The following is a 55,058-nucleotide window of genomic DNA, read 5'->3' as shown; positions in this document are numbered from 1 at the left end:
GAATGGCTATGCGGCGCCGGCGCGCCGGGCGCCCGCTCCGAGGTCAACGTGACGATCGCCGCCGTGACGCCGGCAACCGCGCGAAGCGCATTCTCCGCCGCCTTGCGCATCGGCTCGGCTCTATCCGCCTGGGCGGGATCGACGACGATCGACAGATAGACCTTGCCGTCGCGATGGGTGAGCCCGCCGATCGCCCCCGATTGGGTCAGCGGCGTCCTGCCGTCCGGCCCATGAACCGCGCCAAGCGCCTGCGTGATCGCGTTCTCGTCGAGCAAAATAGGTCTCCGTGGATTGACGTCTTCTCGCGATCCGGCTCGCAAGCGTTTCCGTCATGGCCGGGCTTGTCCCGGCCATCCGCGCCCGGCCAACTGCGCGAACCTCGAAGGTTTCGCGCAACGGCGCCGCGTGGATGGCCGGGACAAGCCCGGCCATGACGGTCGGAGCCTCTATCGAGGCTTTGGATCGCTCGGCATTTGATATAGGCCTCTTGCCGGGGCGTTTGAAGGACAATCACGCGCCTTGTCCAATGGTGGTGAAGATATGCCCGATGCAACCGGCGCCGATGCGACGCCGCGCCGCAACCCCAGCGAACTGGCGCTCGACGCCATTCGCCCGCTCGCCAACCTGCCGGTCTTCTTCAAGCTGACGGGGCGGCGGGTCGTGGTCGCCGGCGGGTCGGAGGCGGCGGCGTGGAAGGCCGAATTGCTCGCCGCCAGCGGAGCGGATGTCGCGGTATATGCGCCTTCGCCTGCGCCGAAGATGCTGGAGACGGCGGGGCGTCATCCGCAGATCGCCATTTTTCTGCGGGCCTGGGCCGCCGAAGATCTCGCCGGCGCGGCGCTGGCCGTCGCCGACGCCGCCAATGCGGCGGAGGCCGAAGCTTTCGCCCAGGCGGCGCGTCAGGCCAAAACGCCGGTCAATGTGATCGACCAGCCGGAGTTTTGCGATTTTTCGTTCGGCGCCATCGTCAACCGCTCGCCCCTTGTCATCGGCATTTCGACCGATGGCGCGGCGCCGGTGTTCGGCCAGGCTTTGCGGGCGCGGATCGAAGCGTTGATCCCGGCGAATTTTTCCGCCTGGGCGCGGGCGGCCAAGGAATGGCGGCCGCAATTTTCGGAATTGGGCGCGGCGTTCCGGCAAAGGCGCAATTTCTGGGAGCGGTTCGCGACGCTCGCCCTCGCCAGCGGCGGCCGCAAGCCTGCCTCCCATGATCTTGACGGCCTTCTGGCCGCCGCAGCCGCGGAAAAGGGCGCAGCGACCCTCGGTCAAGTGGTTCTCGTCGGCGGTGGGCCGGGCGACGCCGAATTGCTGACGCTGAAGGCGGTGCGCGCGTTGCAATCGGCCGATGTCATCCTGTTCGATGATCTGATCTCGCCCGCCGTGCTCGAACTGGCGCGCCGGGAAGCGCAGCGCATCAATGTCGGCAAGCGCGGGCACGGGCCGTCGGTCGGCCAGGCCGATATTTCCGCCTTGCTGGTGTCGCTGGGCCTTGCCGGCAAGAAGGTCGTGCGCCTCAAGGGCGGCGATCCCGCTGTATTCGGGCGCACCAACGAGGAAATCGCCGCCGCGCGCGCCGCCGGCATCGAATGCACGATTGTTCCTGGCGTCACCGCCGCGCTCGCCGCCGCCGCCTCGCTCGGAATCTCGCTGAGCGAGCGCGACCGGGCGCGCCGCATCCAGTTCATCACCGCGCATGCGGCGGACGGCTCGTTGCCGGTGCGGCTCGATTGGCCGGCGCTCGTCGATCCCGGCGCGACGACGGCGGTCTATATGGGGGTCAAGACCTTGCCGGCTTTGGCGCGGCGCCTGCTTGACGAAGGGCTCGACCCGCTGACGCCCGCCGTGATGATCGAAAATGCGAGCCTGCCCGAAGAGCGCCGTTTCGTCGCGACGCTCGCCGACATGCCGGCGCTGATCGCGGCGGCCGCGCCGACCGGGCCATGCATGCTGCTCTATGGGCAAACGCTGGACCGCGCGAACAACGCCGAGGGGAGCGCCGCGCCGTGAAAATCTTCTGCTTCGGCCTTGGCTATTCCGCGCTGCATTTTCTCTCCGCCCAGGAGAGCGTCCAGGCGAGCGGCACGGTGCGCGATTCGGATAAAGCGGAAGCGCTGAGGCGCGATGGCGTTGACGCCTTGGTTTTCGACGGCCAGCGCGCCGAAGCGGCGATTGCGCCGCGTCTGGCCGAGGCGGAGGCTTTGCTCGTCTCGATCGCGCCGGGCGCTGCCGATCCAGTGCTGGCGCGCTTCGCCAGCGCGATCGGCGCGATGCGGCGTCTGCGCGCGATCGTCTATCTCTCGACCATCGGCGTCTATGGCGACCATAATGGAGCCTGGGTTGACGAGACGAGCCCGACCTCGCCCCGTTCCGAACGAGGCCGCGCCCGGCTTGGCGCCGAACAGCAATGGCGCGCGCTGGGGGATTCGATGGACGTCCCCGTCCATATCCTGCGTCTGGCCGGCATTTACGGGCCCGAGCGCAACCTGCTGACGAAATTGCGCGCAGGGCAAGCGCGGCGCATCGTCAAGCCCGGCCAGACCTTCAACCGCACCCATGTCGAGGACATCGCGCAGGCGATCGGGCTGACGCTCGCCGCAGGAGGGCAGGGCGGATTGTGGAACGTCGCCGACGAGGAGCCGGCGCCGCCGCAGGACGTCATCGCTTTCGCCGCCGCGCTTCTGGGGATGGAGCCGCCGCCCGAAGAGCCGTTCGATACGGCGGACATGACGCCGATGGCGCGCAGCTTCTACGCCGACAACAAACGCGTCTCGATCGCCAAACTGAAAAGCGAATTGGGCTTCGCGCCGAAATACCCGACCTATCGCGAGGGCCTGCGGGCGCTGGCGGCGGCCGGAGAAGGTGGGCGCTAGAGCAAGACGAGAATTGATTGAATCGAACGGCTATCGGCGACAGTTTCGTTATTGAGCCATTGTTCGCATGGAGGCATTTTTTTCACCTCAGAAGGTTGGTCAAGTGTCGCCTTTCAGGCGACCGCCGGAGGCGGCGCGCCTTGGCGCGCACTTGACGAACCTTCTGAGGTGACACACGCTCCGCCATGCGAAACGATGGATCATCCTCGACCGTTTCGATCTAAGATCATGCGGCGTCCTCCGATTTGGGTTATCCTCCGGCTATGCGGCGGATGCTTTTCATCGTGATGGCGCAGGCGCTCCTGGCCGCGACCTCGGTCGAGGCGCAAACCGTTCCCGCCAACACATTGCCCGATCTGTGGCGCGAGCTCGGCGCATGCGTCAGAGCGCCAGGCGGCCATGCGGGTTCCGAACTGACGATCGTCTTTTCTCTCAGGCGCGATGGCTCTCTGCTCGGAACGCCGAGAATAACCCATTCCCATCTGATCGGCGGCGCGGACGCGCAAAAAGCCTTTGTGGCGGGCGCTATCGGCGCTTTGGCCAAATGCCTGCCGGTGAAGATCACCGATGAGCTTGGCGGCGCGATCGCCGGGCGGTTGCTCGCTATCCGGATTGCCGGTCGGCGAGGAGAGAGGGACGCCTAGACCGCCGCGTCCGATTCGAGCATTCTCCGCCGGGCGCCAAACTGAAGCCTCAGCGCCGCGGAGACGATCGTTATGCGCCGATATATCGCTCTTGTTCAGGTGAGCCCGGACCGCGGCCTCTCGGCGCAATTGCCCGACTTTCCTGGGCTGTTCTCAGCCGCGAGGAGCTTCGACAAACTCCGCCATGCGCTGGGCGACCATCTCGCCTCCGCCATTGAGGAGATGGAGCGGGCCGGCCAGGCCTTGCCCGAGCCGTCATCCTTCGAAAAACTGATGGCCGATCCCGGCAATGCGGATCGCGCGGCGCTGCTTGTCTCAGCCCAGCGCGCAAAGCAGAACGTCGCGGGCGAAGTCCGTCCGGCTGAACCGCTTCACGCCCAGTCGAATGATGAATGGCCGGAGGCGGAGGCATGATCGCGCGCCTCTCGACAGGCCTTCGGCGCGCCGGCCGATGAGCGGATCGTCGTCGATCGCGGTTGACTTTCTCGAAGCCGGAGCCGGTCCGCTCGTCATGCTTTTGCATTCGAGCGTGTCGGGCGCGCGCCAATGGCGCCATCTGATGGACGATCTGAAAGCCGACCATCATGTCCGCGCGGTGAACCTGTTTGGCTACGGCAAGACTCCGCCCTGGCCGAATGAGACGCGGCAATCCCTCGACGATCAGGCGCGTCTCGCAGAAGCCGCATTGCCAGCGAATGCGGACAATATCTGCCTCGTCGGCCATTCCTTCGGCGGGTCGGTCGCGATGAAACTGGCCGCGCGGCTGGCTGGCCGGGTCGCCAAGCTCGTGCTCCTGGAGGCCAATCCGTTTTATCTCCTCAGGCAAGCGGGCCAAGCGGACGCCTTCGCCGAGGCGATGGACTTGCGCGATTGCATCAAGAAATTCGGAGCGCTTGGCGAATGGTCGGTCGCGGCCGAGCAATTCGCCGATTATTGGGGCGGCGCTGGCTCATGGCGCAATATGCCGCCCGAACGGCGCAGCGCCTTCGCCGACGCGCTCAAGCCAAATTATTTCGAATGGGACGCCGTGATGGACGAAGTTACGCCGTTGGCGCAATGGGCGCGCCTGCTGCCGCGCGCCACGCTCGTCGTCAGCGATCCCAATACGGTGACGCCCATCCGCGAAATCACGGCCTTGCTGCGTCAGAATTGCCCGATGTGGACCTATCGGGAGATCGCCGAAGGCGGCCATATGGCGCCGCTCACCCGGCCCGATATCGTCAACCCGCTGGTGCGATCGTTTCTACGATCGCCGCTTGGCGCCGACTAAGCCTCATTGATCAAGACGCGCGCGGCGTCAGATCTGCTCGACGCCCTGCACTTCGGGCAGGAAATGTTTGAACAGGTTCTCGATGCCGTGTTTCAGCGTGGCGGTCGAGGACGGGCAGCCCGAGCAGGCCCCCTTCATCGCGAGATAGACGATGCCGTCGCGAAAACCCTTGAAAGTGATGTCGCCGCCGTCGCCCGCCACTGCGGGGCGGACGCGCGTTTCGATCAATTCCTTGATCGTCTCGACAATTTCGGAATCGCCGGCCGCGAAGAACTCGCCCGAATCTGCCGTGGGCGCCGCCTCGCCCTCGATCAGCGGCGCGCCCGACAGATAGAATTCGGTGACGACGCCCAGAATGGCCGGACGCAAATGCTGCCATTCGCCGGTATTCTTGGTGACCGAGATGAAATCGGGCGCGAAAAACACGCCGCTGACCCCCGGCAATTGCATCAGCGCCTTGGCGAGCGGCGAATGCTCGGCCTCGCCCAGATCGCGCGCCTCGAAAGTGCCCTCGTCCATCACCGGACGGCCGGGAAGAAACTTGAGCGTGGCGGGGTTCGGCGTCACTTCGGTTTGAATGAACAAGGGCCAGCTCCGTGGCGGAAAGCCTCACATCACCTCTAACTATGGGCCAGGGCGCCCATTTGCAAGCTTGCGCCAGGGGCGAGCGCCGCCATTCGGCGCGTTTTGGCGCGCCGTCATCTTATTTTGTCGCGCGGCGCGGCGGAAAACCGGTTTCCTCTTTGCCCGACTTCCCTTTAGGTTGTCTCGGGATGGCAAGCCGGGGATGACGGAGGCGATGAGATTGGCTGAGGCGACTTATGGCGCGACCAACAGCGTGCTTCAGGCCGGGGCGACCCGATGACGGGCGACAATCGCGTTCAGTCCGGCGGCCGCATCGACCGCGCCAAGCCGATCGGCTTCACCTTCGACGGCAAGAAATTCACCGGTTTCGCCGGCGACACGCTGGCTTCCGCCTTGCTCGCCAATGGCGTCCATCTGATGGGGCGGTCGTTCAAATATCACCGGCCGCGCGGGCTTCTCACCATGGGCTCGGAAGAGCCCAACGCGCTGGTTGGCGTCGGATCGCAGGAGAGCCGCTTCACGCCCAATCTGCGCGCCACGCAGGTCGAGCTCTATGAAGGGCTCACGGCGGTCAGCCAGAACAATTGGCCTTCGCTGAGCCTCGATTTCCAGGCGGTCAATGGCCTGTTCTCGTCGTTCATTCCCGCCGGCTTTTATTACAAGACCTTCATGCATCCGAAGGGCGCCTGGGAAAGCCTCTATGAGCCGCTGATCCGCCGCGCCGCCGGTCTGGGGCGTGCGCCGAAAGCGCGCGACGCCGACCATTACGCCAATCTCTACGCCCATTGCGACGTCGCGATCGTCGGCGCGGGCCCCGCGGGTCTGGCCGCCGCCCTTGCCGCCGCGCGCGGCGGCGCCCGGGTGATGCTGTTCGACGAGCAGGCTGAACTTGGCGGATCCTTGCTCGCCGAAAGCGCCGCCCGCATCGACGGCAAGCCCGCCGCCGATTGGCTTGCGGCGACGCTCGCCGAACTTGCGGCGGCGCCCCATGTCACGCTGCTGCCGCGCACGCAGATCTTCGGTTATTACGCGCAGAATTTCCTCGCCGGCCTGGAGCGCGTCAGCGATCATCTCGCGTCGCCCGATCCAAAACTGCCGCGCGAACGGCTTTGGCGTGTACGCGCCAAGCGCGTGGTGCTGGCGGCCGGCGCGCATGAGCGCCCGCTCGTCTTTCCTGACAATGACAGGCCGGGCATCATGCTGGCCGATGCGGCGCGCGGGTTCCTTGCGCGCTACGGCGTCACGCCGGGCGCGCGCGCGGTCATCGCGACCGCGCATGATTCGGCCTATCGCGCGGCGCTGGAGCTGGCGCAAGCGGGCGTCGCCATCGCTCTCATCGCCGACCTGCGCCCCAACGCGGAAGGCGAATGGCCGGAGGCCGCGCGCAAAGCTGGTCTGCGCGTCGAGACAGGCGCGGCGATCGTCGGGACGCGCGGGCATTTACGCGTTTCGCACGCCCTGGTCGCCAAACGCTGGGCGGATGGGTCGGCGGGGCGCGGCGAAGCGATCGCCTGCGACCTCATCGCAATGAGCGGCGGCTGGACGCCGAGCGTCCATTTATTCTCGCAATCGCGCGGCAAGCTCGCCTTCGACGAGACGCTGCAAGCCTTCGTTCCCGATGTTTCCGCTCAGGCCGAGCGTTCGGCCGGCGCCTGCCGGGGCGCCTTCGCGCTGTCCGAGGCGCTCGCCGACGGCGCGGCCGCCGGGGCCGCGGCAGTCAGCGCTGCCGCGCCGGCGCCCGTCAGCGTCGAAGGCGCGCCTGCTGCGCATGGCGGCTTCCTCGGGCTTTCGCCCCCGCATGGCGATCCACAGAAGTCGAAGGCCTTCGTCGATTTCCAGAACGACGTCACCGCGCGCGATGTGACGCTGGCGACGCGCGAGGGCATGCGTTCGATCGAACATATCAAGCGCTATACGACGACCGGCATGGCGACCGATCAGGGCAAGACGTCGAATATGAACGCGCTCGCCATTGCTTCGCAGGCGCTCGGCAAGACCATCCCGCAGGTCGGACTGACGACGTTTCGCCTGCCTTATACGCCGGTGACTTTCGCCTCGATCGCCGGCATGTCGCGTCGCGAACTCTTCGATCCCGTGCGGCAGACGCCGCTGCATGCCTGGGCCGCGGAAAATGGCGCGACTTTCGAGGAAGCGGGCCTGTGGAAGCGCGCCTCCTATTTCAAACGGCCCGGCGAGGATGTGAAGGCCGCGGTCGCGCGCGAGTGCCTCGGCACCCGCGAGCGCGCCGGCATGATGGACGCCTCGACGCTCGGCAAGATCGAGGTCGTCGGCCCGGACGCCGCCGAATTCCTCAACCGGCTTTACATCAATGCGTTCGCCAAGCTCGGCGTCGGGCGTTGCCGCTATGGATTGATGCTGAACGAGGCGGGCTATGTGATGGACGACGGCGTCATCGCGCGCCTCGCGCAAGATCGCTTTCACGTCACTACGACCAGCGTCGGCGCCGCCCACGTGATCACACTGATGGAGGATTTCGCTCAGACGGAATGGCCGGATCTGAAAGTCTGGTTCACCTCGACCACAGAACAATGGGCGACGATCGCCATCAATGGGCCGCGCGCGCGCCAGATGCTGGAGCCTTTGGTCGAGGGCATCGACATATCCGCCGCCGCAATGCCGCATTTGAGCATGCGCGAGGGCCATATTTGCGGCGTTCCAACGCGCCTGGCGCGCGTCAGTTTCACCGGCGAACTTGGCTTCGAGGTCAATGTGCCCGCCGATTATGGACGCGCGATCTGGGAGGCGATCTGGGCCGAAGGGCGCAAAGTCGATTGCGTTGTTTATGGCCTCGATGTGCTGCTGATCCTGCGCGCCGAGAAAGGCTTCATCGTCGTCGGCCAGGAGACCGACGGCACTGTGACGCCCGACGATCTCGGACTCGGCAAGATGATCGCGCAAAGCAAACCCGACTTTGTCGGCAAGCGTTCGCTCGCCATGCCCGACCTCGCGCGCGAAGGACGCAAGCAATTGGTCGGCCTGCTTCCCGACGATTCCCAGTTCAAGCTCGACGAAGGCGCGCAGGTCGTCGACGCAATCGCTCCGGCGATCGGCACATCGGCGCTCGGCCATGTCACCTCCTCCTATTTCAGCCCGACGCTGGGGCGCACTTTCGCAATGGCGTTGGTCGCCGGAGGCCGTAGCCGGATCGGCGGGACGGCTTACGTCACGACGATGCAGGGAACGGCGCTGGTGCGCATCGTCGAGCCGATTTTCTACGATAAGGAAGGCAAGCGCCTCGATGCCTGAAGCTGTTCGCCGATCCATCCTCGATGGCCTCGCCATGCCGCGCAATAGCGCGGCGATGGTCGCCCCCTGTCCGCCGGCGACGCGCTTCATCTTGCGCGGCGGGCGCGAAGTCGCCGCAAGCGTTGGCCCGGCCTTCGGCGCGGCGCCGCCCTTGGAGCCGCTGCGCAGCCAGACCGTGGGCGCACGGTCGGCGCTTTGGATGGGCCCGGACGAATGGCTGCTGATCGCCGAGGATTCAGAGCTCGCGCTTGGCGCGGCTCTGGAGGCGGCGTTGGCGTCGGTTCCTCACGGTCTTATCGATGTCTCGCATCGCCAGGGCGCGTTGGAGGTCAGCGGGCCGGGCGCGGCGCGCCTCCTCAACGCGGGCGTGATGCTTGATCTCGATATATCAGCCTTTCCAGTCGGCATGGTCGCGCGCACCTTGCTGACCAAGGCGGAGATCGTGTTGTGGCGCCGTGCGCCTGATCTTTTCCGCGTCGAATTTTCGCGCTCGTTCGGCCCCTATGTCGTGGCCATCCTCGCGCAAGCGGCCAGCGATCAGGATTTGTGCTGAGGGTGGGCGACTCCTCCCGTCATGGCCGGACTTGTTCCGGCCATCCACGCGGCGCCACTGCGGCAAGCCTCTGATGTTATTCTCTGCGTCACGGCGTGGATGGCCGGAACAAGTCCGGCCATGACGGGCTAAGCGCCGGCCCCATGTTCAGCCGATCCAGGAGCCGACGATGATCAGCGTCTTCGAATTGTTCAAGATCGGCATCGGCCCCTCATCCTCCCATACCGTCGGGCCGATGAAAGCGGCGTCGGCTTTCGCTGAGGGCCTCGCCGAGCGCGGCGCGATCGCGCGCGTCGCCTCGGTAACGGTCACGCTCTATGGCTCGCTCGCCTTCACCGGCAAAGGCCATGCGGTCGACAAGGCGGTGATCCTCGGCCTGTCGGGCGAAGCGCCCGCCACGATCGACCCCGACAATGTCGAGGCGATCGTGGCGCGCGTGAAAACGCAAAAGACATTGGCGCTCGCCGGCGCCAGGGAGATCGCTTTCGATCCGGAAGCCGACATTGTTTTCGATTTTGTCAGCCTCCCCAAGCGCCATCCCAACACCCTGCGCTTTTGCGCCAGGGATGCGCGGGGCGATGTCCTGCTCGACGAAGCCTGGTGCTCGGTCGGCGGCGGCTTCATCATTCGCGAGGACGAGGCGGAGCCGACGGGCGAGGGCGCCGTCGTCTGGCCCTATCCGTTCCGCTCCTCTGTCGACCTTCTGGCGCGCGGGCGCGAGGGCGGCCTGTCGATCGCCCATCTGATGCGCACCAATGAGGCGGCTTTGCGCCCGCCGGCCGAAGTCGCCGCGCATATCGATCTCGTCATTGCGACCATGCTCGCCTGCGTCGATCGCGGCCTGTCGGTAGACGGGCAATTGCCCGGCGGGCTCAAGGTCAAGCGCCGCGCCAAGGCGATCTACGACCGCCTGCGCGCCAATGCGACACAGAACGCGCGCGCCGCCCATGAGATCATGGATTTTGTCAGCGTCTATGCGATGGCGGTCAATGAAGAAAACGCCGCCGGCGGCCGCGTCGTGACGGCGCCCACCAATGGCGCGGCTGGGGTGATCCCTTCCGTGCTGCGCTATTACCGCGACCATTGCCTGGAGGCGACGCGCGAGGGCATGAACGTCTTCATTCTTACCGCCACGGCGATCGGCGCTCTGTTCAAGATGAACGCTTCGATTTCCGGCGCGGAAGTCGGCTGCCAGGGCGAAGTCGGCGTCGCCTGTTCGATGGCCGCCGCCGGCCTTTGCGCGGCGTTGGGCGGGACCAACGAACAGATCGAAAACGCCGCCGAGATCGGCATGGAGCATCACCTGGGCATGACCTGCGATCCTGTCGGCGGCCTCGTCCAGATCCCTTGCATCGAGCGCAACGCTTTTGGCGCGGTCAAGGCGATCACCGCCGCCTCGCTCGCCTTGCATGGCGACGGCAGCCATAAAGTCTCACTCGACCAGGTGATCGCCACGATGCGCCAGACTGGGGCCGACATGCAGTCGAAATATAAGGAGACGTCGCTCGGCGGGCTCGCGGTGAATTTCATAGAATGCTGAGGCGGACTGTTGTTGGCGGCGACGGCCGTCCCGATGTTGCGGGCGATGGAGAAAAGCGGGTGCGATATGGCGGACGATCTGATTGAGCGCAAAACGATTTCGGAAATCGAAGCCGAACATACAACGCTTCCCGAAGATCTTTACGAATCCGATCGCGTCGGCATCCGTGGTCAAGAGCTTGTGAAGCCTTTCGGCTTTCAGAACGCCAAATGGGAAGCGCTCAAGGCGCTGATGCAGCCGGGAGACGAATTGTGGACGTTCTCCAGTTCGGCCGGGTCTTGGCGCGCTCTGGCCGGGCGCGCGGGAATAGCGCTCGTCCGCGAGGGCCAAGTCATCAAGACGCTGGTGACGATAATGAATTGAACGGCCGCCTCGCTTTCCCTCGATAAGGACTGTCTGGCGGTGGCTCAATGCACCCCTCAAAGAAAGCGCGCGAGCGCGCCGGCGGGGCTTCTGCAACAGCATCCGTTGATTTGGACTATTGGACAGTCTAATATTACCTTCGCTGAGGCCATCATGGCCGGCGGAGGAGATGAAGTGCGCATATCCGTCACTGAGGCCAAGGGGCAATTGACGGACCTGGTGCGTCGCGCCGAGGCAGGCGACGAGGTCGTGCTGACCCGGCATGGCCAGCCGGCGGCGCGGCTGGTCGCTGTCAAGGCTGCGATGGATAGGAAATCCCGTCGGGCGCTGCTCGAAGCGGCGCGACGTTCCGGCAGCGCCAAGGCGAAGGCTGGGCCAGGCGCTGCACGAAGTCAGGATTTCCTGTACGGCGACGACGGACTGCCCGGGTGATCGCCGTCGATACATCGGCGCTCATGGCGATCGTCCTCGACGAACCGGAAGCCGAGGCTTGCATCGCCGCGCTTGAAGCCGAGGACCAAATCCTGATTTCCGCCGGCACGATGGCCGAGGCCTTGATCGTGTCAGCGCGTCGGGGCGTCGGGACGGAAATGGCCAGCGTCATCGATGGGCTCGGCTTCGAGGTCGTAAGCGTCACCTCAGCGGCGGCGCGCCGTGTCGCCGAAGCTTATGGACGATGGGGTAAAGGCGTGAACCCGGCCGCCCTCAACTTCGGCGATTGCTTTGCTTATGAGGCGGCGAAGGAACATGCTTGTCGCCTGCTTTACGTCGGCGATGATTTTTCCAGAACCGATATCGCGAGTGTTCTCTGAAGACCCCTCACGCCGCATCCTTAATCGGTATCCAAATCTCGACGCCGCCAAGGCCCGTGCGCGGATCGAAGGTTTCGAGGTGGCGCTCGATGCTAGGGCCGTCGGCGACGGCGCGATTGTTATCCGGCAGCCATCGATTCCAGATCGCCGCATAGGTCGCGCCGATCTTCGCGACATGGTCGCGATGATGGAACAAAGCATAGGTCTGCGCAGGAATGCGCAATTGTTTCAGGCCGCGCGGCGCGGACGAGAATCTGGCGACTTCCACCGCGCAGAAATATTCGAAATTCCCGTCTTCATCCATATTCGCGCTGACGCCGATCGGGATCGGATTCGCCTTGTCCGGAATCTCGCCATAGAGCGCCATGAATTTCTGCCATTGGCCGGGAATGTCTTTCGGGTCCGAGAAGGCATGGCGTTCCGCCAATCCGACGACAAGCATCGGCTTGCCCGCCACGATCCGAGGCGCTTCCAATTCGGCGCGGCCGTCGTCCGGGATTTTCATCGCTTCAATCATAGCCAGATCCTCCGTTTTGGCCTTGCGCCGAACCATTTCGGGCGTGCAGCCGAATTGCGCGCGGAAGGCGCGCGTAAAGGCCTCGTGCGAGCCGTAGCCGGCGTCGAGCGCGAGATGGAGAATGTCAGGGGCGCCCATCGCCAGGGCCTGCGCGGCGGCCGTCAGGCGCCGCGCGCGCACATATTGCATCACCGAAACGCCGGCGCTTTCGCCAAACGCATGGGCGAGGTGATAGCTTGACACGCCGCAAGACCTGGCGATCTCGCCGAGCGTGAGGTCGCGGTCGAGATGGCGTTCGATCATCCGGAGCGCCTTGCCCGTCAGCGTCACCGCGCGCCTCCTATTGTTTCGAATTGTAGCGAAACTCTATCAGAAGGAATCGGGGGCGCTTGATCGCGATTGCGGGGCGCCGAGGTGGACCGAAGCGGCGCGATGAGGCAAATTCGCGCTCCCGTGAATGCGCGGGCTGTCGAATCGTCGCTCGCATAGGCGACTCCAAAAGAAAAGGCGACGCGCGATGCGTGTGTGGATCAAGGACCCAATCGCGATTCTCGCCGAAGGCGCGGAGCGCGGAATCGTTGTCGAGGGGACGCGCATCGTCGAGCTGGTCGCGCGCGGCGCGACGCCGGCTGCGCCTGTCGGCACGACCTTCAACGCTTCGCGCCATGTCGTGCTGCCGGGCCTCGTCAATACGCATCATCATTTCTATCAGACGCTGACGCGCGCGCATCCGGACGCGATCAACCGGGATTTATTTCCCTGGCTTGTCGCGCTCTATCCGATCTGGGCGCGTCTGAAGCCCGCGCACCTGCGCGCCGCCGTGCGGCTCGCCTTGACCGAGCTTCTGCTCTCAGGCTGCACGACGGCCGCCGATCATCATTATCTCTTCCCGGCCGGGCTGGAGAACGCGGTCGATATCGAAGTCGAGGAGGCGCGCAAACTGGGCCTGCGCATGACGGTGACGCGCGGCTCGATGAACCTGTCGAAAAAAGACGGCGGCCTGCCGCCCGACGAAGTCGTGCAAGATGAAGATACGATTTTACGCGACAGCGAACGCGTGCTGAACTTGTTCCATGATCCGAGGCCCGGCGCCGATATCCGCATCGCGCTCGCGCCGTGCTCGCCTTTCTCGGTGACCAAACGGTTGATGATGGATACGGCGCGGCTTGCCGAGCAGCATGATTGCCAGCTCCATACGCATCTGTGCGAAAGCAAGGACGAGGAGCGTTTCTGCCTCGATGTGTATGGCATACGGCCGGTCGATCTCCTGGAGGAGACCGGCTGGATGAGCCCCCGCACTTGGTTGGCCCATGGCATTCATTTCAGCGCCGAAGAGGTCGGGCGCCTGGGCCGCGCGGGCGTCGGCGTCTGCCATTGCGCGGCGTCCAATATGGTGCTCGCCTCGGGCATCTGCCCGACCAAGGATCTCGACGCCGCCGGCGCGCCGGTGGGCATCGGCGTCGACGGCTCAGCCTCGAATGATTCCTCGAATATCATGGAGGCGGTCCGCCACGCGCTGATGATCGGGCGGCTGCGCTATGGCGCTTCGGCGGTCACCCATCTCGATGTCTTGCGCTGGGCCACCGAGGGTTCGGCGCGCTGTCTCGGGCGCGACGACATCGGCCGCATCGCCGTCGGGCTGGAGGCGGATCTCGCGATGTTCACGCTCGATGAGCCGCGCTTCAGCGGCGCCCATGACCCGCTCGCCGCGCTGGTTCTGTGCGGCGCCCACCGCGCCGACCGCGTGATGATCGCGGGCCAATGGCGCGTCATCGCCGGCGCGCCGGTTGGCGTCGACGTGGCGGCCGTCGTGGCGGAGCACAAGGAAGCGGCGCGCGCCTTCGCCTGAGGCGTCGCGCCATGACAAATCACCCCAGCAGCAGCTCGATATCCCCAGCCATATCCGCCGGCTTCTCGGTTGGCGCAAAGCGCTTGACCACATTCCCCGTTTTGTCGACCAGGAACTTCGTAAAATTCCATTTGATCGCCTGCGTGCCGAGCAGGCCCTTGGCCTCGCTTTTGAGCACCTGGTAGAGCGGATGCGTCTCGTCGCCGTTGACCTTGGTCTTGGCGAAAAGAGGGAAAGTCACGTCATATTCGAGGTTGCAGAAATTCTTGATTGCGGCCTCATCGCCCGGCTCCTGATGGCCGAATTGGTCGCAGGGAAAGCCGAGCACTACCAGGCCACGCTCTCGATACCGCCGATAGAGCGCCTCGAGCCCTTCATATTGCGGCGTGAAGCCGCATTGGCTGGCGACATTGACGACAAGCATCACTTTGCCGGCGAACGCGCCGACCTTTTCCGCCTCTCCGTCGATGGTCTGCAGATCGATGTCGTAGATGGGGTTCATGGAAGATAGGCTCCGGGGTGGCGTCGATTGTCTCAGTTGCACTCAGGACGCAGGGGCGTCCTCAACCCATGGATTGAACACGGGGGCCCGCGCCCGCATATGGTCGGCCGTATCGCGGCTCACAATCGTCAGGCCGTGGACCAGTCCGGTCGCCGCGATGATGAGGTCGGGCTGCGAGAATGTGTGGCGCGCCTTGCGCCCGTCCTCGACCAGCAGGCGCCATTTGAACATGACGTCTTCGCTCACCGGCAAGACGCGGTCCTCGAACATCGGCCGGACGCGATGCGTCAGCCAATCCGCCAATTCGGCGCGGCGCGCGGGATCGGCGACGCGTTCGATGCCGAAGCGTATCTCGGCCAAAGTCACCGAACTGACAAACAGAAGATCGAGCTTCTGCGCCGCGACAAACGCCACGACCCTGGGCTCAGGCCTCGCCCTGCGCAGTTCCGACAGGATATTGGTGTCGAGCAGCCAGCCGGTCACAAATTGATGTCTCGGACAGACATTTTTCCGCGCGCAGGCTCAATCTCGATATCGCGATGGGGCGACGCCTGCATAGCTTTGACCAGTTCGCCGCCGCTTCGTTCGCCGCGCAGACGGCGGAACTCCTCGGCGGAGAGGACGACGACTTCGTCGCGTCCATGCACCGTCACATATTGGGGGCCATCGCTATGGACGAGGCGTACAAGCTCGCTGAAGCGCGCTTTCGCATCCTGCAAGGCCCAATGGGCCTTCGGGACGTCGGCTGATTTCCTGCGAGAGCCCGTCGGCTTGGTCATGAAGTTCCCCAATACTAGTCATTCTGACTAGAATAATGCGCGCCGCTGCTTTTTGCAATCGCCAATTGCCCGGCGCCGTGGAATCGCAAGTCGCACAACTATCCCGGCGCAAGGCGCCGCCTCGATTGTTTGACTTGACCGTCGCATCGCCCAATGATGATCGCGGCGAGGCGGCCCATGCAAAGCGCTTCCCGCCGTCTCGGGGAAACGCGGTCATGCTGCTCAATTTCTTCAAACACGGCAGCAACGCCTTACTGGCTCTGGGTATCTTGGCGATCCCGCTCTGGGCTTTGTTGGGCGGCCCGCATCTGTCGCCCCTATGGATCGTCGTCGGCGCGCTGCTGTTTTATCTCAGCGAGTATTCCTGGCACCGTTTCGCCTTTCATGCGCCGCCTGCGCCGTGGGGCTGGATGCGGCGCCTGCAGCATCGTCTGCATTACGATCATCATGCCGAACCGAACCGGCTCGATCTGCTGTTCCTGCCGTTCTGGTTTCTTGGCCCCAACCTCGTCATCACCGCCGCGCTGGTTTACGCGATCCTGGGCGTCGCAGCCGTCGCGCCGGTCATGCTTGGCGTGATGCTGGCGATCTTCCATTACGAATGGGTGCACTACGTCGCCCACATCCCGTACCAGCCGCGCACCCGCTTTGGCCGCTGGATGAAGCAATATCATCTGCGCCATCATTTCATCAGCGAGAAGCTATGGTTCGGCGTCAGCAATCCCTCGCTCGACCTGGTTTATCGGACCTGGCGCGAGCCCAAGGGCGTCGAGAAAAGCGCGACGGTGCGCAAGCTTTATTCCTAACCGTCATTGCGAGCGGAGCGAAGCAACCCAGGTGTCGTGACCGTTGCTCGCGAGCGTCGCAACGTTACGTGGTGCTATTCATGGCTCGCGAAGCAAACAATGCGGCCAAATCCGTTGACGTCACGACCTCTGGATTGCTTCGCTCCGCTCGCAATGACGATTGAGCGATTCCCTCACTCCAGCCCGACCGCCAGACTCTCCTCCAGCATCATCCGCGCCCTGGCGCGCAGCTTCTCGGTCTCGCTCTTGAGTTGACCGCAGGCCGCCAGAATATCGCGCCCGCGCGGCGTGCGCACCGGGCTGGCGTAGCCGGCGTTGAAGACGATGTCGGAGAAGCGCTCGATCGTCTCCCAGTCCGAACATTCATAGACCGTGCCCGGCCAGGGATTGAACGGGATGAGATTGATCTTGGCCGGCAGGCCTTTGAGCAGGCGCACCAGCGCGCGCGCCTCGGCGGGCGTGTCATTCACGCCTTTCAGCATCACGTATTCGAAGGTGATGCGCCGCGCGTTCGAGGCGCCGGGATAGGCGCGGCAGGCCGCGAGCAAATCGTGGATCGGATATTTCTTGTTGAGCGGCACCAAAGTGTCGCGCAGATCGTCATTCGTCGCATGCAATGAAATGGCGAGCATCGTGCCGCATTCCCGGCCCAAAGCCTCAAGCTGCGGAACCACGCCGGAGGTCGAGACCGTGATGCGGCGCTTGGACAGCGAAAGCCCCTCGCCATCGGTCAGGACGCCGATCGCGTCGCGCACGCAATCGAAATTATAGAGCGGCTCGCCCATCCCCATGAACACGACATTGGACACCGCCCGCACGCCCTCGCCGGACGGCACGATGCCGTCGGTCGGCGCGACGCCGCCCGGGAAATCGCCGAGGCGATCGCGCGCCACCATCACCTGCGCGACGATCTCGGCCGTCGTCAGATTGCGCACGAGTTTTTGCGTGCCGGTGTGGCAGAAAGTGCAGTTCAGCGTGCAGCCGACTTGCGAGGAGACGCAAAGCGTGCCGCGATCGGCCTCCGGGATATAGACGCATTCGATCTCCGCGCCTTTGTCGAACGGCCCGGTCGGCTTCATCTTGATGAGCCATTTGCGCGTGCCGTCGCTGGAGACCTGCTCGGCGGCGATCGCCGGGCGCTCCAGCGTGAAACGCTCCGCCAGCAGAATGCGCATCGGCTTGGCGACATTGAGCATGTCGTTGAAATCGCGAACGCCGCGGAAATAAATCCAGTGCCAAAGCTGCGCGGCGCGCATCTTCACCTCGCGCGCGGGCAGGCCGAGCGTGCGCAAAGCGTCGCCAAGCTCCGTGCGCGTTGCGCCAGCGAGAGAGGGCTTGATCGGGGCCAGCGCAGAGGGCGCGGCGAGAGGCAGGGCGGCGTTCATGGCGCGTTCTAGCACGAGGAGTGCGGCGGGAAAAAGGGTGTCAATATCGCTCTTGCCGGCGGTCCGCGTCGCCTCGCGCTCTCCATTTCGTGAACGCCTCGCCGCCGGCCGATCGTTAGTTCCGCCTTAATCTCCCTCCAGCCTTGAAACTCTGGCGTTTCGCCAGCGTTGCAACCTCAGCGGTTTGCCCGCGCCGCCGGCGCGAGCGGCGCAAAACCCTGGAGCGCGATCGCATGCTCTCTCTTTCCATCAATGGCCAGGCTCATGAGCTCGATATCGAGCCGGAGACGCCGGTGCTTTGGGTGCTTCGCGATGAGATCGGCCTGACCGGCACGAAATTTGGTTGCGGCATCGCCCAATGCGGCGCCTGCACGATCCATGTCGATGGCGTCGCGACGCGCTCCTGCCAGTTTTCCGCCGGCGACGCGGTCGGCAAGAGGATCCTCACGATCGAAGGCCTCGGCGCTGCGCATTTGCACGCCGTGCAGACGGCCTGGATCGAGAACGACGTGCCGCAATGCGGCTATTGCCAGTCCGGCCAGATCATGGCCGCGGCGAGCCTGCTGGCGCAAAATCCATCGCCGTCGGACGCCGATATCGACGCCGAGATCACCAATATCTGCCGCTGTGGAACCTATCCGCGCATCCGCGCTGCGATCCATCGCGCCGCCGCGCTGGCCAAGCTTTAGAGGGCGCCGCCATGAACGCCATTGTCTCGCGCCGTTCGTTCATCGCCGCCAGCCTCTCGGCCGCCGGCGGCCTTGTCGTGATGGTCGCCATCCCGCGCTTCGCCTCGGCGGTACCGCTCGGCCCCGAACCCTGGGGGCCCGAAGAACTCACGACCGCGAACGAGGTCAACGCCTTTGTTGTTGTCGAGCCCGACGGGACGATCCTGCTGCGGATCGCCAAATCGGAGATGGGCCAGGGGGTCATGACTTCGCTGGCGATGATTGTTGCGGAAGAACTTGAATGCGATTTTGCGAAGGTCAAAGTCGAATATGCTTCCGCCACCCGCAATTTTATGGATGGCGGCGTCTACGGAGACATGCAGACGGGCGGCTCCTCTTCGGTGCGCCGCTCGCGCGTGTCTCTGCAACAGGCCGGCGCTTCGGCGCGGGCGCGGCTCATCAGCGCCGCCGCGACGCGCTGGGGCGTCGCGCCCATTGCCTGCGTCGCGCGCGGCGGGAGCGTCTTTCATGAGGCGTCAGGCCGCTCAGCGGTCTATGGGCAGCTTGTCGGCGACGCGGCCAATGTCTCCTTGCGCGAGGAGCCGGCGATCAAGACGCCCGAGCAGTTCAGGCTGATCGGTCAGCGCCAGGCGCGGCTCGACACGCCGGTCAAAGTCACCGGCGCCGCCAAATTCGGCATCGATACGCGCCTGCCCGGCATGGTCTATGCCGCCGTCGCCAATTGCCCGGTGTTCGGCGGCAAGGCGAAGAGCTACGACGAGGCGGCGATCAAGAACAAGCGCGGCTTCATCGCCGTCGTGCCCGTTGAAAATGGGGTCGCGGTCGTCGCCGATCGGTTCTGGCGCGCCAAGGAAATGGTCGCCGCTTTGCCGATCGTCTGGGACGAAGGCGCAGCCGCCGCGACCGACAGCGAAAAGTTTCGCGCCGACTATCGCGCCGCGCTCGACGGCCCTTTGACCAACGCCGCCAAACGCGGCGACGCGAAGAGCGCGCTCGCCGCTTCGCCCAAAATCGTCGAGGCGCTGTACGAAGTCCCCCATCTCGCCCATGCGCCGATGGAGCCGCTGAATGCGACGGTTCATTGGCGTCCCGACCGGATCGACGCCTGGATCGGCACGCAATCGGCGGACGCCGCTTTGAAACTGGCGGCGGAAGTCGGCGGCGTCGATCCGCGCAATGTATTCATTCACAATTGCTATCTTGGCGGCGGTTTCGGCCGGCGCGCGGTCAATGACGAATTGCGCCAGGCGGTCCAGGTCTCAAAGGCGATCGCCAAACCGGTCAAGCTGGTGTGGACGCGCGAACAGGACATCCAGCATGACCGTTATCGCCCGCAGGCCGCCCTGCGGCTGAAGGCCGGCCTCGGCGCCGACGGCATGCCGACGGCTTTCGATTTTCGCACGGCGGTCGGCTCGATCACGCGCTCGCTAGGCTGGGGCGCGGCGAGCAGCGGCGTCGAGCCGAGCGCGGTGGAGGGCCTGTCCAATGTTCCCTATCTCGCCAGCGCGCTGAATGTCGATTGCCTGCTCAAGAACACGCATGTGCCTGTGATGTTCTGGCGCTCGGTCGGCTCGTCGCAGAACGCCTTTGCGGTCGAGAGTTTTATCGACGAACTCGCCCATGCCGCCGGCAAGGACCCGCTCGACTATCGCCGCGCTTTGCTCGCCGGCAAGCCGGATTTTCTCGCCGTGCTCGACAAGCTCGCCGACAAGGGCGAATGGGGCAAGGCGCTCCCGGTGGGCTCCGCACGCGGGCTCGCCATCCATGAGAGCTTTGGCACGATCGTCGGCGAGATCGCTGAGGTCGCGGTGAGCAAGAGCGGCGAAGTGAGGGTCGAGCGCGTCGTCGCCTGCGTCGATTGCGGCCATGTCGTTAATCCGCTCAATGTCGAGATGCAGATCGAGAGCGCCGTGCTCTACGGCCTGACTGCGGCCCTGTTTGGCGAGATCACGATCAAGAAGGGCGCGGTCGAGCAAGGCAATTTCGACGATTATCAGATCGCCCGCATGGCCGACGCGCCGACCATCGAAACGCATTTCGCGCTGTCGGGCGGCGGCAAATGGGGCGGCATTGGCGAGCCCGGCACGCCGCCGATCGCCCCCGCCATCGCCAATGCGATTTTCACGATCACTGGCAAACGCATCCGGTCGCTGCCCCTGAAGAACGCGGCGCTCGGGGCGTAGACGCGGCGTGGAGGACCCCCTTCTCCCGAGAATCGGGAGAAGGTGGCCGGCGGAGCCGGCCGGATGAGGGCCTCACGGCGTGAAGGCCCTTTTTCTGCGGCGCCCAGCTTCGAACCCCTCATCCGACCTCGCTTCGCGAGGCCACCTTCTCCCGATTCTCGGGAGAAGGACCACGGCCGCTTTCTTTTCGCCCGCGCCCCTGCTAGCAGCCGCGTCCATGACTGACGCATCGCTCGCCTCTCCACAAACCTCGCCCGCCGCCACCCTCATCGGTTGCCTCGCGATCCTGCTTTGGTCGGCGCTTGCCCTGCTGACAGCCGCGTCGGGCGAGGCGCCGCCGTTTGAACTGGCGGCGCTGACTTTCGCGATCGGCGGCGGCTTTGGCCTCGTCTATGCCGCCGCGCGCGGACGCCTCGGCGCCTTCCTCCAGCCCTGGCCCGTTTGGCTGGTCGGCATCGGCGGGCTGTTTGGCTATCACGCGCTTTACTTTGCGGCGTTGCGCCGCGCGCCGCCGGCCGAGGCGAGCCTGATCGCCTATCTCTGGCCGCTGCTGATCGTCCTGTTCTCGGCGCTGCTGCCGGGCGAGCGCTTGAGCCTGCGCCATATCCTGGGCGCCGTGCTCGGATTGGCCGGCGCCGCCGTTCTGTTTGCAGGCAAGGCGGGCGGAGGATTGTTCGTCAACGCCGGCGGCGCGACGCTGGCTGGCTATGGCCTGGCGCTTTGCTGCGCTTTCGTCTGGTCCGCCTATTCGCTGCTGTCGCGCCGCCTCAAGGCGGCGCCGACCGAGGCGGTCGCGGGCTTTTGCCTCGCGACGGCGGCGCTCGCCGCTCTGTGTCATTTCGCCTTCGAGACGACGATTATTCCCGCCAATGCGGGCCAGTGGCTGGCGATCGTCGGGCTCGGGCTGGGGCCGGTCGGCCTCGCCTTTTATGTCTGGGATTACGGCGTCAAGAACGGCGACATCCGCCTGCTCGGCGTTGCGGCCTATGCGGCGCCGGTGCTGTCGACGCTGATCCTGGTCGCCGCAGGCTTTGCGCCGGCGACGCCTTCGCTGGCGCTGGCCTGCGCGCTGATCGTCGCCGGAGCGGCGATCGCCTCATTCAAGCCGAAGGCGGCCCAATAAAAAGGCCGGCGCGAGGCCGGCCTTGATGGATGAGACCTTGAGCGAAAGCCCTCAGGCTTCGACGGCGGTCTTGGGCTTGAGAACCTGGCGGCCGCGATACATGCCGCTTTTCAGGTCGATATGATGGGGACGGCGCAATTCGCCCGAATCCTTGTCTTCGACATAGGTCGGGGCTTTCAGCGCATCGGCCGAGCGGCGCATATTGCGGCGCGAGGGCGAGGTTTTACGTTTCGGAACGGCCATAATGCTCTCCAAAGGGGGACCGGGGAGGCAAGCCCGCCACCGGGAAGCGCGCCTCCTACAACAAAACATCGGATAAGGCCAGCCCTTTCGCCGCCGCAAATCCCGCTCAAATCCCCATTTGTCGGCTGGCGAGCTCCTTCATGATCTCCTCGGTTCCTGCGCCGATCGCATTGACCTTCACTTCGCGATAGATGCGCTCGACCTTGGCGCCGCGCAAAAAGCCGGCGCCGCCGAATATCTGCACGCCCTCCGATGCGCAAAAGGCCATGGTCTGCGTCGCCTGGTTCTTGAGCATGCAGATTTCGGCGACTGGATTTTCGCCCTGCTCGACGCGCCAGGTGAGCAGTTCGAGCATGGCCTGCGTCGCCGCGACGCGCTGCGCCATATCGACCAGTTTATGCCGGATGACCTGATGATGCGACAGCGGCTTGCCGAAGGTCACGCGCTGTTTGGAATAGGCGATCGCCTCATCCAGGCAGACGCGCGAGAAAGCGTTGCAGAACGCCGAGCCGTTCAGGCGCTCATCGTTGAAATTGAGCATGATCGTCTTGAAGCCGCTGCTTTCTTCGCCGATGAGGTTGGCGGCGGGCACGCGGCAGTTGTCGAAATAGAGGGTCGCGGTGTCGGACGCCCACCAGCCCATTTTGGCGAGCGGCGTGCGCTGCAGGCCGGGCGTATTCCCCTCGATCAGCAGCAGGCTGATGCCGCCGGCGCCGGTTCCCCCCGTGCGCGCTGCGACGGTGAGGAAATCGGCGCGCATGCCCGAGGTGATGAAAGTCTTGGAGCCGTTGACGATATAATGATCGCCCTCGCGCCGGGCTGTCGTGCGCAAATTGGCGACATCCGAGCCGCCGCTCGGCTCGGTGATGGCGAGCGCGGCGATCTTTTGGCCCGACAGGATTTGCGGCAGCACGCGCGCCTTCATTTCCGGCGAGCCGCGCCGCAGAATGGGCGGCGCCGCGATGGCATGGCTGAACAGACCGGCGCAAACGCCTCCCGAGCCGGCGCGCGCGAGTTCTTGCATCGCAAGGATCGTCATGAAGCGATCGCCTTCGGACCCGCCATATTCCGAGGGATAGCCAAGGCCGAGATAACCGATCTCGCCGGCCTTCAAATAAAGATCGCGCGGAAATTCTCCGGCCTCGTCCCATTGCGTCGCATAGGGCTCGATCTCGCGGGCGACGAAGCGGCGGATGGAATGACGGAACGCCTCGTGCTCGGGGCCATAAAACGGGCTGCGTGGCGCCGTTTCGGCGTCGGCCTGTTCCTTCATCGCTGACCTCCTTCGCCGGCCTCCAGGGCATCCCGCAAACGGCGTTCGAGCGCCGGCTTGTCCTTCAGCGCGCATTCGAACACGACGAGCGTGCGCCAGCCGAGCGCCGCCAGTGCTTTGAGATGGGTCGCGTCGCGCGCGCGATTTCTGGCGATCTTGGCGCTCCAATAGGCGGCGTTGTCTTTTGGCGCACGGGCGCCGCGCTTGCAATCATGGCCGTGCCAGAAGCAGCCATGCATGAAAATGGCGAGGCGGCGCGGGCCATAGACGATATCGGGCTTGCCCGGCAGATCGGCTCGATGCAGCCGATAGCCCGGCTTTATGCTGCGCAGCATTGTGCGCAGCATAAGCTCGGGCGCCGTGTCGCGCGACTTGACGGCGCGCATGATCGCGGAGCGCTCCGCAGTGGGTTTGCCCGCGGCCCTCATGCGGGCGGGCCGCGCGTCGGTTCCCTTTTGGCTTCGCTTCGCGCCCTAGTTAGCGGAAGAAGCAAGTCGCTCAAGAAACGCCCGAACGGTGCCGCGACTCCGTCGCCGATGAGGATGGTTTCGAAAACCTTAGCCCGCAGCGCGGGCTCATAAACGTCAGATGTCATAAACAAGAGCGCCACTCAGGATTGTAACGTTATCAGGCTCACCTCCGAGTAGTTCCACGCTTTAGTCGTCGCCGCTATCGCCTTCTACCTCCCTGGCAAGGCCAAGTAGCTCTCGGTGGTACTTCTGGAGCCGTTGAAAGTGTGCTTGGATAGCGACCGCGATTTCCTTGGAGTTCTTCACTGCCAGAAAGTGGCCCACGATCTGGCGATAGTGCTCAGCTTGGCGTGGGAGGCGTAGCGCCGGGTCTTTCTTTTCCTTAATTTCAGCGTTCGCCATCACTTGAATTTTCTGAGTCGGCTCCGGTACTCTTGTCCTCCGTGGCGGTAGCTTCGGCACTTTGCCATTCATAAGAGCAGACCGAGCGTGGAACTCATGAAAAAGCGCGTCCTCGACGGCGCCTATATCCGCCCTGTTTCCGACAGGGTAAGCCCAGACCCAGGCGATCTCCCACACGTCGACTTGCCGGTTCGCGATGATGTCGCTCCTAGCTGATGTGAGATGTCGATTTACTCGGGCGCGGATACCATCGACAGACTGCCCGACATAGATAGGCACCTGATCGAGATCGCAAAGAACATAACAGCCGATTTCGTTTGTGAGCGTACGAACTGCCTTGCTTCGGAAGGCTAGGTCTATCGCCATTCCCTACTCCGCCGCGATTAATTCTTCTGCTCGATTTGTCGCCAACATCGGTTCTAGAACGCGCTCCGCGAGGTGCCGCACCACGGGCACGCAAACCCCGTCGCCACACACATGATAAGCTTCGTTGTAACGTGCAGGAAGCAAGTAGTCGTCATTCAACCCCATAAGCCGCGCTGCTTCGCGAGATGATAAGAGTCGCGAACGTATCGTCTTGCCTTCGACCACGAGAATGGTTTGGCGAGAAGAGCCGCCTGCTGGCGTGCGCAGGCATCCGGAGATATCGTCGAAGCGGACTTCCGCGCGCTGGCGCTTGATGCCTTTTTCATCGGGACGTGTGCGTCTGTAGATTGCGCCCACTATACGGCGCCCGGATTTTCTGGCGTTCGCAACCTTATCGCGGTTCAATGGCGACATCAGCCCGAGCAGGTACTTAGTTTCGGCGGCATTATGCCATTTCACGCTTGTCGGATTCTCTTCAATAAGGTCCGCGAAGACCATATTTCGGACGGCGGGCATCGGGACGTTCCACCAAACCCATTTTCTCTTCGCTTCGTCGGTCATTGCGGCATGCGCTCCGAGGAGCGACGCCGGATGCCAGCTCCGCTGCGGACCCTCGGTTGTGAGCCCTTCCGGGATCGTCTCACCCTTGCGGATAGCGATGAAGAATACGCGCGGGCGCGACTGCGGGACGAAATGAGCCGCGTTGATCACCACAGCTCCGAAACGGTAATCCGATCCCGAAAGGGCCGAAGCGATTGCGGCAAAGTCCTTGCCGCCGTGGGAGGTCAAGCAACCGTAGACATTCTCAAGAACGATGGCGCGTGGGGCGCGGCCGTCTTGAACGAGGCCACGCATCAGCTTCCAGAACGGCCAAAACGTTCCGGACCGCGTCTTGGCGTCGTCGCGCTCGCGACCGAGGCCTCGATAGTCGCCAGCGAGCGAAAGATCTTGGCAGGGAAATGACGCCCATGAAAGGTCGACGGTCTTGGCTGGCAGGTCGGCTAGCGTAAGCTTGGCGACATCGCCGTGCTTAATGTCCCCGCAACCCCAATTGGCCTCGTAGGTCGATACTTTCATCTCGTCGAAGTCGTTGGCGAACAGGCAGCGCCATGAAACACCGAGCCCGGCGCGCGCCATACCGCCGCCAGCAAAAAATTCGCAAAATGTAAATTGGGCCATGTCGACGACCGTCTCCCGATCCGAGACTAGAGTGAGCGGCTAACTTTCGAAACTGCCCTTCTCCGAGTTCGTAGGATTGGTGTGACTCTTCTGTGGATGGCGTACGACGGCAACAAACAGTCGATCGGCAAATCGACTCAGTGAGCGCCGAACAGGTTCACTCTTCGTTCTTTACAGGCGGTAAATTGGATAAGCAATCGTCTTCGCCGATATTCCATTCGAGTTGCACCGATGCGCGAGTTGAATGGTTCGCTCGGCGCGCCATGCCGCCGCCGCAGAAGAATTCGTAGAAACCTAGCTTGTCCATCGCGCGCGATTCGCCTCCTGGCGCGAGCGTAAATCATTTTGCGTCCGACAGCGCGCGCCAGCCGGCATCTTGACGCCGGCCCCTCCTTTCCTGTGAATGGCGCCATGAGCGCGATATCCTTTCCCTTTCCCATCTTCGTCTGCGATACCGGCGGCACCAATGTGCGCTTCGCCCTGAAGAGCGCGCCCGATTCGCCTCCGGGCGAGGCGGTCCATTTGAAGACTCACGAATATCCAGGGCTTGGCGAAGCGATCGAGGCGGCGGCGGCCAAGCTCGGCGCCCGGCCGCGTTCGGTCATCGCCTGCGGGGCCGGGCCGGTCGATGGGCGCACGCTCAAGCTCACCAACGCGCCATGGCTGATGGACGGGCCGAAGGTCGCCAAGGCGGTCGGCCTCGACCAGGGGCTGCTGCTCAATGATTTCGAGGCGCAGGCTTTGTCGCTGCCGACCATTCCCGATCAATGGGCGCGGCTGATCGGGCCGGCGCGCTTTTCTCCCGGCAGCGGTCCACAGGTCATTCTGGGGCCCGGCACTGGCCTTGGCGTCGGCGCCCTTGTCGAAGCGGCGGGGCGCCATACGCCGCTGGCTTCTGAGGCCTGCCATACTGATTTCGGGCCAATCGACGACGAGGAGGCGGCGATCTGGCCGCATCTGGAGCGCGTGTATGGCCGCGTCACCACCGAAAGCGTGATGGCCGGTCCCGGGCTCGTGCGGCTGCATGCGGCGCGGCTGGCGTCTCTGTGCAAGCCGGCCGAAGGGCTGGATGGGGCGGCGATCGTCGATCGCGCGCATCAGAATCGCGCGGGCGACGAGGCGGCGACGGTCGCTCTCTACTGGCGGCTCATCGCCCGGTTTGCCGGCGACATGGGCGTGACCTTCGTCGCGACGGGCGGCGTCACGCTGTCCGGCGGCGTGTTGCCGCGCATTCTCGATCTTCTCGACGAGAAGGCGTTTCGCGCCGCCTTCGAGGCCAAGGCCCCGGTCGACGCGATGGCGCGCCGCATTCCGACGCGGCTGGTGACCCATGCCGACGCTGTGCTGGTCGGCATGGCCGCCATCGCCGCCAAGCCGGAGCTTTATGCGATCGATTATTCCGGCCGGTGCTGGAAGTAAGATCGTCGGATCAGGCTCTACGCCGCCGCGAAGATCATCCGGTGGCCCTTGGCCGTGTCCATATACTCGCGCACGCGCCGAATCCGGCCGTCCTCCAGTTCAAGGACAAAGCAATAATCGTTGTCGTAAGGCGCGCCGTTCGACAATGTCGCCTGCAAACGCTGCTCGACCACGACGACATTGCCGTCGCCGTAAAAGCCCGCGAAATCGACCTTGACGTCGCGACTGAACAATTTGCCAAAATCGACTGCGATGAAGTGAACGATCTTCGCCTTGCCCATCATGTGATGGGTTGCATTGAGCGCGATCGCCGTCGCGTTCCCTGGCGGGGCGAACCATTGGGCGTCTTCGGTGAACATGGCTGCGATCTCAGCGGGATCGCGGCTGGCGAACGCCTTCCATGTCGCCATCACCGCGCGTTTGTTGTCTTCGGCGTTCATCATGCGGTCTCCTGTTGAACCGACTGCAAAACCGGCGCGGCGCCGCTCTCGTGCGCCAGCAGCCAGCGTTTGCGGTGGATGCCGCCGCCAAAGCCGGTCAGTGACGCGTCGGCGCCAATCACCCGGTGACAGGGAACGAAGATCGCGATCGGATTGGCGCCATTGGCGAGGCCGACGGCGCGCATCGCCTTGGGCCGGTCAAGCCGCGCCGCCAGAGCGCCATAGCTGAGGGTGGCTCCCGCCGGGATCTGCCGCAGCGCGGCCCAGACCGCGCTCTGGAATTCCGTTCCGTTTGTTGCGACCGGCGTCTGGGCGACGGCGCCCCAATCGCCCTCGAAATAGGCGTCGAGCGCGCGTCTGGCCGTCGAGACGTTTTGCGCCTTATCGAGCGCGATCGCGTTCTCGCCATAGCGGCGCCGGAACAACCGCCACATCCGATCTTCGTGATCCTCCCAGTCCACGGCGCGCAGGCGATGCTGGTCATCGGTGACGATCAGCATGACGCCGGTCGGCGTGCTCGCGCGTTCGAGATGGAAGGTTTGGACAGACATGGCGATCTCCGGCAAACGACGCCGTGACCATCGCCCGGGCGGCTGTCGGCGTCTGGCGGTTTTCGGACACCGTCATCCCGCCACGTCGCGGAAATGACCATGTCCGAAAACCGCTAGACGGGGGCGGCCTTTCACAACATATCTAACGCATGGATCTCGATCACGACGCCTGCTACCGCGCGATCAGCCAGCGCGACGCCCGTTTCGACGGGCGCTTGTTCATCGGCGTGAAGACGACGGGCATTTACTGTCGGCCCGTCTGCCCGGCGCGCACGCCGCGCGCGCAGAATGTGAACTTCTATCCCACCGCGGCGGCGGCGCAGGAGGCCGGGTTCCGCCCGTGCCTGCGGTGCCGGCCGGAGACGGCGCCGGATCTTGGCGCCTGGCGAGGAACATCCAATACCGTGTCCCGCGCTCTCGCCCTGATTGAACTGGGGGCGCTGGATGCGGCGGATGTCGATGCCTTGGCCAATCGGCTCGGGGTCGGGGAGCGGCAGTTGCGCCGCCTGTTCCGCCAGCATCTCGGCGCTTCGCCCGTCGCCGTCGCGCAGACCCGCCGCGTTCTCCTGGCCAAACAATTGATCCACGAAACACGTCTGCCGATGACTGAAGTCGCTTTTGCTTCGGGCTTTGGCAGCGTCCGCAGGTTCAATGAGACTTTCCAGACGTTGTTCAGCCGGCCGCCAGGCGCCTTGCGGCGCGCGAACCAGCCGGAGATTTCGGCGGGAGCGCGGGGCGACGTCAGCCTGTTGCTGCGCTATCAGCCGCCCTATGATTGGCCGGCCATGCTGGACTTTCTGCGGCTGCGCGCCATTCCGGGCGTCGAAACCGTCGCCGACGACAGCTATTCGCGAACCATCGAACTCGACGGCGTGCAAGGGAGCGTCTCGGTGAGGCCCGGCGAGGGCCATGCGCTGCGCGCGACGATCCGCTTTCCCAAATTGTCGGCGCTGCCGGCGATCATCGCCCGGCTGCGGCGCGTGTTCGATCTGGCCGCCGACCCTGTCGCCATCGGCGCTCATCTTGTGCAAGATCCGGCGCTGGCGCCTTTGGTCGCAGCGCGGCCGGGGCTGCGCGCGCCGGGCGCGTGGGACGGGTTCGAACTCGCCGTGCGCGTGGTTCTGGAGCAGCGGAACACGATTCTCGCGGCGACCCCTCTCGCGGGGCGGCTCGCCGCCGCGCATGGCGAACCTCTGGCGGCGCCGGATCGCACGCTCACGACGCTGTTCCCGCGGCCGGACGTCCTGGCGGCCGCGGATTTGGCGGTCCTCGATATTTCCAAAGACGCGGCGGCGACGATCGCCGCCATCGCCGCCGCCATTGCGGCCGATCCCCATCTGTTTGGCGCGCATCGCGGGTTGGACGAGACCGCGCAGCGGCTGCGGTCCGTCCGCGGCATGGATGAATCCACGGCGCAATATATTGCCGCGCGTCTGCTGCGCGAGCCCGACGCGTTTTCCGCAGCCGAGGTCAGTCTTGCGCCTGCGCTGATCGATGCCGAAGGTCGACGGCCGCTTGCTGGCGAACTCCTCGCGCGCGCCGAACTCTGGCGCCCATGGCGGGCCTATGCGGCGCAACATCTCTCGACCACGGCTTGATCCGGCCGAGGCGATTCCGAGCTTCTATCTTGTTCCTACGTTCGTTCGCCGCTCAAGTCTTGGGAGCGGCGCCGCATTCGTCAGGCCGGTTTGGCCTCCGCCTCGGCCGCCACCGCTTGCGGCAGCCGCGCTTCGAGACGGCGAATGACCTGGATCAGTTCGGAGACTTCGGTTTCGCGCAGGAGATCGAGCTTTTGATGCAGCAGCTCGATTTCGAGTTCGGCCTTGGCGTTGATGCCGTAGTCGGTCTGGGCGGCGGCGCGATCGATCGCCGCCTGGCGGTTCTGGCTCATCATGATGAAAGGCGCGGCATAGGCCGCTTGAAACGACAGTGCGAGATTGAGCAGGATGAAGGGATAGGGATCCCATTGCTCGACATAAGCGGTGACGTTGAGGACGATCCAGACCATCAGAATCGCGGTCTGGATGATGATGAACGGCCACGACCCCATCGTCGCCGCCACTTTATCGGCAACCTTGTCGCCCATCGAGAACTCGGGGGTGACCTTGTCGGTCTTGCTGCGGCGGGCAGAGCGCAACTGGGCGAGGAGCTTGATCTCCTGTTCGTGCAGGCGGTGCGTGATGTCGGCGATGGCGTTCATTTTAATGTCCCCGAGTCGTTTGGCCTCTATTGCGTCTATCTGTGCGACAGATTCATGAACGCGGATTGACGCGGCGTCGATTTGTTTTGTCAAGCATTGGGGGCGCTACGCCACCGTCTTCGCCGCCGCGCGTCCCGCCGTCCGGCCGGAGAACAGGCAGCCGCCCAGGAACGTCCCTTCCAGCGAGCGGTAGCCGTGCATGCCGCCGCCGCCAAAGCCGGCGGCTTCCCCGACAGCATAGAGGCCGGGGATGATCGCGCCTCCCGCGCCGAAAACGCGCGCGTCAAGATCGGTCTCCAGGCCGCCGAGCGTCTTGCGGGTCAGGATGTTGAGGCGCACCGCGATCAGCGGCCCATGAGCGGGATCGAGAATGGCGTGCGGCGGCGCGGTGCGGATCAGTTTGTCGCCGAGAAACCTCCGCGCATTATGAATGCCCATGATCTGGGCGTCCTTGGTGAAGGGATTGGCGATTTCCCGGTCGCGCGCGTCGACCGCGCGCTGGATGTCCTCCAGCTTGAGAAGATCGCCTCCCTCGAGCGCATTCATTGCAGCGACGAGATCGGGCAGATTGTCCTTCACGAGAAAATCGACGCCATGGCTCTTGAAGGCCTCGACCGGCGCCGTCGCCTTCTTGCCGATGGCGCGCCGCGCGACGAGGCGCCAATCGCGGCCTGTGATATCGGGGTTCTGCTCGGAGCCCGACAGCGAGAATTCCTTGCGCACGATGGTCTGGTTGGTGACGAACCACGAATAGTCGTAGCCGGTGCGCATGATGTGTTCGAGGGTGGCGAGCGTGTCGTAGCCGGGGAAGAGGGGCGGGGGCAGGCGCTCGCCTTTGGCGTCGAACCAGAGCGACGAAGGGCCGGGCAGGATGCGAATGCCATGCGCGGGCCAGATCGGCGCCCAATTGTGGACGCCCTCGACATAATGCCACATACGGTCGCGGTTGATGAGCCGGGCACCCGAATCTTGCACGATCCCGATCATGCGCCCGTCGACATGGGCGGGCACGCCGCAGACCATGCGTTGCGGCGCGGCGCCCAGCCGCGTTGGCCAGTTGGCGCGCACCAGATCGCGATTGCCGCCAATGCCGCCCGACGCGACGATCACCGCTTGCGCTTTCAGCGAGAAGTGGCCGACGACGTTGCGTGAACTACTCTCGCCGCGCGCGATGTCGCTCGCCTCCAGAATGGCGCCGCTCGCGCCGTCGACAGCGCCGTTGGTCGCATCGAGCGCATCGACGCGATGCCGGAAGCGGAACTCCAGGCGCCCGGCCTGCTCGGCTTCGCGCGCGCGCCGCACAAAAGGTTCGATGACGCCCGGCCCGGTGCCCCAGGTGAGGTGAAACCGCGGCACGGAATTGCCATGCGAAAGCGCGGTCCCGCCGCCCCGTTCCGCCCAGCCGACGATCGGAAAGAACCGATGGCCCATCGCGCGCAGCCATGATCTTTTCTCGCCCGCTGCGAAAGCGACATAAGCTTCCGCCCAGCGCCGCGGCCAATGATCCTCGTCGCGATCAAAGCCCGCCGATCCCTGCCAGTCCTGCCAGGCGAGATCGAACGAATCCTTAATGCGCAGGCGGCGCTGCTCGGGACTGTCGACCAGAAACAAGCCGCCGAGCGACCAGAAGGCCTGGCCGCCCAGACTCTGTTCCGGCTCCTGATCGAGGACGATGACGCGTTTGCCTGAATCGGCGATCTCGCAGGCGGCGACGAGGCCCGCCAGCCCGGCGCCGATCACGATGACGTCGGCGTCGAGACTCATGGCGACCCTCCCAAAATTGCACGCCAAAAGGATGGCGCGCTATGCTCGAAACGATCAGGGGCGATCCGCCACTTCGCTCGACGCGAGCGTGTTTCACCTCCGGGAACTTGTCAATGATTGCGGGGGCGCCGCAAACCTCGCCGTCTGGCGTAACCGAGGCCGAAAATGAGACCGCCCTCCAAGACCGCCGTTTTCGAAGCCGCCAAAGCCTGGGACGTCGCGGCCCTTCGAGCGCTGTTCGAGGCGTCTCCCACCCTCGCGCGGGCGACGAATTCGAAAGGACGCACGGCGCTGCATCTCGCCTGCGCCGTGAAGCCTGACAGCGGGACGCTCGGCGAACCTAGTGGGCTCGAGACGGTCGCCGTGCTGCTCAAGGCCGGCGCCGATTTGGAGGCTGAGGCGCCGATGGATGAGGATGAGGGAGATTTTCGCGCGACGCCGCTTTGGTATGCCGTGGCGCGAGGCAAGAACCTACCCCTGGCGCAGTTTCTTTTGAAGCGCGGCGCGGATGCGAGCTATTCGCTCTAGGCCTCGGTCTGGCGAGACGATGACGTGCTATGCCGCGAACTTCTGAAGAGCAAGCCGAGGCTCGATCTCAGGGCTCACGGCGAGACACCGATTTTCTATGCCTCGCGGCTCAAGCGGTTGAAGACCTTGCACCTGTTGATCGAGGCCGGCGCGGATCCGATAATCGCGGATGATCAAGGTCGCGACGCCCTGGACATCGCGCAAGCGCGCCGCCTGCCGAAATGCGTCATCGACCTTTTGGCGGATTCCAAGCGGCGCATCCAGCTTGCGAAGTCGGGAGGCTAATGCTCAAGCGACTTGCCTCTAATCGATCGCAATGCGCTCACCGCGTTCGTCGAACAGATGAAGATCGCGCTCATGCGCGCTCAATGCAATGGGGTCTCCGGCGTTCGGCGCGTCGCGGCCGCGAATTTCGGCGATCAGCGCGACTTCGGGCGTCGCGCGGACATGCGCGTAGGAGGTCTCGCCCAGGCGTTCGACCAGTTCGACCGCACCGGCGATCTTGAAGCCCGATCCGCCCTCCGCGAGCAGATGTTCCGGCCGCACGCCGATTTTGATTTTCGCGCCGACGGGCCCCGAGAAGTTTTTGACCGCCGCGTCGAAAGCGGCGACGCCCGGGCCGGAAATCGTGACCGCTGTCGCGTTTTTTGCGGCGACGCTGGCGTCGAAGAAATTCATCGCGGGCGAGCCGATGAACCCTGCGACGAAAAGATTGGCGGGATGGTAATAGAGATCGAGCGGTTTGCCGACCTGGGCGATGAGCCCATGGTTCATCACCACGATACGGTCGGCGAGCGTCATCGCCTCGATCTGATCATGCGTGACGTAGATCATCGTCGCGCCGAGCAGGCGATGCAGTTTGGCGATCTCGACGCGGGTCGAGACGCGCAGCGCCGCGTCGAGATTGGACAGGGGCTCGTCGAAAAGAAAAACATCGGGTTCGCGCACAATGGCGCGGCCGATGGCGACGCGCTGGCGCTGACCGCCCGACAGATCGCGCGGCCGTCGTTCGAGCAGCGGCTCGAGACGCAACATGCGCGCGGCCTCGGCGACCCGGCGATCCATCTCGGGCTGCGCCATGCCTGAGAATTTCAGTCCGAACGTCATGTTCTTCTTGACGTTCATATGCGGGTAGAGCGCGTAGGACTGAAACACCATTGCGATCTTGCGATGCGCGGGTTCGAGATCGTTGACGCGACGCTCGCCGATGAAGATGTCGCCCGACGTCACGCCGTCGAGTCCGGCGATCATGCGCAGCAGCGTGGATTTGCCGCAGCCGGAGGGCCCGACCAGAACGACGAATTCGCCGTCGTCGACCGAAAGGTCGATATCCCGCAAAATGGCGGCGTCGCCATAGGATTTGTTGAGCTTTGCGATGCGAACTGTCGCCATGGCCTATGCCTGTTTCATTTGACGGCGCCGGATGTCAGGCCGGCGATCAATTGCCGTGAGAAGATGACGTAGATGACGACGATCGGCAGGATCGCGAGCGACAAAGCCGACAGCACGCTGTTCCAATCGGTGGTATATTGGCCAACGAATTGCTGGACGCCGAGCGTGATCGTATGCGTGCTGTCGCTCGATGTAAGGATCAGCGGAAACCAAAGGTCGTTCCAGACCGGCACCATGGTGAAGACGGCGACGGTGGCGATCGCCGGGCGCAGCAGCGGGGCGATCACCTCGAAGAAAATGCGCGTCTCGGGCACGCCGTCGCAGCGCGCCGCGTCGCGCAGATCTTTGGGGATCTGCTCGATGAATTCGGACAGGATGAAGATCGCCATCGGCAGGCCCTGCGCGACATAGACGAGGACCAGCGCGGTCAGCGTGTCGTTGAGGCCGGATTGGCGCATCATCGCGACGATGGCGACGGAGCCTAAGCGAATAGGCACCATAATGCCGATCGACAGAAATAGCGCGAGAAGCGTCGACCCGCGGAATTTATATTCGGTCAAAGCCCATGCCGCCATGGCGCCAAACAGGAGTACGAGCCCCATGCTGCCGAGCGTGACGATCATCGAATTGAGGAGATACGTCACGAAGTGCGACTTGCCCAGCACCTTGGTATAGCCGATGAGCGAGAAGGTGTCGGCATTCGGCGGCGAGAGCGGCGAGCCGAAGATGGCGTTGCGGCTCTTGAAGGAGTTCATGATCACAAGCAGAATCGGGAGAGTGGCCAGAAGCGTGTAAGCGAGCAAGATCACGTGCACGCCGAATATTGTGTAACGTGAGCGCATCGGCTGCCGGCCTCGATCGTCAGAATGTGTAGCGGAGCATGCGCCGCTGCACGAGGAAGAGATAGACGCAGACGCCCGCCAGGATGATGAGGAACATCACGGTGGCCACCGTCGCTCCCATCGTCGGACTGCCGACCTGCAATTGATAGCCAAAGAAGGTGCGATAGAAATAGGTGCCCAGAATGTCGCTGGCGAAATTGGGGCCCGCCAGCGCGCCTTTGACCGCATAGATGAGGTCGAAGGCGTTGAAATTACCGACGAAGGTCAGGATCGAGACCATGCCGATCGTCGGCAGGATCAGCGGCAGCTTGATATGCGTGAAGATGCGGAATTGCCCAAGGCCGTCGACGCGCGCGGCGTCGACCAGTTCTTCAGGAATATTGAGCAGCGCGGCATAGATCAGCATCATCGGAATGCCGATGAATTGCCAGACTGAAATCAGCGATAGCGTGACGAGCGCGGTCGATGGCAGGCCAAGCCAGGGCGCGAACCATGAGCCGAGGCCGATTGCTTTGAGTAATCCTTCCGCGACGCCCCAAAGCGGCGAAAGAATCAGGTTCCAGGCGAAACCGATGATCACGACCGAAAGCATGGTCGGCAGAAAGATCAATGTGCGATAGGTCGCGCGAAAGCGCAGGGCGGGCAGGCTGAGCAGACCGGCCAGCGCGATGCCGATCGGGTTTTGCACGACCATATGCACGCAAAACAGGAGAAAGTTGTTGAAGAACGCGTTCCAGAAAGGTTTCGACCAGACCTCATCGGTCAGCAGCGTCGTGAAATTGGCGAGGCCGACGAAAACATGGTCGCCGGTGTCGGTGGTTGAATAGGTCGATAGCGAGATGGTCGCCAGCAACGGATAGATCGAGAACAGCGTATAGACCGCGACAGCGGGCCCAAGAAACAGCAACATCAGCCCGATGAGGCGGGCGCGCGGCATGGACGCGACGACTTGGGAAGGTGCTGCCATGTTGGTCAGGATGTTCCGTTAAGGGCGATCGTTCAAGGTCGCCGATTTTTCCTTCCCCCCTTGTGGGGGAAGGTGGCCGAAGGCCGGATGGGGGGTCGCGCTGACCCATCAAACAAAGCGCCTTGCCTGCGCCCCCCTTTGATAGATCAGCGCGACCCCCCTCCCTAACCCTCCCCCACACGGGGGGAGGGGACACTGCCGGCGGAAGATGGTATCGCCGTGAGCTTACTTCGCGGGCTTATACCACTTGTCGAGCCCGGTCTGGAGCTGGGCGCCGGCGGCGTCGGGCGTCAACTTGCCGTTGAGGACCTGCGCCGAGACGTTCCACAATTCGTTCTCCAGGTTGGGCGTGCCGCGCGAGAGAATTTGATAGGAATTGCGGATCGTCGATTTGCATTCCTGGCGCCAGCCGACCATCGTCGCCGCGAGATCGTCGTTGACCTTGACCGGGGTCTTGGACAACGGGAAGAAGCCCGGCAGCGCATTGGCGTAAATTTCCGCGAATTCCGGGCTCGCCACCCAGTCGAGGAATTTCTTGGCGTCGTCCTTGTTCTTGGACGCCGAGTTCAGGCCCATCGCAATATCCGTGTGATCGGAGATGTAGCAATCCTTCTCGCCGGCGATCGTCGGCGCCTTGAAGGCGCCCATCGGGAATTTCGCCGAGGCGCGGAAGGTCGAAATATCCCACGATCCCGCGGCATAAATGGCGCCCTTGCCAAGCGAGAACAGGTTCTGGCTGTCCGGATAGGACTGCGCCTGATAGCCGTTGCCCATATAGGGCGCCCAGCTCGCCATTTCCTTGAACACCGCGACATATTGCGGATCGGTGAACTTCTGCTTGCCCGCGATCAGCGCGGTGCGGCCGGCTTCGCCGTCCCAATAGTTTGCGCCGATGTTCTGGAAGCCCATCGTCGCCGCTTCCCATTGATCGGCCGTGCCGAGCACCAACGGAACATAGGTTCCGTCTTTCTTCAGCTTCTCGAGCAGCGCGTTGAATTCATCCATCGTCTTGGGCTCTTCGGCCCCGACCTTCTTCAGCGCGTCCTTATTGTAGATGAAGCCGTGAATGACCGAAGCCATCGGAACGCAGAAGGTCGTCTTGCCGTCGTCCGTCGTCCAGGCGGATTTGGCGACGTCGGAAAAATTCGTCATGCCCTTGAGGTCGTTCAGGCTGTCGAGATTCTTCTTGGTGTAGAGATCGAGAGACTTGTCGAAGGGACGGCAGGTGATGAGATCGCCGGCCGTGCCGCCGGTGAGGCGCGCGCCGAGCGCGGCGTCATATTCCTTGGGCGCGGTCGCCGAAAATTCGATCTTGACATCGGGATAATGCTTGTTGAAGGCGGGGATGATTTTTGACGTCCAGATGTCGGTGTCGTCGGTGCGCCAGCTTTCGATCTTGAGATCGCCGGCCTGCGCGGCGGCGAGGCCGACAAGCATCGCCGCCAATGCGGCGCCGGCGCCCAATAGATTTTTACGCGTCTTCGTCATTTCGCTCTCCCAGTGATCGGGCGTTTTGCCCGGTGCTAAAAACTTGCGGCGCCTGGATGGAGGCGCGCCAACGCGGCGCCGACATGGCCGCCCGCTTGATGGATCATATCTTGCGCTTGCTCGCGCGTGGCGGCGCCCGAGGCGATGACGATGGCGCATTTGACATCGCCTTTCGCACGGCCGAGGCTGGCGCTCGCCGCGTCCTCGTCGACGCCCGCGACGCTCGCGATAATATGGACCGCGCGGCGGCGCAGCTTCTCGTTTTCGGGCCGGACATTGACCATGTGGCCGCGAAAGACATGGCCGAGCCGCGCATTGGCCATGGTCGAAAGCAGGCCGAGCGCGCATTTTTGCGCGGTCCCGGCGGCCAGGCGCGTCGAACCATGCAGCGCCTCAGCGCCGGAATCGAGCAGGATCGGATGGTCGGCGATATGCAGCAGCGGCGAGGCCGCGCGATTGGCCAAAGCAATAACGCTGGCGCCGCGCTCGCGCGCCGCTTTGGCGCGCGCCAAAGTGTAGGGCGTGGAGCCGCTCGCCGATATGGCGATGACGATATCGCGCTCCATCGGCCCTAGCGCCGCGATATCCGCGGAAGCGCCGCCGATGTCATCCTCGGCCGCCGAGTCGATGCGGGCGATTTCAGCCATCCCGCCGGCGATCAGGAAGACGATCCGTTCGATGTCGAGGCCGAATGTGCCGGGCAATTCGGCGCCGTCCTGCAAGGCGATCAAGCCCGAGGAGCCAGCGCCGATATAGACAAGCCGGCCGCCCGCGCGCAGCCGGTCGCTGATCGTTTCAGCGGCCCGTTCGATGGCTTCAGCGCATGCCGCTACGGAGTCGACGGCGCGCTTCTGGCTCTCCAGAAGCGCCGCGAGGAAAGGCGCATCGAATTGGCCTTGATCCTTATCGTCGCTCGGCGTGGCCATTCACCCTCTTGGCGGATTGGAAACGGTCTTGAGACAGCGGTTTCAGAGCGCGGGAAAACCAATCTTAGGACCAGTGGTTCCTACCTCTTGTCTTTAACGTTAGCCAATCGTATACCTCTTGTCTAGAGATCGTTTTCAAAAACAATCGGACGATCTCGGCGCTCACGGCACGGCGGGGCGGAAACGAAAAAGCGAGGCCAATTGGCGGCGGACGATCCATTCTTCCTTGGCGTTGACGGCGGCGCGACGCGTTGCCGGGCGCGTCTGCGCGATTCCTCCGGCGCCTTGCTCGCGCAAACGGCGGGACCGGCCGCCAATATCTATGTCGACTACGCCAGCGCCCTGAGCGTCGTGCGCGCGGCGATCTCGGAGGCGCTTGATCAAGCGGGGCTTCGCCTGGACGATTCCCGATGCGTTGCGCTGGGCCTTGGGCTGGCCGGCCTGTCGACGGGCGCCGAAGCGGCCCGCATCGTCGCTGATCTGGCGACTCTCGATTGCGTCGCGTCTGTTCGGGCCGCCAATGACGCCGTCACCGCCTGTCTTGGCGCCCATGCCGGCGCCGATGGCGGCATCGTCATCGCGGGCACCGGCTCGGCCGGCATCGCACGCGTTGGCGGCCGCGAGATCGTGATCGGCGGCCGCGGTTTTCTTCTGGGCGACGACGGCTCCGCGGCGCGCATTGGCGCCGACGCCATTCGCGCCGCGGTGCGCGCCTGCGACGGCCTTGGTCCGTCGACGCCGCTGACCCAAAGCCTCATGCAAAAATTCGCCAACGATCCCCATGTCGCATTGCAATGGGCGTTAAGCGCCAAGCCCAGCGATTATGGCGCTTTTGCTCCGGCCGTGCTTGACGCCGCGCGCGAGGGCGACGCTCTGGGCCGCTCGATCGTCGAGGCCGCCGCCTCCGCCCTCGCCGCATTGACGCGCGCCGTTCGGGCGCTCGGCGCCGATCGCGTCGCGCTCGTGGGCGGCTTGAGCGAGGGCATTCGCCCGCATCTTCCCGCCGATCTCGATTCAGCGCTGCTGCGGCCGCTGTTCGACGCGACGGACGGGGCGATATTGCTCGCCGGCGGAATCCTGCCGGCCTCCCCGAACAAGAGCGAGGGATCATGATCATCGCCGAGGCGACGCCGGCGCGCGCCACGCTCTATCGATCGGTCTGCGAGACCCTCAAGCGCGAGATCGGCGGCGGCCGCTTCGCCGATACCGAGATTTTACCGGGCGAGCGCGAACTCTCGCTGCTGCTCGATGTTTCGCGCACCACCTTGCGACGCGCCATTACCGAGCTCGTCGCGGAGGGCGTGCTCTATCATCGTCACGGCGCCGGCACGTTCATCCGCCGCGCTCTGCCGCGCGTCGATCAACCGATGTCGCGCCTGACCGGATTTACCGAGGACATGCGCCTGCGCGGCTTTGTGGCGGGCTCGCGCGAGCTTGAGCGCGGCATGTTCCTGCCAACCCCGGAGGACGCGATGATGCTGGGCGTCGGGCCCAGCGAAAGAATTTTCCGCCTGTCCCGCCTGCGCCTCGCCAGCGACGTGCCGATGGCGATCGAGCATGCCGTCGTTCCGCAGCGTTATATCGGCGAAGCCAATGCGATCGGCTCTTCGCTCTATGACGCGCTGGAGGCGCGCAATTTCAAGCCGGTGCGCGCGTTGCAGCGCTTGCGCGCGACGCTGCTGGCCGACGCGGATGCGGCCCTGCTCGGCGTCGAGCCCAAAAGCCCCGCGCTCTACATCCAGCGCATCGCCTATCTTGCCGATGGGCGCTGCGTCGAATTCACGCGCTCGTATTATCGCGCCGACACCTATGATTTTGTCTCCGAACTGACGCTTTCACCCGCTACGCGCAAGAACCGAAACTAGAGGCGCCGCTTTGTTCAAACCTCCTTCCCTGATGGCGAGAGAAATCGCCGAAACGGGCCCGATCCTCGCCCGTCAGCTCGCGGCGAATGCGTCCGCGACGGGGACAATCGCGGCCCTTCTCAAAAAACGCGATCCGCGCCTTGTCGCGACGATCGCGCGCGGCAGTTCGGATCATGCCGCGCTCTATCTCAAATATCTCATCGAGATCGCGCTGGGCGTTCCCTGCGCGTCGATCGGCCCCTCCATCGCTTCGCTCTATGATGCGCCGCTGCGGCTTGAGGGCGCGCTCGCGATAACGATTTCCCAATCGGGTCGCAGTCCCGATATCGTCGCTTTGCAGGACGCGGTCAACCGCGCCGGCGCCTTGACCCTGGCCTTGGTCAATGACGTCGATTCGCCAGTCGCGCGCGGCGCGCAATGCTTGCTGCCGCTTCATGCCGGCGTCGAGCGATCGGTCGCCGCCACCAAGTCGATGATCGCCGCGCTCGTCGCTGGCGCCGCGCTCGTCGCCCACTGGGTCGGCGACGAAAAACTCACCGCCGCCGTCGCCCGGTTGCCGGCTTTGTTGAGCGAGGCGAGCGAACCTTCGCCGCGCGCTTTGGTTGATCTTATCGCGGGCGCCAAATCAGCCTTCGTGCTCGGGCGCGGCTCCACTTTCGCGATCGCGGCCGAGGCCGCGTTGAAGCTCAAGGAGACCTGCGCGATTCATGCCGAGGCGTTTTCGTCGGCGGAGGTTCTGCATGGTCCGGCCGGCGTGATCACGCCCGGCTTTCTCATCATCGCCTTCATGCCGGCGGACGCGGCGCGCGAGGGCATGAGCGAAACATTGGAGCGCCTCGCGGCGATGGGCGCTCATGTCGTCGTCGTCGACGCGGTTGCCTCGCCGATGAAATCGGCGCTTGTCGTTCCGCCCGCCGACCATCCTCTGCTGACGCCGATCGTCATGCTGCATCGCTTCTACGCGATCGTCGAGGCCTGCGCGATAATGCTTGGCCGCGATCCCGACAATCCGCCGCATTTGCGCAAAGTGACGGAGACCAAATGATGCGGGCGTTTCAATGAGGAAGGTCTTTTCCGGCGCGCGGCTGTTCGACGGCGAGCGCATGATCGAGGATAGCGCGCTGGTCGTCGAAGACGGCGCGATTGTCGCGGTTACGCCCTTTGCGGCGCGCCCGCTTGACGCGGAGAGCTGCGACCTTCGCGGCGGCGTTCTGGCGCCGGGCCTGATCGATTGGCAGGTCAACGGCGGCGGCGGCGTATTGTTCAACGAAACGCCGACAGTCGCGGGCATTCGCGCGATCGTCGAGGCGCATCGCGGCGACGGCACGACATCGCTGCTGCCCACCCTCATCACCGATGCGCCGGACAAGTTGGAAGCTGCGCTTGCGGCCGCCGCCGAGGCGCATAGAAGCGTGCCCGGCGCGCTCGGGATTCATGTCGAGGGGCCATTCATCGACATCAGGCGCAAGGGCGCTCATCCCCTCGCGTTCATCCGCGCGATGACGCGGCAAGACGCCGACCGGCTGATCGCGGCGAAGGCCGGAATCATGGTGGTAACGCTCGCGCCCGCGGCCGTTTCGAACGATCTCATCGCCCGGCTCGCCCAGAACGGAATCATCGTCAGCATCGGCCATTCCGAAGCGACCGCCGAAGAGGCCCAAGCGGCCTTCAAAGCGGGCGCCAGCGCCGTCACGCATCTCTACAATGCGATGAGCCAGCTCGGTCATCGCCAGCCCGGTCTGGTGGGCGCCGCGCTCGCCGATCGCGGGATTGTCTGCGGTTTCATCGCCGACGGCCATCATGTGCATGAGGCGGCGGCGCGCGCGGCTTTCAACGCCAAAGGCGTCGACGGCCTCGCGTTGATCTCGGACGCCATGCCGCCGGCGGCGGGCGGCGCCAAGGCTTTCTATCTCGAGGGTCGCCGGGTGACGCAAGTCGGCACAAAACTGACGCTCGACGACGGCACGCTGGCCGGGGCGGCGATCACGCTGATGGACGCGGTGCGCTATGCGACGCAAACGCTTGGGATAGAACTCACCGATGCGTTGAGGATGGCGACGCTGACGCCGGCGCGTCTGTTGCGCGTCGACGACAACATCGGCCGCTTCAAGCCGGGTTACAGGGCCGACCTCGTTCATCTAGCCGACGATCTCAGCGTGCGCGGCGTGTGGATCGGCGGCGAGGCGAGCGCCCGCGACTCATAGCAGAGAGCGCTGCTTCAAGGCGCCCGTGTCCGGCTGGCTTTTTGCGACGGCGCCCGCGATTTGCGACGGAACCGCGGCGCCGGCAGGTCTTCGATTTGACAAGTTCTGGCGGCAGGAGAGACGGGATGTTTTTCACGAACCGTCTTTCGCGATTTCTCGCGGCTTGCGCGCTGGCCGGCAGTTTCACTCTGGCGGCGCAGGCGCAGGAAGAGGCGCCGACGACCAGCCAGCGCCCGCTCGCCGCCGCGTCGCGCCGCCTGCCGGCGGATGCGACGAGCGAACAGACGCTTGTTCTGCCCGGCCGCACGCTCAGCTTCAAGGCGACGGCGGGGACCATTAAGCTCACCGACGAGCGGGGCGCCGAACAGGCGGACATCGCTTATGTCGCCTATCAGCTCGATGGCGCGCCGGCGCAAAGCCGTCCGGTGACCTTCGTCTTCAACGGCGGGCCGGGCGCGGCGTCGGTGTGGCTACATCTGGGCGCCCTGGGGCCATGGCGCCTGCCGATGGTTGCGGGAGCGACCCATCCCTCCGCTTCGCCCGTCCTTGTCGACAATGACGACACCTGGCTCGACTTCACCGATCTGGTGTTCATCGATCCCGCGGGAACCGGCTACAGCCAAATCGTCGCCACCGGCGAAGAGGCGCGCAAGCGACTTTGGTCGGTGGATGGCGACATTGACGCCCTTGCCGTCGTCGTGCGCCGTTGGCTTGCCGCCAATGATCGGCTGACGTCGCCAAAATTCATTGTCGGCGAAAGTTATGGCGGGTTTCGCGGTCCGCGTCTGGCGCGGGCGCTGGCGACCGAACAGGGCGTCGGAATCAGCGGCCTGGTGTTGATTTCGCCGGCGCTCGACTTCGCCACGGTGACGAACGCCAATGAGCCGTTCTCCTCGGCGATCCTTCTGCCCTCCTACGCCGCCGCGGCGAGGGAAAAGAATGGTCCCGTGACCCGCGACCAGCTCGCCGATGTCGAGCAATACGCCAGCGGCGACTATCTCGCCGATTATCTGCGCGGCCCGCGCGACGCCGCCGCGGTCGCGCGCATGGTTGACCACGTGAGCGCGCTGACGGGGCTCGATCCCGCATTGGTGCGCCGGCTTGGCGGGCGCATCGACAAGGAAACTTTCCTGCGCGAGTTCGACCGCGCGGATCGCAAGGTCGGGGCCGATTATGATGCGACGATCACCGCCTATGATCCTGCGCCCACATCCAACCGCAGCCGCTGGCTGGACCCCGCGCTGGACGCTTCCTCTGCGCCGCTGGCGAGCGCCATGATGGATCTCTACGCGCATCGTCTGGGCTGGAAAATCGACAATCGCTACGAACCGCTCAGTTCGAGAGTCAATCACGGCTGGGATTGGGGCGGCGAACTCCACCCGCCGGAATCGATACAGCCTCTCAGAGAGATGCTGGCGCTCGACCCAAATTTTCGGGTTTTGGTCACGCATGGCCTGACCGATCTGCAACTGCCCTATTACGGCACGAAGCTGCTGCTCGACCAGATACCCGACTATGGCGCGCCAGGCCGGCTCACGCTCAAGGTCTATGGCGGCGGGCATATGCATTACATGCGCGACGACTCGCGCAAGGCGTTGCGGGAAGACGCGCGCAAGCTGATCGAGGGAAAATAAGGCCGCCGGCGCGTCGGAGGCGTGTTGAAAGCAAAAAGGCGAGTTAAGGATTTGACAATCAAAATCTAGGCATTGTCGGGGATGGACAGTCGCGATTGGAGTGTTCGCCTGACTGAACGGAACCCGCAAAAGCCACCGCGCTGGTCGGGCGGAATGGCGCGAGATGTCTGCTGTCCGGACATCGCGAATGCTGGCTCAAATCTCGACATTTCCCATATGAATCATCCGGTTATCGCGCTTTTGCGAGAGACTGAGGCTCCCCTCATTCAGGCGCCGCCGCATCTCAGATGGGCGGGCGGATGAACCGCGCCGCCGTTCTCCCCGACGTTGAACTCGAGCGCAGCGCGAGACTGCGGACCGAACTGGAGCAACGCTCCAGAACGACGCCCGCGATGCTTCATTCGATCGACGCCGAGGGCCGGCTGATCTCGGTCAGCGATCTCTGGTTGGCCAAGCTTGGTTACACGCGCGAGGAGGTCATCGGAAGACGCTCGTCGGATTTCCTGACCCCGGAATCGCGCGAACATGCGGTCAAGAACGTATTGCCTGAATTCTTCCGGCGCGGTCGCTGCGAGAACGTCGAATACCAGATGCTGTGCAAGGACGGGCGCGTGATCGACGTGCTGCTGTCGGGCATTCTGGACAATAGCGCGATCGAACCTGGTCGCGTTTCGCTGGCCGTGATCACGGATGTGACCGTGTTAAAGGTCATCGAGCGGCGCCTGGCTGAGAGCGAGGCGCGGTACAGAGGGTTGGTCGAAGATCAATCGGAATTGGTGTCGCTCGCCACGCCGGCAGGCCGGTTGCTCTTCGTCAATCATGCCTATGCGCGGCACTACGAGAGGCAGCCAGATGACATGGTGGGAAAAAGTCTCTTTGACTTTGTCCCGAGGGAAGCCCACGCGGCTGTCGCGGAACATCTTCGAAAGGTGTGCGGCGCCGATCAAAGCGTCGAAGATGAAAACCAGGTGATCTTGCCGAACGGCGAAATGCGATGGATCGCCTGGACCAATCGAGCCCTCAGAGACACTGAGGGAAAAGTGACGGCCGTTCAATCCGTCGGCCGCGACGTTGAGAAACGCGTCGTGGCGGAGCGACGTCTCAAGGAGAGCGAGGCCCGCTATCGTCTGCTTGCCGAAATTTCGACCGACATGATTCTCCTCGTCCGTCGCGACGGAACGCGGTTCTATGCCTCCCCAGCCTGCCGTACGCTGCTGGGTTATGAGCCCGAGGAAATGCTTTGCATATCCTCGCAGGAGGCGATCCATCCCGATGATGTCGGATTTTTGGAAGATCAGCGGGCCTATAGCGACGATGAGGCGACGGCGTTTAATTATCGCATGCGCCGCAAGGACGGCAGTTACGTTTGGGTCGAGAGCGTTTCGCGGGCAATCGCGGCGGAGCCGGGACATTTGCCGCAACGCCTCGTCATTGTTCGCGACATTGAGCAGCGCGTCGCCGCGGAGCAACGCCTGAGAGAAAGCGAAGCCCGCTATCGTCTTCTGGCCGAGCATAGCACCGACATGGTGCTTCAACTCGACCTCAACCTCGTGCGTCGGTATGTGTCCCCGGCTTGCCGCGAGATGTTCGGTTACGAGCCGGAAGAATTGATGGGCGACAAGTCGGGCGGCATGGCGCATCCCGAGGATGCGGGGCGCGTGGCGCAGGTTCTTCAATCGCTGCGCAATGGCCACACCGATCGCGATGCGGTGATCGCCCGCAGACGGCACCGCGATGGGCGCTGGATTTGGGTGGAGGCGCAATATCGGGCGCTGAAGGACCCGCAGACCGGCGCGGTTACCGGCATTATCGGGACTGTGAGAGACATTTCGGCTCGAAAGGTCGTCGAGGATCAACTCGCGGAGGCCAATCGGCGCCTGGAGGCGCTGGCGGCGCAGGATGGGCTGACAGGGCTGGCGAACCGGCGCGCTTTCGACGACGCGCTTACCCGGGAATATAACCGCGCCAAGCGTGAGGGAACGCGCCTCGGCCTCATCATGATCGATGTCGATTGGTTCAAAGCGTTCAACGATCGCTACGGCCATCCGGCAGGCGATGAATGTTTAAGGCAGATCAGCGCGGCGATCAGGACGACGGTCCTCCGTCCGGGCGATATGGCCGCGCGATATGGCGGCGAAGAGTTTGCGGCGCTCTTGCCCAACACCGATGAGCACGGCGCGGCGACCATCGCCGAGCGGATACGAAAAGCCGTCCTTCTCCTGGCGATGGAGCATCACACTGGCGCGAACCGCGTCGTGACCATCAGCGCCGGAGCCGCCGCCGCACAAGATTCTTTCGAAGAGGGACCCGACGCTCTTCTTCAAAATGCCGACCGGGCCCTTTATCGCGCGAAAGACAGCGGCCGGAACATGGTCGTCCGCGCTTCAAGCCTGCCTCCTAAACGGAGCGCGAAGCCTTTGACGGCCGCATGATCGGGTAGTTCGGGGCGCGCCTCAAGGGCGAGCGTTTCGCCGAGCGCGGAGCCTTTCGAGCAAAGCCGGCCGGCATTGGCGAAATGGGTCGCATTGCCCGCGATTGCCGCGCCGCCAAGCCCGTCGAGCGTCGCGACAATGCCGCAATAAGGACAGGTCGTGCGCACGCCGGGGCCAGCGTGCGTGGTTTCATCAATAGACGTCCGTCTGATAGCGGCCCTTGACGCGCAGGTCTTTCACGAAGGACTGCGCCGCCGCTTCATTCATGCCGCCATGTCCGGCGCAAATCGCAATCAGCGTCTTTTCGACATCGGCCGCCATGCGCTTGGCGTCGCCGCAGACATAGAAATGGGCGCCGCGCGCAAGCCACGACCAGAGTTCGGCGCCTTCTTCGCGCATGCGGTCCTGCACATAGACTTTCGGCCCCGCGTCGCGCGACCAGGCGAGCGACAGTTTTGCAAGCGATCCATCCGCCTGGAAATGCGACAATTCTTCTTCATAGAAGAAATCCGCGCCGCGCCGCTGATGGCCGAAGAACAGCCATGCGGGGCCTTTCGCCTGCGTCGCGACGCGTTCATGCAGGAAGGCCCGGAAAGGCGCCACGCCTGTGCCCGGACCGACCATGATGATCGGCGTGTCGCCGTCGGCGGGCAGCGCAAAATCATGGGCGCGCTGCACATAGACCTTGATCTTTTCGCCCGGCTGCACCGCGCCGCCAAGAAAGGTCGAGGCGACGCCCAAGCGCTCGCGCTCGCCAATGGCGTAGCGGACGTGGTCGACCGTCAGCGACAAAAGGCCCGGCTGCGCCTTATGCGACGATGAGATCGAATAGAGGCGCGGCTGCAGCGGCTCCAATGCTTCGACGAAAGCTTCGGGGTCGGGACGCAGGCCGGGGAATTTTTCGATCGTCGCGAGCACGTCGAGCATCGCCGCATCGCCATCGGGATCGAGCCCCTTGGCCAAAGCTTTCGCCTTGGCCCGGCGTTCGCCTCCCGTCATATAGGAGATGAGTTCGAACAGAACGTCCGGCGCCAAGCCCAAGCAAACGTCGGTGGTCAGAACTTCCCGTAGCGTCTTGCCTGCAACCGGAAAATCCGCCGGCGCATGGATGGCGGCGATCACCCGATCGACGAGCCTGACGTCATTGACGGGAAAGATTCCGAAACTGTCGCCCACTTCATAATCGAGCTCAGCCGTCGAAAGGTCGAACTCGACATGATAGGTCGCCTTTTCCGAGCCCTCGCTGTTGAGCCGCCGGCGGGAGAGGAACACGGCCTCGGCCGGCGCCTCGCGCGAGCGGCCTAGGCGCGCGTCGGCTTTGCGCGCCTTTTCGAGCTGTTTCGCTTCGGCCTTGATTTTGGATTCTTCAGGATCGGTCGCGCCGCCGCCCATCTCCTCGACAAGGGCTTTCAGCATCCGCGCGGTTTCCTTGCCGCCGGGCACGCAGAGGTTCAGGCGCTCTTCGGCCTGTTCGGCGATGGCGCTGGAATAGTCCTGGCAATTATAGCCGCACTGCCCGCAATCCTGCTGCGCCATCGCCGCCATCATGCGCCGCCGCATCGGGCGCCCTTCGGCAAGCTTCATGCGCTCGTGCAGCGCGAGCGTCTGGTCATGCCAGGGCGCCTCGTCATCGTCGCCGTCAGGGGCGGCGCCGCCCGCCATGCCGAGCGGCGGCGCGGCCGATGCCGGATCGGGCGAAAGAACGCCGGCGAAAAACCCATTGAGCCAGGCGCGCTGTTCGGCGCTGAACGGAGCGCTTTCCGGGATGAACGACGCGAACGCGGGTGGCGGGGCGACGGCGTTCATGCGTCCTCCAGGGCGACGAGGGCCTTGAGCGCGTCGACTTCGTGGCGCGCCGCGAAGGCGTGGAAGCTCTCCGCATCGTCGGCGCGATGCCTGAGATAGGATTTCAGCAGGCGCTCCACCGCGCCGGGCGCCTCATCCGCCTTCACGTCGCGAAGCACCTCGCGGCCGATCGCGCCTTCTTCGCCAAAACCGCCGCCGACGACGACATGATAGCCATCGACCGTGTCGCCTTCGTCATTGACCGCGACGCGCGCGCCGATGAGGCCGATATCGCCGATATAATGCTGCGCGCAGGAATGATGGCAGCCGGTGAGATGGATGTTGACGGGCCGGTCGAGCGTGATCCTTTTCTCGCACCAGCGCGCGATGTCTTCGGCATGGCCCTTGGTGTCGGAAGCGGCGAACTTGCAACCTTTCGAACCTGTGCAGGCGATAAGGCCGGCCCGAATTGACGAAGCGCGCCAGTCCAAGCCCGCCGCCTCGACACGCGCCTTGACCACCTCCAGCCTGCCTTCCGCGATGCCCGATATCAGCAGGTTCTGCCAGACGGTGAGACGCAAGTCGCCGTCGCCGCATTCACGCGCGATATCGGCGAGCGCGCACATTTGAGCGGCGCTCATCTTGCCCACGGGCAGCGCGATTCCAAGATAGAACAGGCCCGGCTGTCTCTGCGCATGCGCGCCGATATGCGCCTGCCTGTCTTGCGCCGGGCGCGGCAGAATGCGCGCCTTGTCGACCCGCGTCAGCTTGCGTTCCAATAAAGCTTCCACGCGCGCCAGAAAGGTTTCAAATCCGCGCCCGTCGGCGCTGTCGCGATCGAGCACATATTTCAACCGCGCCTTGGTGCGATTGGTGCGGTCGCCTTCGGCGATGAACACTCGCACGATCGCGTCCGCGACTTCGGTCGTCTCTTCCGGCTTGACGATGATGCCCGTGTCGCGTGCGAGATCCATGTGCCCGGTTATGCCGCCAAGCACCAATCGAAAGGCGACGCCGGCGTCGGCGATTGCGACAGCCTGGAAGCCGATGTCGTTGGTCTCCTCAAGCGTCGGGATGGCGCCGCCGCCGTCGAAAGCGACATTGAATTTGCGCGGCAGGCCGGTGAGCGCGCGCTGGTTGAGAACATGGAAGTGCCAGGCGCGCGCATAAGGCCGCGTGTCGATCAATTCATGCGCGCCGATTCCCGCCGTCGCGTCGCCCGTGACGTTGCGGATATTGTCGGCGCCGGAACCGCGCGAGGTCAGGCCGAGGTCTTGCACGCTCTCGACGATATGGATCGCGTCCTTGGCGGCGATCTCGCGCATCTGGATGTTGGCGCGCGTCGTCACATGGGCGTAGCCGCCCGCGAACTTTTCCGCGATATCGGCGATTCCGGCCAATTGCCCATGCGTCAGAACGCCGTTGGGGATGCGCAACCGGCACATATAACTGTCCTGCGTCGGCGCCACATAGAAAAGCCCATAATAGCGCCAGCGGAAATTGTCGGCGGGCTTGGGGAACTCGTCGCGCCTCGCCTGATCGTTCAGCCTGGAATAGGCGTCGAACGGATGCTCCTCGCGCTTCCATTTCTCCTGGTCGACAAGCTTCTTGCCAGCCTTCGTCACGGCGTCCTGCGCAAGCAGATGCGGCGCGTCGGGACCCATGGGCGTAGGCGCGCTATTGCCGCCGGAAGGCGACAGGCCGCCCGCGGCGCGCGCGCTCAGGCCCGATGCGAATCCTTCGAGATAACGTTTCTGATCCGGGGTGAGATCGCCGATCATGATGCTTGGGCCGTCCGTTCCGCCGCGAACGCAGGCTCGAACGCGAGCGCGTCGCGCAAAGCGAAAAACGCAGCAATCGCCATGCCAAACGCTGGACTTCCCGAGGAATCGGGCTAAAGCGCCGGCTTTTGGCGATTCCGGACGGCTCGACGTCCAATCGGCTTTGTGCGTTGCACAATAAATGTGCAGAGAGCGACGGCTCGTGCGCGTCTATCGATCGCTGCCGGCCGTTTCCGATCGTCCCGCATTTTGCCCCGACTGCCGCGGCGTGGCGCGTTGCTTTGTCTATCTTCTTGTGCCGGATGGCGCCGCGCGAGATAAAGCGGCCGGCGCTTGACGCGGAGTTTCCATGCTGACGGTTCATCATCTCAACAATTCGCGCTCCCAGCGCGTGCTTTGGTTGCTGGAAGAACTGGGGCTGCCCTATGAAATAAAATATTATCAGCGCGATCCAAAAACCATGCTGGCGCCGCCGGAATTGCGCGCCGTTCATCCCCTCGGCAAGTCGCCGGTGCTCACGGACGGCGACATCACAGTGGCCGAGACCGGCGCCATCGTCGAATATCTCGTGGACAAGGCCGGCGGCCGCCTTCGCCCTCAGGCTGAAACCCCCGAACGATTGCGCTGGACCTTCTGGCTCCATTATGCCGAGGGCTCGCTGATGTCGCCTTTGCTGATGAAACTGGTGTTCAGCATCATGCCCGCGCGCTCGCCCATGCTCTTGCGCGGGCTGGTGCGCAATATTGCGGCGCGGGCGCAAACGGGATTCGTCGATCCGCAACTGAAAAACCATTTCGACTTTCTGGAAGGCGAGTTGGGCAAGTCGGAATGGTTCGCGGGCGATGAGTTTTCCGCCGCCGATGTTATGATGAGCTTTCCGCTCGAAACGGGCTCTCTGCGCGCCGGCGCCTTCGAAGGGCGGCCGCGCCTGAAGGCCTTCGTCGAACGCATTCACGCGCGTCCGGCCTATAAAACGGCCCTCAAAAAAGGCGGGCCATATGCCTATGCGCGTTAGCGGCGCACGGTTCGCAAACCGCCTATAACGCGGCCGCCAAAAGTTTTGGCATCACTACGATTGACATACTACGGTAAACGTAGTATCCACAGCGATGATCAAGACATGGGCCAATGCGGCGACCCAGCGCTTTGCCGAAGGAGGCAAATGCAAGTTCTCTGGTCTTGATGAAGACGCGGCGATTGAAATGCTTGCGGCGCTTGCCGCCGCGGCGTCGCTTAGCGATCTAAGCCCGCTCAAGTCTGTCGGCCTTCACAAGTTGAAGGAAGGTCGCAAAGGCCAATGGGCGATGACGATCAACGGCCCGTGGCGCGTATGTTTCAGGTTTGAAGATGGCGACGCCTGGGACGTTGAAATTGTTGACTATCATTGAAAGGACGCGAGCATGGTCCCTGTTCATCCTGGCCGCATCTTGAGGCGAGAATTGAAGGCGCGCACCCTGTCGGCCAATCGGCTGGCGCTGGAGCTTAAGCTGCCGTCTGGCCGGATCACGGACATTCTCAATGGCAAGCGCGGAATTTCGCCTGATACGGCGTTGCGGCTTGGCCGGTATTTGGGCAATAGCGCCCGGTTCTGGCTCAATCTGCAAATGGCGTATGAACTGGCCGTCGCCGAGCGCGAAATAGGGCCGCGAATCGTAGAGGAAATCAAGCCCGCGCCGGTCGCGGCGTAATTTTGCTGCGCCGTTCAATGATATAAGCGAGCCGCAATGTCCGATCTGCCCTGGTACATCTATCTCCTGCAATTCGTCAGCGGGTTGTTTCTCGCCAATGGCGTCCCCCATTTCGTCCAGGGGATTAGCGGCCATTGGTTTCAGACGCCATTCGCGACGCCGCGCGGCGTCGGCGAATCCTCGCCGGTCGTCAACGTGCTCTGGGGCTTCGCCAATATCGCGATCGGCTTCTCGCTTCTTTGGTCCTTTGCGCCCAAAGGGTCCGAAGTGGCGGCGGAATGGATGATCGTCGGCCTCGGCGTCCTAGTCGCCGCCGTATATCTCGCCAGGCATTTCGGCAGCGTGCGGTCGAAAGGCAGATAGCGGTTTTCGGCAGGTCATTTGCCGGCGGGATCGAAAACGCGCGTGATCGTATCTGTCTCGAGATCAGGCGCCCGCTGCGAGGCGTCCAGGGCCTGCAGGGCGATGATCCTCGACAAATTTCAGGCTGATCCCCAGGCGCGTTTTTCAGACCGTAACCTTTCGAGCAAACCGCGCGCGACCGTGAATTCGCCAATCGCGCGCTCTTCCGAAGAGGCCGGCCTTGTCCCATCCAAACGCTTTCCGATTTGAGGATCACCCGAACGCCAGGCGTTTCAACCCCGTGCAGCAAGTCGATATCGAAGCGCTCGAAAAGCGATACGGCTTCACGTTCTGCGAAGATTATCTGGCCTTCCTGCGCCGATACAACGGCTATAATTTCGACTCGCTCACCGCGGCGCCCGATTGGGCGATCGAATATAATCTGATCGATTTCCTGCAATATATCTTCGGGATTGAAACCGGATGGCAATACAACGATCTTGCTCTTGAGATCGCCAGAGGCATCATCGATCCCGCCTATCTGCGTTTTGTCTACCCGATCGGCAAAGGGCCTGGCGGGAATCCGGTCGTGCAGGTTCACCAGGGAAAATTACGCGGCCACGTCATGCTGATCGACGATGATCTGCAGATGTCGGCCAGCGAATTCGAGGCCGCTTACAAGCGCAAGCTGGAAAGCTATAGCGCGGACCAGATCATCCCCTGGCTTCGCGACAAGCAGGGCGCCTTCGTGCCGATCGGCGATTCTCTATCCGCGTTTCTTGACGATCTCCTGATCGGACGGGAGGACAACGGCGTCATCAATGTCGCCATTGTCGTCAAAGACGCGTAAGGCCGCCCACCTGGTCATCGACCATGTTTTGCGGGCCTCGCCAATCGCCTCTTTGGGCGTCGTCGCCCCGCCTATAGCCGCACCACCTCGCCCGTCCTGATGCTCTCGTCAGCCGCGAAGACGATGCGCAGCGAGTTCAGCGCTTCCTCGTGATGGGCGGCAAGATCGCGTTTGTTGACGATCGCGTCGAGGAACAGCTTCTGTTCGAGATCGCAAAGGTCCTGATGACCGGGCTCCTCGGCGGTGGTGATGATCTCATCGGGCTTGGCGAAACTCCCGTCGGCATTCAACGCCGCATGGTGCAGCCGCAAAGCATTGGTGCGCGTATGGCTGTCGTGGTCGGCCGAGGTGGGCTTCTCGCTCGCGCTTTCCTTGGCGGCGATCGACACCGCGCCCTTGGGGCCGATCATATCTTTCACGAAAAAAGCGGTCTCGCTCATCATCGGGCCCCAGCCCGCTTCGTACCAGCCGACCGAACCGTCGGAAAAGACGATATGCAGATGCCCATAATTATACATCGTCGGTGCGATTTCGTCGGTCATGCGCGCGCCGATCGCATGGACCATGACGGGCTTGGCCTGCGTCACCCGGCACATCACGTCGACATAATGGACGCCGCAATCGACGATCGGCGAGGTCGAACGCATGAGGTTCTTGTGGACGTTCCAATGCGAGCCTGACGATTGCTGATTGAGGTTCATGCGCATGGCCAGCGGTTTGCCGAGCGTCTGGCCGATCTCGACAAAGCGCGTCCACGAGGGATGCACGCGCAGGATATAGCCAATCAGCAGCGCCTTGCCCGACGCCTTCGCCGCTGCGACGACGCGCTCGGCCGCGGCGATATTCTCGGCGAGCGGCTTTTCGCAAAACACATGCGCGCCGGCGGCGAAAGCCTGGATCGCGAGATGGGCGTGGGTCTCGGTATAGGTGCAGACGGCGACGGCGTCGGGCTTCAACGTGGCCAAGGCTTCGGTGAAATCGTCGAAGCGCGGGACATCGGGAAATTCCGCGGCAAGATCCTCGCGCGCCGCCGAGCGGCTGGTGCACAGGCCGACGAGCTTGAAGCCTGGAATCTTGTGATAAGCGCGCGCATGGCTCAGGCCCATCGTGCCGAGGCCGACGACAAGCACGCGGATATCTGTTGTGGAGGCGTCAGTCACGGCCGGGTCCTTCTCTGGTGAAGTTCGCGGTCGGGACAGTTGCGATGCTGGCGGATGGCTGTCAACCAGTTCGACGCCGATATGGACGAATTGATCGGCTCGCGCGATATTGCCGTTCGAAAGTTTCGAACCTCTTGAATGGATATTGGTTCTATGGCGACGATTTCGCTTCCATCCGGCCCTCGTTTTACGCTCATCGTCATGGGCGTTTCGGGAAGTGGAAAGACCACGGTCGGAGTCGCAATCGCCAAAGCGCGCAGCATCGCTTTCTTCGACGGCGACGATCTTCACTCGCCTGAAGCGCGCGCGAAAATGACCGCCGGAATTCCCCTGACCGATGAAGACAGAGCGCCGTGGCTGGAGCGGATCGCCCATGTCTTGGCCGATGCCGCCGCCCATCCCGACGGCGCGATCATCGCCTGTTCGGCGCTGCGGCGCATTTATCGCGATCGCCTGCGCGCGGTCGTCGGCCCTTCGCTGCGGTTTCTATTTCTCAAGGGCGACAAGGCGCTGATGGGCGCCCGCGTCGCCGCGCGCAAGGGGCACTACATGCCGGCGTCGCTGATCGACAGTCAGTTCGCCGCGCTGGAATCGCCGGAGGGAGAGGGCGATGTCGTGACGATTCCCGCCGACGCTGATCTCTCCGCCGTTTTGGATGAGACGATCGAACGCCTTTTGCGCGCCTAACCGTCATTGCGAGGGAGCGTCAGCGACGAAGCAATCCAGACGAGAGCCGATCCAACCCCCAGTCTGGATTGCTTCGTCGCTTCGCTCCCTCGCAATGACGCTAAAGACCCTAGCCTTCACACAATCCCCGCCGACGTTCCCGCCACCGCCGGCCTTTCCTTAGCCTTGTGCGCGCGATAGCCGGACGCGCGATAGGTCTCGATCGGCGCGATGGCGCCGCCCGAGCGCCGGCGCGCCATCGCGAGGAGCGGCGAGACGTCGGTCGTGAAGGCGCGCTTGAGTTCGAGATGGGCGCCGAGCGCGTCATTGGCCCGCTGCGCCGCGGCGAGCGCGGCGCGATCGACGATCAAGGCCTGCGCATAAGCGCGCTGCAATTCGATCGCCGATTGCATCAGGCTCTCGATCGGGTCGGTGACGTTATGCGACTGATCGAGCATATAGGC

The 55,058-nt window shown here is 64.0% G+C and carries 57 protein-coding genes and 2 pseudogenes (1 of these 59 running past the window's edge); 32 read left to right on the top strand and 27 right to left on the bottom strand.

The annotated features are described in order from the left end of the window. Window positions 1-275, bottom strand: partial view of an Mrp/NBP35 family ATP-binding protein gene (locus tag GSQ90_RS08900; RefSeq protein WP_158814465.1) — the 5' portion only. The gene continues 832 nt to the left of window position 1, outside the view; only the first 275 of its 1,107 coding nucleotides appear in the window; the start codon lies at window positions 273-275; the stop codon falls past the left edge of the window. Window positions 276-540: 265 nt separating this feature from the next. Between GSQ90_RS08900 and cysG the strand changes: the two genes are divergently transcribed. From cysG to GSQ90_RS08875, 5 genes are all read left to right on the top strand, one after another. Continuing rightward, the gene (gene cysG / locus GSQ90_RS08895; protein ID WP_158814464.1) at window positions 541-2,007 is read left to right on the top strand and encodes a siroheme synthase CysG; all 1,467 of its coding nucleotides are present in this window, start codon (window positions 541-543) and stop codon (window positions 2,005-2,007) included. After that, a complete protein-coding gene (locus GSQ90_RS08890) occupies window positions 2,004-2,870 on the top strand; it encodes an SDR family oxidoreductase (protein WP_158814463.1) in 867 nt (288 codons plus the stop codon). Before cysG ends, GSQ90_RS08890 begins: the two co-directional genes overlap by 4 nt. A 272-nt stretch (window positions 2,871-3,142) precedes the next feature. Further along, window positions 3,143-3,514 (top strand): hypothetical protein, encoded by a 372-nt coding sequence (locus GSQ90_RS08885; protein WP_158814462.1) that lies wholly within the window; start codon window positions 3,143-3,145, stop codon window positions 3,512-3,514. Between the two features lie 72 nt (window positions 3,515-3,586). Next, window positions 3,587-3,928 carry a type II toxin-antitoxin system HicB family antitoxin gene (locus GSQ90_RS08880; protein ID WP_158814461.1) on the top strand — a complete coding sequence of 114 codons (342 nt, stop codon included), beginning with the start codon at window positions 3,587-3,589 and terminating at the stop codon, window positions 3,926-3,928. Between the two features lie 37 nt (window positions 3,929-3,965). Further along, window positions 3,966-4,784 carry an alpha/beta fold hydrolase gene (locus GSQ90_RS08875; protein ID WP_158814460.1) on the top strand — a complete coding sequence of 273 codons (819 nt, stop codon included), beginning with the start codon at window positions 3,966-3,968 and terminating at the stop codon, window positions 4,782-4,784. 27 nt (window positions 4,785-4,811) lie between these two features. On the opposite strand, the gene GSQ90_RS08870 is transcribed toward GSQ90_RS08875, so the two are convergent. Then, window positions 4,812-5,369, bottom strand: a complete 558-nt coding sequence (locus tag GSQ90_RS08870; protein ID WP_158814459.1) for a NifU family protein — start codon at window positions 5,367-5,369, stop codon at window positions 4,812-4,814. Window positions 5,370-5,645: 276 nt separating this feature from the next. Here GSQ90_RS08870 and GSQ90_RS08865 point away from each other — a divergent pair, with 276 nt between their 5' ends. From GSQ90_RS08865 to GSQ90_RS08840, 6 genes are all read left to right on the top strand, one after another. After that, a complete protein-coding gene (locus GSQ90_RS08865) occupies window positions 5,646-8,636 on the top strand; it encodes a sarcosine oxidase subunit alpha family protein (protein ID WP_158814458.1) in 2,991 nt (996 codons plus the stop codon). Further along, on the top strand, window positions 8,629-9,189 hold the full coding sequence (locus GSQ90_RS08860; RefSeq protein ID WP_158814457.1) for a sarcosine oxidase subunit gamma: 561 nt from the start codon (window positions 8,629-8,631) through the stop codon (window positions 9,187-9,189). The genes GSQ90_RS08865 and GSQ90_RS08860 overlap by 8 nt, the downstream gene beginning before the upstream one ends. A gap of 169 nt (window positions 9,190-9,358) precedes the next feature. After that, complete coding sequence (locus tag GSQ90_RS08855) at window positions 9,359-10,729, top strand: L-serine ammonia-lyase (protein ID WP_158814456.1); 1,371 nt, start codon at window positions 9,359-9,361, stop codon at window positions 10,727-10,729. A gap of 12 nt (window positions 10,730-10,741) precedes the next feature. Beyond that, window positions 10,742-11,092: a hypothetical protein gene (locus GSQ90_RS08850; protein WP_158814455.1), complete on the top strand. Its 351-nt coding sequence runs from the start codon at window positions 10,742-10,744 to the stop codon at window positions 11,090-11,092. A gap of 174 nt (window positions 11,093-11,266) precedes the next feature. After that, entirely contained in the window at window positions 11,267-11,524 is a 258-nt protein-coding gene (locus GSQ90_RS08845; RefSeq protein ID WP_158814511.1) for a type II toxin-antitoxin system Phd/YefM family antitoxin, read from the top strand. Then, the gene (locus GSQ90_RS08840) at window positions 11,521-11,904 is read left to right on the top strand and encodes a type II toxin-antitoxin system VapC family toxin (protein WP_158814454.1); all 384 of its coding nucleotides are present in this window, start codon (window positions 11,521-11,523) and stop codon (window positions 11,902-11,904) included. The genes GSQ90_RS08845 and GSQ90_RS08840 overlap by 4 nt, the downstream gene beginning before the upstream one ends. Window positions 11,905-11,911: 7 nt before the next feature. On the opposite strand, the gene GSQ90_RS08835 is transcribed toward GSQ90_RS08840, so the two are convergent. Further along, window positions 11,912-12,751 (bottom strand): AraC family transcriptional regulator, encoded by an 840-nt coding sequence (locus GSQ90_RS08835; protein ID WP_158814453.1) that lies wholly within the window; start codon window positions 12,749-12,751, stop codon window positions 11,912-11,914. Window positions 12,752-12,938: 187 nt separating this feature from the next. Between GSQ90_RS08835 and GSQ90_RS08830 the strand changes: the two genes are divergently transcribed. Then, window positions 12,939-14,270, top strand: coding sequence for an 8-oxoguanine deaminase (locus GSQ90_RS08830; protein WP_158814452.1), 1,332 nt, complete (start codon window positions 12,939-12,941; stop codon window positions 14,268-14,270). 19 nt (window positions 14,271-14,289) lie between these two features. Here GSQ90_RS08830 and GSQ90_RS08825 read toward each other — a convergent pair whose 3' ends face one another. From GSQ90_RS08825 to GSQ90_RS08815, 3 genes are read right to left on the bottom strand one after another with little or no spacing between them, the layout of a single operon-like run. After that, entirely contained in the window at window positions 14,290-14,772 is a 483-nt protein-coding gene (locus GSQ90_RS08825) for a glutathione peroxidase (protein ID WP_158814451.1), read from the bottom strand. Window positions 14,773-14,814: 42 nt separating this feature from the next. Then, the gene (locus GSQ90_RS08820; RefSeq protein WP_158814450.1) at window positions 14,815-15,255 is read right to left on the bottom strand and encodes a type II toxin-antitoxin system VapC family toxin; all 441 of its coding nucleotides are present in this window, start codon (window positions 15,253-15,255) and stop codon (window positions 14,815-14,817) included. Further along, window positions 15,252-15,551 carry a type II toxin-antitoxin system Phd/YefM family antitoxin gene (locus tag GSQ90_RS08815; protein WP_158814449.1) on the bottom strand — a complete coding sequence of 100 codons (300 nt, stop codon included), beginning with the start codon at window positions 15,549-15,551 and terminating at the stop codon, window positions 15,252-15,254. Before GSQ90_RS08815 ends, GSQ90_RS08820 begins: the two co-directional genes overlap by 4 nt. A 215-nt stretch (window positions 15,552-15,766) precedes the next feature. On the opposite strand from GSQ90_RS08815, the gene GSQ90_RS08810 reads away from it, so the two are divergent. Beyond that, window positions 15,767-16,357, top strand: a complete 591-nt coding sequence (locus GSQ90_RS08810; protein ID WP_158814448.1) for a sterol desaturase family protein — start codon at window positions 15,767-15,769, stop codon at window positions 16,355-16,357. 173 nt (window positions 16,358-16,530) lie between these two features. Here GSQ90_RS08810 and rlmN read toward each other — a convergent pair whose 3' ends face one another. Further along, the gene (gene rlmN / locus GSQ90_RS08805; RefSeq protein ID WP_158814447.1) at window positions 16,531-17,742 is read right to left on the bottom strand and encodes a 23S rRNA (adenine(2503)-C(2))-methyltransferase RlmN; all 1,212 of its coding nucleotides are present in this window, start codon (window positions 17,740-17,742) and stop codon (window positions 16,531-16,533) included. Between the two features lie 233 nt (window positions 17,743-17,975). Between rlmN and GSQ90_RS08800 the strand changes: the two genes are divergently transcribed. The 3 genes from GSQ90_RS08800 (at window position 17,976) to GSQ90_RS08790 (ending at window position 21,737) form a co-directional block, all read left to right on the top strand. Further along, window positions 17,976-18,431: a (2Fe-2S)-binding protein gene (locus tag GSQ90_RS08800; RefSeq protein WP_158814446.1), complete on the top strand. Its 456-nt coding sequence runs from the start codon at window positions 17,976-17,978 to the stop codon at window positions 18,429-18,431. Between the two features lie 11 nt (window positions 18,432-18,442). Further along, entirely contained in the window at window positions 18,443-20,614 is a 2,172-nt protein-coding gene (locus tag GSQ90_RS08795; RefSeq protein ID WP_158814445.1) for a xanthine dehydrogenase family protein molybdopterin-binding subunit, read from the top strand. 217 nt (window positions 20,615-20,831) lie between these two features. Next, on the top strand, window positions 20,832-21,737 hold the full coding sequence (locus GSQ90_RS08790) for a DMT family transporter (protein WP_158814444.1): 906 nt from the start codon (window positions 20,832-20,834) through the stop codon (window positions 21,735-21,737). Between the two features lie 51 nt (window positions 21,738-21,788). On the opposite strand, the gene rpmF is transcribed toward GSQ90_RS08790, so the two are convergent. The 6 genes from rpmF to GSQ90_RS08760 all read right to left on the bottom strand — a co-directional run bounded on the left by rpmF (window position 21,789) and on the right by GSQ90_RS08760 (window position 25,977). Further along, window positions 21,789-21,980, bottom strand: a complete 192-nt coding sequence (gene rpmF / locus GSQ90_RS08785; RefSeq protein WP_158814443.1) for a 50S ribosomal protein L32 — start codon at window positions 21,978-21,980, stop codon at window positions 21,789-21,791. Between the two features lie 106 nt (window positions 21,981-22,086). Beyond that, entirely contained in the window at window positions 22,087-23,253 is a 1,167-nt protein-coding gene (locus GSQ90_RS08780) for an acyl-CoA dehydrogenase family protein (RefSeq protein WP_158814442.1), read from the bottom strand. Beyond that, a complete protein-coding gene (locus GSQ90_RS08775) occupies window positions 23,250-23,681 on the bottom strand; it encodes a very short patch repair endonuclease (RefSeq protein WP_158814441.1) in 432 nt (143 codons plus the stop codon). The genes GSQ90_RS08780 and GSQ90_RS08775 overlap by 4 nt, the downstream gene beginning before the upstream one ends. 228 nt (window positions 23,682-23,909) lie before the next feature. Further along, entirely contained in the window at window positions 23,910-24,491 is a 582-nt protein-coding gene (locus GSQ90_RS08770; RefSeq protein ID WP_158814440.1) for a GIY-YIG nuclease family protein, read from the bottom strand. Between the two features lie 3 nt (window positions 24,492-24,494). Continuing rightward, window positions 24,495-25,670 carry a DNA cytosine methyltransferase gene (locus GSQ90_RS08765; protein ID WP_158814439.1) on the bottom strand — a complete coding sequence of 392 codons (1,176 nt, stop codon included), beginning with the start codon at window positions 25,668-25,670 and terminating at the stop codon, window positions 24,495-24,497. 157 nt (window positions 25,671-25,827) lie between these two features. Further along, window positions 25,828-25,977: a hypothetical protein gene (locus GSQ90_RS08760; RefSeq protein ID WP_158814438.1), complete on the bottom strand. Its 150-nt coding sequence runs from the start codon at window positions 25,975-25,977 to the stop codon at window positions 25,828-25,830. 104 nt (window positions 25,978-26,081) lie between these two features. Here GSQ90_RS08760 and GSQ90_RS08755 point away from each other — a divergent pair, with 104 nt between their 5' ends. Continuing rightward, the gene (locus GSQ90_RS08755) at window positions 26,082-27,089 is read left to right on the top strand and encodes a glucokinase (RefSeq protein ID WP_158814437.1); all 1,008 of its coding nucleotides are present in this window, start codon (window positions 26,082-26,084) and stop codon (window positions 27,087-27,089) included. A gap of 17 nt (window positions 27,090-27,106) precedes the next feature. Here the strand turns inward: GSQ90_RS08755 and GSQ90_RS08750 are convergent, their stop codons facing one another. Further along, window positions 27,107-27,532 carry a nuclear transport factor 2 family protein gene (locus GSQ90_RS08750; RefSeq protein ID WP_246731487.1) on the bottom strand — a complete coding sequence of 142 codons (426 nt, stop codon included), beginning with the start codon at window positions 27,530-27,532 and terminating at the stop codon, window positions 27,107-27,109. After that, on the bottom strand, window positions 27,529-28,080 hold the full coding sequence (locus tag GSQ90_RS08745; RefSeq protein ID WP_158814436.1) for a methylated-DNA--[protein]-cysteine S-methyltransferase: 552 nt from the start codon (window positions 28,078-28,080) through the stop codon (window positions 27,529-27,531). The genes GSQ90_RS08750 and GSQ90_RS08745 overlap by 4 nt, the downstream gene beginning before the upstream one ends. A 149-nt stretch (window positions 28,081-28,229) precedes the next feature. On the opposite strand from GSQ90_RS08745, the gene GSQ90_RS32815 reads away from it, so the two are divergent. Next, window positions 28,230-29,678, top strand: a complete 1,449-nt coding sequence (locus GSQ90_RS32815; protein ID WP_158814435.1) for an AlkA N-terminal domain-containing protein — start codon at window positions 28,230-28,232, stop codon at window positions 29,676-29,678. Between the two features lie 80 nt (window positions 29,679-29,758). Here the strand turns inward: GSQ90_RS32815 and GSQ90_RS08735 are convergent, their stop codons facing one another. Together GSQ90_RS08735 and GSQ90_RS08730 are read right to left on the bottom strand one after the other, a co-directional pair. Then, a complete protein-coding gene (locus tag GSQ90_RS08735; protein WP_158814434.1) occupies window positions 29,759-30,280 on the bottom strand; it encodes a DUF1003 domain-containing protein in 522 nt (173 codons plus the stop codon). Between the two features lie 105 nt (window positions 30,281-30,385). Next, window positions 30,386-32,044 carry an FAD-binding dehydrogenase gene (locus GSQ90_RS08730; protein ID WP_158814433.1) on the bottom strand — a complete coding sequence of 553 codons (1,659 nt, stop codon included), beginning with the start codon at window positions 32,042-32,044 and terminating at the stop codon, window positions 30,386-30,388. A gap of 165 nt (window positions 32,045-32,209) precedes the next feature. Between GSQ90_RS08730 and GSQ90_RS08725 the strand changes: the two genes are divergently transcribed. Together GSQ90_RS08725 and GSQ90_RS08720 are read left to right on the top strand one after the other, a co-directional pair. Then, entirely contained in the window at window positions 32,210-32,572 is a 363-nt protein-coding gene (locus GSQ90_RS08725; protein WP_158814432.1) for a hypothetical protein, read from the top strand. 24 nt (window positions 32,573-32,596) lie between these two features. Beyond that, window positions 32,597-32,857: an ankyrin repeat domain-containing protein gene (locus tag GSQ90_RS08720; protein WP_158814431.1), complete on the top strand. Its 261-nt coding sequence runs from the start codon at window positions 32,597-32,599 to the stop codon at window positions 32,855-32,857. Window positions 32,858-32,875: 18 nt separating this feature from the next. Here GSQ90_RS08720 and GSQ90_RS08715 read toward each other — a convergent pair whose 3' ends face one another. From GSQ90_RS08715 to GSQ90_RS08695, 5 genes are all read right to left on the bottom strand, one after another. After that, the gene (locus GSQ90_RS08715; RefSeq protein ID WP_158814430.1) at window positions 32,876-33,964 is read right to left on the bottom strand and encodes an ABC transporter ATP-binding protein; all 1,089 of its coding nucleotides are present in this window, start codon (window positions 33,962-33,964) and stop codon (window positions 32,876-32,878) included. 14 nt (window positions 33,965-33,978) lie between these two features. After that, complete coding sequence (locus tag GSQ90_RS08710; RefSeq protein ID WP_158814429.1) at window positions 33,979-34,806, bottom strand: carbohydrate ABC transporter permease; 828 nt, start codon at window positions 34,804-34,806, stop codon at window positions 33,979-33,981. A 19-nt stretch (window positions 34,807-34,825) separates the two neighbouring features. Continuing rightward, entirely contained in the window at window positions 34,826-35,773 is a 948-nt protein-coding gene (locus GSQ90_RS08705) for a carbohydrate ABC transporter permease (protein ID WP_158814428.1), read from the bottom strand. Window positions 35,774-35,998: 225 nt separating this feature from the next. After that, on the bottom strand, window positions 35,999-37,261 hold the full coding sequence (locus GSQ90_RS08700) for an ABC transporter substrate-binding protein (protein WP_158814427.1): 1,263 nt from the start codon (window positions 37,259-37,261) through the stop codon (window positions 35,999-36,001). A gap of 35 nt (window positions 37,262-37,296) precedes the next feature. Beyond that, the gene (locus tag GSQ90_RS08695) at window positions 37,297-38,187 is read right to left on the bottom strand and encodes an N-acetylmuramic acid 6-phosphate etherase (protein ID WP_158814426.1); all 891 of its coding nucleotides are present in this window, start codon (window positions 38,185-38,187) and stop codon (window positions 37,297-37,299) included. A 201-nt stretch (window positions 38,188-38,388) separates the two neighbouring features. On the opposite strand from GSQ90_RS08695, the gene GSQ90_RS08690 reads away from it, so the two are divergent. The 6 genes from GSQ90_RS08690 to GSQ90_RS08665 all read left to right on the top strand — a co-directional run bounded on the left by GSQ90_RS08690 (window position 38,389) and on the right by GSQ90_RS08665 (window position 46,322). After that, window positions 38,389-39,300 carry a BadF/BadG/BcrA/BcrD ATPase family protein gene (locus GSQ90_RS08690; RefSeq protein ID WP_158814425.1) on the top strand — a complete coding sequence of 304 codons (912 nt, stop codon included), beginning with the start codon at window positions 38,389-38,391 and terminating at the stop codon, window positions 39,298-39,300. After that, a complete protein-coding gene (locus GSQ90_RS08685) occupies window positions 39,297-40,052 on the top strand; it encodes a GntR family transcriptional regulator (RefSeq protein ID WP_246731486.1) in 756 nt (251 codons plus the stop codon). Before GSQ90_RS08690 ends, GSQ90_RS08685 begins: the two co-directional genes overlap by 4 nt. 10 nt (window positions 40,053-40,062) lie before the next feature. Continuing rightward, a complete protein-coding gene (locus GSQ90_RS08680) occupies window positions 40,063-41,097 on the top strand; it encodes an SIS domain-containing protein (RefSeq protein ID WP_246731485.1) in 1,035 nt (344 codons plus the stop codon). Between the two features lie 13 nt (window positions 41,098-41,110). After that, on the top strand, window positions 41,111-42,256 hold the full coding sequence (gene nagA, locus GSQ90_RS08675) for an N-acetylglucosamine-6-phosphate deacetylase (protein ID WP_158814424.1): 1,146 nt from the start codon (window positions 41,111-41,113) through the stop codon (window positions 42,254-42,256). A gap of 125 nt (window positions 42,257-42,381) precedes the next feature. After that, window positions 42,382-43,890 (top strand): S10 family peptidase, encoded by a 1,509-nt coding sequence (locus GSQ90_RS08670; RefSeq protein ID WP_158814423.1) that lies wholly within the window; start codon window positions 42,382-42,384, stop codon window positions 43,888-43,890. Between the two features lie 299 nt (window positions 43,891-44,189). Next, a complete protein-coding gene (locus GSQ90_RS08665; RefSeq protein WP_158814422.1) occupies window positions 44,190-46,322 on the top strand; it encodes a PAS domain S-box protein in 2,133 nt (710 codons plus the stop codon). A gap of 14 nt (window positions 46,323-46,336) precedes the next feature. Here the strand turns inward: GSQ90_RS08665 and GSQ90_RS32335 are convergent. The 3 genes and pseudogenes from GSQ90_RS32335 to GSQ90_RS08650 all read right to left on the bottom strand — a co-directional run. After that, window positions 46,337-46,519: pseudogene (locus GSQ90_RS32335) on the bottom strand (hypothetical protein); the annotation flags it as partial. Next, the gene (locus GSQ90_RS08655; RefSeq protein ID WP_158814421.1) at window positions 46,515-48,128 is read right to left on the bottom strand and encodes a sulfite reductase subunit alpha; all 1,614 of its coding nucleotides are present in this window, start codon (window positions 48,126-48,128) and stop codon (window positions 46,515-46,517) included. The gene GSQ90_RS08655 and the pseudogene GSQ90_RS32335, both read right to left, overlap by 5 nt. Continuing rightward, window positions 48,125-49,888: a NirA family protein gene (locus GSQ90_RS08650; RefSeq protein WP_158814420.1), complete on the bottom strand. Its 1,764-nt coding sequence runs from the start codon at window positions 49,886-49,888 to the stop codon at window positions 48,125-48,127. The genes GSQ90_RS08655 and GSQ90_RS08650 overlap by 4 nt, the downstream gene beginning before the upstream one ends. A 349-nt stretch (window positions 49,889-50,237) precedes the next feature. On the opposite strand from GSQ90_RS08650, the gene GSQ90_RS08645 reads away from it, so the two are divergent. The 5 genes from GSQ90_RS08645 to GSQ90_RS08625 all read left to right on the top strand — a co-directional run bounded on the left by GSQ90_RS08645 (window position 50,238) and on the right by GSQ90_RS08625 (window position 52,768). Next, window positions 50,238-50,903, top strand: coding sequence for a glutathione S-transferase family protein (locus GSQ90_RS08645; protein WP_158814419.1), 666 nt, complete (start codon window positions 50,238-50,240; stop codon window positions 50,901-50,903). Window positions 50,904-50,997: 94 nt separating this feature from the next. Further along, window positions 50,998-51,276, top strand: a complete 279-nt coding sequence (locus GSQ90_RS08640; protein WP_158814418.1) for a type II toxin-antitoxin system RelE/ParE family toxin — start codon at window positions 50,998-51,000, stop codon at window positions 51,274-51,276. Window positions 51,277-51,288: 12 nt separating this feature from the next. Continuing rightward, window positions 51,289-51,576 (top strand): HigA family addiction module antitoxin, encoded by a 288-nt coding sequence (locus GSQ90_RS08635; protein WP_158814417.1) that lies wholly within the window; start codon window positions 51,289-51,291, stop codon window positions 51,574-51,576. A gap of 36 nt (window positions 51,577-51,612) precedes the next feature. After that, a complete protein-coding gene (locus tag GSQ90_RS08630) occupies window positions 51,613-51,939 on the top strand; it encodes a hypothetical protein (protein WP_158814416.1) in 327 nt (108 codons plus the stop codon). 220 nt (window positions 51,940-52,159) lie between these two features. Beyond that, window positions 52,160-52,768 carry an SMI1/KNR4 family protein gene (locus GSQ90_RS08625; RefSeq protein ID WP_158814415.1) on the top strand — a complete coding sequence of 203 codons (609 nt, stop codon included), beginning with the start codon at window positions 52,160-52,162 and terminating at the stop codon, window positions 52,766-52,768. Window positions 52,769-52,839: 71 nt separating this feature from the next. Here GSQ90_RS08625 and GSQ90_RS08620 read toward each other — a convergent pair whose 3' ends face one another. Continuing rightward, a complete protein-coding gene (locus GSQ90_RS08620; RefSeq protein ID WP_256366588.1) occupies window positions 52,840-53,928 on the bottom strand; it encodes a Gfo/Idh/MocA family protein in 1,089 nt (362 codons plus the stop codon). A gap of 138 nt (window positions 53,929-54,066) precedes the next feature. Between GSQ90_RS08620 and GSQ90_RS08615 the strand changes: the two genes are divergently transcribed. After that, entirely contained in the window at window positions 54,067-54,615 is a 549-nt protein-coding gene (locus GSQ90_RS08615) for a gluconokinase (RefSeq protein WP_246731484.1), read from the top strand. Window positions 54,616-54,731: 116 nt separating this feature from the next. Here GSQ90_RS08615 and GSQ90_RS08610 read toward each other — a convergent pair. Then, window positions 54,732-55,058, bottom strand: a pseudogene (locus GSQ90_RS08610) (sugar isomerase); the annotation flags it as partial.

Origin of the sequence: Methylocapsa sp. S129 (assembly GCF_009765995.1) — a bacterium.
Taxonomy (GTDB): domain Bacteria; phylum Pseudomonadota; class Alphaproteobacteria; order Rhizobiales; family Beijerinckiaceae; genus Roseiarcus.
This window is presented reverse-complemented; position numbering and strand designations above follow the sequence as displayed.

Coding starts and splice junctions, on each gene's coding strand:
- cysG (WP_158814464.1), top strand. CDS start 541: ATGCCCGATGCAACCGGCGCCGATGCGACGCCGCGCCGCAACCCCAGC.
- GSQ90_RS08885 (WP_158814462.1), top strand. CDS start 3,143: ATGCTTTTCATCGTGATGGCGCAGGCGCTCCTGGCCGCGACCTCGGTC.
- GSQ90_RS08880 (WP_158814461.1), top strand. CDS start 3,587: ATGCGCCGATATATCGCTCTTGTTCAGGTGAGCCCGGACCGCGGCCTC.
- GSQ90_RS08875 (WP_158814460.1), top strand. CDS start 3,966: ATGAGCGGATCGTCGTCGATCGCGGTTGACTTTCTCGAAGCCGGAGCC.
- GSQ90_RS08865 (WP_158814458.1), top strand. CDS start 5,646: ATGACGGGCGACAATCGCGTTCAGTCCGGCGGCCGCATCGACCGCGCC.
- GSQ90_RS08860 (WP_158814457.1), top strand. CDS start 8,629: ATGCCTGAAGCTGTTCGCCGATCCATCCTCGATGGCCTCGCCATGCCG.
- GSQ90_RS08855 (WP_158814456.1), top strand. CDS start 9,359: ATGATCAGCGTCTTCGAATTGTTCAAGATCGGCATCGGCCCCTCATCC.
- GSQ90_RS08830 (WP_158814452.1), top strand. CDS start 12,939: ATGCGTGTGTGGATCAAGGACCCAATCGCGATTCTCGCCGAAGGCGCG.
- GSQ90_RS08825 (WP_158814451.1), bottom strand. CDS start 14,772: ATGAACCCCATCTACGACATCGATCTGCAGACCATCGACGGAGAGGCG.
- GSQ90_RS08815 (WP_158814449.1), bottom strand. CDS start 15,551: ATGACCAAGCCGACGGGCTCTCGCAGGAAATCAGCCGACGTCCCGAAG.
- GSQ90_RS08810 (WP_158814448.1), top strand. CDS start 15,767: ATGCTGCTCAATTTCTTCAAACACGGCAGCAACGCCTTACTGGCTCTG.
- rlmN (WP_158814447.1), bottom strand. CDS start 17,742: ATGAACGCCGCCCTGCCTCTCGCCGCGCCCTCTGCGCTGGCCCCGATC.
- GSQ90_RS08800 (WP_158814446.1), top strand. CDS start 17,976: ATGCTCTCTCTTTCCATCAATGGCCAGGCTCATGAGCTCGATATCGAG.
- GSQ90_RS08795 (WP_158814445.1), top strand. CDS start 18,443: ATGAACGCCATTGTCTCGCGCCGTTCGTTCATCGCCGCCAGCCTCTCG.
- GSQ90_RS08790 (WP_158814444.1), top strand. CDS start 20,832: ATGACTGACGCATCGCTCGCCTCTCCACAAACCTCGCCCGCCGCCACC.
- rpmF (WP_158814443.1), bottom strand. CDS start 21,980: ATGGCCGTTCCGAAACGTAAAACCTCGCCCTCGCGCCGCAATATGCGC.
- GSQ90_RS08780 (WP_158814442.1), bottom strand. CDS start 23,253: ATGAAGGAACAGGCCGACGCCGAAACGGCGCCACGCAGCCCGTTTTAT.
- GSQ90_RS08775 (WP_158814441.1), bottom strand. CDS start 23,681: ATGAGGGCCGCGGGCAAACCCACTGCGGAGCGCTCCGCGATCATGCGC.
- GSQ90_RS08770 (WP_158814440.1), bottom strand. CDS start 24,491: ATGGCGATAGACCTAGCCTTCCGAAGCAAGGCAGTTCGTACGCTCACA.
- GSQ90_RS08765 (WP_158814439.1), bottom strand. CDS start 25,670: ATGGCCCAATTTACATTTTGCGAATTTTTTGCTGGCGGCGGTATGGCG.
- GSQ90_RS08760 (WP_158814438.1), bottom strand. CDS start 25,977: ATGGACAAGCTAGGTTTCTACGAATTCTTCTGCGGCGGCGGCATGGCG.
- GSQ90_RS08755 (WP_158814437.1), top strand. CDS start 26,082: ATGAGCGCGATATCCTTTCCCTTTCCCATCTTCGTCTGCGATACCGGC.
- GSQ90_RS08750 (WP_246731487.1), bottom strand. CDS start 27,532: ATGATGAACGCCGAAGACAACAAACGCGCGGTGATGGCGACATGGAAG.
- GSQ90_RS08745 (WP_158814436.1), bottom strand. CDS start 28,080: ATGTCTGTCCAAACCTTCCATCTCGAACGCGCGAGCACGCCGACCGGC.
- GSQ90_RS32815 (WP_158814435.1), top strand. CDS start 28,230: ATGGATCTCGATCACGACGCCTGCTACCGCGCGATCAGCCAGCGCGAC.
- GSQ90_RS08735 (WP_158814434.1), bottom strand. CDS start 30,280: ATGAACGCCATCGCCGACATCACGCACCGCCTGCACGAACAGGAGATC.
- GSQ90_RS08730 (WP_158814433.1), bottom strand. CDS start 32,044: ATGAGTCTCGACGCCGACGTCATCGTGATCGGCGCCGGGCTGGCGGGC.
- GSQ90_RS08725 (WP_158814432.1), top strand. CDS start 32,210: ATGAGACCGCCCTCCAAGACCGCCGTTTTCGAAGCCGCCAAAGCCTGG.
- GSQ90_RS08715 (WP_158814430.1), bottom strand. CDS start 33,964: ATGGCGACAGTTCGCATCGCAAAGCTCAACAAATCCTATGGCGACGCC.
- GSQ90_RS08710 (WP_158814429.1), bottom strand. CDS start 34,806: ATGCGCTCACGTTACACAATATTCGGCGTGCACGTGATCTTGCTCGCT.
- GSQ90_RS08705 (WP_158814428.1), bottom strand. CDS start 35,773: ATGGCAGCACCTTCCCAAGTCGTCGCGTCCATGCCGCGCGCCCGCCTC.
- GSQ90_RS08700 (WP_158814427.1), bottom strand. CDS start 37,261: ATGACGAAGACGCGTAAAAATCTATTGGGCGCCGGCGCCGCATTGGCG.
- GSQ90_RS08695 (WP_158814426.1), bottom strand. CDS start 38,187: ATGGCCACGCCGAGCGACGATAAGGATCAAGGCCAATTCGATGCGCCT.
- GSQ90_RS08685 (WP_246731486.1), top strand. CDS start 39,297: ATGATCATCGCCGAGGCGACGCCGGCGCGCGCCACGCTCTATCGATCG.
- nagA (WP_158814424.1), top strand. CDS start 41,111: ATGAGGAAGGTCTTTTCCGGCGCGCGGCTGTTCGACGGCGAGCGCATG.
- GSQ90_RS08670 (WP_158814423.1), top strand. CDS start 42,382: ATGTTTTTCACGAACCGTCTTTCGCGATTTCTCGCGGCTTGCGCGCTG.
- GSQ90_RS08665 (WP_158814422.1), top strand. CDS start 44,190: ATGAACCGCGCCGCCGTTCTCCCCGACGTTGAACTCGAGCGCAGCGCG.
- GSQ90_RS08655 (WP_158814421.1), bottom strand. CDS start 48,128: ATGAACGCCGTCGCCCCGCCACCCGCGTTCGCGTCGTTCATCCCGGAA.
- GSQ90_RS08650 (WP_158814420.1), bottom strand. CDS start 49,888: ATGATCGGCGATCTCACCCCGGATCAGAAACGTTATCTCGAAGGATTC.
- GSQ90_RS08645 (WP_158814419.1), top strand. CDS start 50,238: ATGCTGACGGTTCATCATCTCAACAATTCGCGCTCCCAGCGCGTGCTT.
- GSQ90_RS08640 (WP_158814418.1), top strand. CDS start 50,998: ATGATCAAGACATGGGCCAATGCGGCGACCCAGCGCTTTGCCGAAGGA.
- GSQ90_RS08635 (WP_158814417.1), top strand. CDS start 51,289: ATGGTCCCTGTTCATCCTGGCCGCATCTTGAGGCGAGAATTGAAGGCG.
- GSQ90_RS08630 (WP_158814416.1), top strand. CDS start 51,613: ATGTCCGATCTGCCCTGGTACATCTATCTCCTGCAATTCGTCAGCGGG.
- GSQ90_RS08615 (WP_246731484.1), top strand. CDS start 54,067: ATGGATATTGGTTCTATGGCGACGATTTCGCTTCCATCCGGCCCTCGT.